60 protein-coding genes, 1 tRNA gene and 1 riboswitch (2 of these 62 cut by a window edge) are annotated in these 56,228 nt (G+C 67.9%); of the genes, 23 read left to right on the top strand and 38 right to left on the bottom strand.

The features are described from left to right. Both EV652_RS34330 and EV652_RS34325 read right to left on the bottom strand, forming a co-directional pair. Positions 1-1,530 carry the 5' portion of a helicase HerA-like domain-containing protein gene (locus EV652_RS34330; RefSeq protein ID WP_132213452.1) on the bottom strand. The gene continues 12 nt to the left of window position 1, outside the view, so 1,530 of the gene's 1,542 nt are visible here — the first part of the coding sequence; the start codon lies at positions 1,528-1,530; its stop codon lies beyond the left edge, outside the window. 136 nt (positions 1,531-1,666) lie between these two features. After that, positions 1,667-2,371 carry a L,D-transpeptidase family protein gene (locus tag EV652_RS34325; RefSeq protein ID WP_132213451.1) on the bottom strand — a complete coding sequence of 235 codons (705 nt, stop codon included), beginning with the start codon at positions 2,369-2,371 and terminating at the stop codon, positions 1,667-1,669. Positions 2,372-2,566: 195 nt separating this feature from the next. On the opposite strand from EV652_RS34325, the gene EV652_RS34320 reads away from it, so the two are divergent. Together EV652_RS34320 and EV652_RS34315 are read left to right on the top strand one after the other, a co-directional pair. Beyond that, a complete protein-coding gene (locus EV652_RS34320) occupies positions 2,567-2,860 on the top strand; it encodes a type II toxin-antitoxin system VapB family antitoxin (protein WP_132149481.1) in 294 nt (97 codons plus the stop codon). Positions 2,861-2,889: 29 nt separating this feature from the next. Then, on the top strand, positions 2,890-3,453 hold the full coding sequence (locus EV652_RS34315) for a LytR C-terminal domain-containing protein (protein WP_132213450.1): 564 nt from the start codon (positions 2,890-2,892) through the stop codon (positions 3,451-3,453). Here the strand turns inward: EV652_RS34315 and EV652_RS45530 are convergent, their stop codons facing one another. From EV652_RS45530 to EV652_RS34280, 7 genes are all read right to left on the bottom strand, one after another. Continuing rightward, the gene (locus EV652_RS45530; RefSeq protein WP_242002169.1) at positions 3,454-3,591 is read right to left on the bottom strand and encodes a hypothetical protein; all 138 of its coding nucleotides are present in this window, start codon (positions 3,589-3,591) and stop codon (positions 3,454-3,456) included. It abuts the gene before it with no gap. A gap of 203 nt (positions 3,592-3,794) precedes the next feature. Next, positions 3,795-4,277: a hypothetical protein gene (locus EV652_RS34305; RefSeq protein WP_132213448.1), complete on the bottom strand. Its 483-nt coding sequence runs from the start codon at positions 4,275-4,277 to the stop codon at positions 3,795-3,797. Positions 4,278-4,321: 44 nt separating this feature from the next. Then, on the bottom strand, positions 4,322-5,833 hold the full coding sequence (locus EV652_RS34300; RefSeq protein ID WP_132213447.1) for a potassium/proton antiporter: 1,512 nt from the start codon (positions 5,831-5,833) through the stop codon (positions 4,322-4,324). A gap of 195 nt (positions 5,834-6,028) precedes the next feature. Then, positions 6,029-6,119, bottom strand: a tRNA-Ser gene (locus tag EV652_RS34295). Positions 6,120-6,132: 13 nt separating this feature from the next. Beyond that, complete coding sequence (locus tag EV652_RS34290; RefSeq protein WP_132213532.1) at positions 6,133-6,561, bottom strand: nucleoside deaminase; 429 nt, start codon at positions 6,559-6,561, stop codon at positions 6,133-6,135. Between the two features lie 31 nt (positions 6,562-6,592). Next, positions 6,593-7,090: a tRNA adenosine deaminase-associated protein gene (locus EV652_RS34285; RefSeq protein WP_369410061.1), complete on the bottom strand. Its 498-nt coding sequence runs from the start codon at positions 7,088-7,090 to the stop codon at positions 6,593-6,595. Between the two features lie 75 nt (positions 7,091-7,165). Then, on the bottom strand, positions 7,166-7,336 hold the full coding sequence (locus tag EV652_RS34280) for a hypothetical protein (protein ID WP_199238565.1): 171 nt from the start codon (positions 7,334-7,336) through the stop codon (positions 7,166-7,168). A gap of 120 nt (positions 7,337-7,456) precedes the next feature. Between EV652_RS34280 and upp the strand changes: the two genes are divergently transcribed. After that, a complete protein-coding gene (gene upp, locus EV652_RS34275) occupies positions 7,457-8,098 on the top strand; it encodes a uracil phosphoribosyltransferase (protein WP_132213445.1) in 642 nt (213 codons plus the stop codon). Between the two features lie 57 nt (positions 8,099-8,155). Here the strand turns inward: upp and EV652_RS34270 are convergent, their stop codons facing one another. From EV652_RS34270 to EV652_RS34260, 3 genes are all read right to left on the bottom strand, one after another. After that, complete coding sequence (locus EV652_RS34270) at positions 8,156-9,127, bottom strand: phage baseplate protein (protein ID WP_132213444.1); 972 nt, start codon at positions 9,125-9,127, stop codon at positions 8,156-8,158. Between the two features lie 79 nt (positions 9,128-9,206). Then, positions 9,207-10,133, bottom strand: coding sequence for a 1,4-dihydroxy-2-naphthoyl-CoA synthase (locus EV652_RS34265; RefSeq protein WP_132213443.1), 927 nt, complete (start codon positions 10,131-10,133; stop codon positions 9,207-9,209). A 3-nt stretch (positions 10,134-10,136) separates the two neighbouring features. After that, entirely contained in the window at positions 10,137-11,150 is a 1,014-nt protein-coding gene (locus EV652_RS34260) for a LacI family DNA-binding transcriptional regulator (RefSeq protein ID WP_132213442.1), read from the bottom strand. Between the two features lie 145 nt (positions 11,151-11,295). On the opposite strand from EV652_RS34260, the gene EV652_RS34255 reads away from it, so the two are divergent. Continuing rightward, a complete protein-coding gene (locus tag EV652_RS34255) occupies positions 11,296-13,233 on the top strand; it encodes a Xaa-Pro dipeptidyl-peptidase (protein ID WP_132213441.1) in 1,938 nt (645 codons plus the stop codon). 295 nt (positions 13,234-13,528) lie between these two features. Here EV652_RS34255 and EV652_RS34250 read toward each other — a convergent pair whose 3' ends face one another. From EV652_RS34250 to EV652_RS34230, 5 genes are all read right to left on the bottom strand, one after another. After that, complete coding sequence (locus EV652_RS34250; protein WP_369410060.1) at positions 13,529-13,978, bottom strand: GNAT family N-acetyltransferase; 450 nt, start codon at positions 13,976-13,978, stop codon at positions 13,529-13,531. A gap of 32 nt (positions 13,979-14,010) precedes the next feature. Next, positions 14,011-14,856 (bottom strand): alpha/beta fold hydrolase, encoded by an 846-nt coding sequence (locus tag EV652_RS34245; RefSeq protein WP_158441380.1) that lies wholly within the window; start codon positions 14,854-14,856, stop codon positions 14,011-14,013. Between the two features lie 81 nt (positions 14,857-14,937). Further along, entirely contained in the window at positions 14,938-15,576 is a 639-nt protein-coding gene (locus EV652_RS34240; protein WP_158441378.1) for a hypothetical protein, read from the bottom strand. Continuing rightward, a complete protein-coding gene (locus EV652_RS46275) occupies positions 15,554-15,742 on the bottom strand; it encodes a helix-turn-helix domain-containing protein (RefSeq protein WP_369410062.1) in 189 nt (62 codons plus the stop codon). Before EV652_RS46275 ends, EV652_RS34240 begins: the two co-directional genes overlap by 23 nt. 122 nt (positions 15,743-15,864) lie before the next feature. Then, a complete protein-coding gene (locus EV652_RS34230) occupies positions 15,865-16,413 on the bottom strand; it encodes a hypothetical protein (RefSeq protein ID WP_132213436.1) in 549 nt (182 codons plus the stop codon). A gap of 289 nt (positions 16,414-16,702) precedes the next feature. On the opposite strand from EV652_RS34230, the gene EV652_RS34225 reads away from it, so the two are divergent. Next, complete coding sequence (locus EV652_RS34225) at positions 16,703-17,086, top strand: NAD-dependent epimerase/dehydratase family protein (RefSeq protein WP_132213435.1); 384 nt, start codon at positions 16,703-16,705, stop codon at positions 17,084-17,086. Between the two features lie 187 nt (positions 17,087-17,273). Here EV652_RS34225 and EV652_RS34220 read toward each other — a convergent pair whose 3' ends face one another. Together EV652_RS34220 and EV652_RS34215 are read right to left on the bottom strand one after the other, a co-directional pair. Further along, positions 17,274-18,197: a helix-turn-helix domain-containing protein gene (locus EV652_RS34220; protein WP_132213434.1), complete on the bottom strand. Its 924-nt coding sequence runs from the start codon at positions 18,195-18,197 to the stop codon at positions 17,274-17,276. Between the two features lie 59 nt (positions 18,198-18,256). Beyond that, entirely contained in the window at positions 18,257-18,868 is a 612-nt protein-coding gene (locus EV652_RS34215) for a HipA domain-containing protein (protein WP_199238564.1), read from the bottom strand. Positions 18,869-19,076: 208 nt separating this feature from the next. On the opposite strand from EV652_RS34215, the gene EV652_RS34210 reads away from it, so the two are divergent. Beyond that, entirely contained in the window at positions 19,077-19,406 is a 330-nt protein-coding gene (locus EV652_RS34210) for a PadR family transcriptional regulator (RefSeq protein ID WP_130445805.1), read from the top strand. Next, on the top strand, positions 19,403-20,626 hold the full coding sequence (locus EV652_RS34205) for a DUF1700 domain-containing protein (RefSeq protein WP_132213432.1): 1,224 nt from the start codon (positions 19,403-19,405) through the stop codon (positions 20,624-20,626). Before EV652_RS34210 ends, EV652_RS34205 begins: the two co-directional genes overlap by 4 nt. Here EV652_RS34205 and EV652_RS34200 read toward each other — a convergent pair. Then, positions 20,623-21,669: a bifunctional NAD(P)H-dependent oxidoreductase/GNAT family N-acetyltransferase gene (locus EV652_RS34200; RefSeq protein WP_199238563.1), complete on the bottom strand. Its 1,047-nt coding sequence runs from the start codon at positions 21,667-21,669 to the stop codon at positions 20,623-20,625. The two genes, EV652_RS34205 and EV652_RS34200, sit on opposite strands and share 4 nt — an antisense overlap. 55 nt (positions 21,670-21,724) lie before the next feature. Here EV652_RS34200 and EV652_RS34195 point away from each other — a divergent pair, with 55 nt between their 5' ends. Then, the gene (locus tag EV652_RS34195; protein WP_132213431.1) at positions 21,725-22,168 is read left to right on the top strand and encodes a MarR family winged helix-turn-helix transcriptional regulator; all 444 of its coding nucleotides are present in this window, start codon (positions 21,725-21,727) and stop codon (positions 22,166-22,168) included. A 35-nt stretch (positions 22,169-22,203) separates the two neighbouring features. On the opposite strand, the gene EV652_RS34190 is transcribed toward EV652_RS34195, so the two are convergent. The 5 genes from EV652_RS34190 to EV652_RS34170 all read right to left on the bottom strand — a co-directional run bounded on the left by EV652_RS34190 (position 22,204) and on the right by EV652_RS34170 (position 26,275). Beyond that, entirely contained in the window at positions 22,204-22,923 is a 720-nt protein-coding gene (locus EV652_RS34190) for a GNAT family N-acetyltransferase (protein ID WP_132213430.1), read from the bottom strand. Positions 22,924-22,938: 15 nt separating this feature from the next. After that, positions 22,939-23,934, bottom strand: coding sequence for an adenylate/guanylate cyclase domain-containing protein (locus tag EV652_RS34185; protein ID WP_132213429.1), 996 nt, complete (start codon positions 23,932-23,934; stop codon positions 22,939-22,941). Continuing rightward, the gene (locus tag EV652_RS34180; protein ID WP_132213428.1) at positions 23,924-24,322 is read right to left on the bottom strand and encodes a cyclic nucleotide-binding domain-containing protein; all 399 of its coding nucleotides are present in this window, start codon (positions 24,320-24,322) and stop codon (positions 23,924-23,926) included. The genes EV652_RS34185 and EV652_RS34180 overlap by 11 nt, the downstream gene beginning before the upstream one ends. 61 nt (positions 24,323-24,383) lie before the next feature. Beyond that, positions 24,384-25,076: a class I SAM-dependent methyltransferase gene (locus EV652_RS34175; protein ID WP_199238562.1), complete on the bottom strand. Its 693-nt coding sequence runs from the start codon at positions 25,074-25,076 to the stop codon at positions 24,384-24,386. After that, positions 25,073-26,275 (bottom strand): 3,4-dihydroxy-2-butanone-4-phosphate synthase, encoded by a 1,203-nt coding sequence (locus EV652_RS34170; RefSeq protein WP_132213427.1) that lies wholly within the window; start codon positions 26,273-26,275, stop codon positions 25,073-25,075. Before EV652_RS34170 ends, EV652_RS34175 begins: the two co-directional genes overlap by 4 nt. A gap of 278 nt (positions 26,276-26,553) precedes the next feature. On the opposite strand from EV652_RS34170, the gene EV652_RS34165 reads away from it, so the two are divergent. Together EV652_RS34165 and EV652_RS34160 are read left to right on the top strand one after the other, a co-directional pair. Then, positions 26,554-28,080 (top strand): glycoside hydrolase family 183 protein, encoded by a 1,527-nt coding sequence (locus tag EV652_RS34165; RefSeq protein ID WP_132213426.1) that lies wholly within the window; start codon positions 26,554-26,556, stop codon positions 28,078-28,080. Further along, the gene (locus EV652_RS34160) at positions 28,077-29,183 is read left to right on the top strand and encodes a sialidase family protein (protein WP_132213425.1); all 1,107 of its coding nucleotides are present in this window, start codon (positions 28,077-28,079) and stop codon (positions 29,181-29,183) included. The genes EV652_RS34165 and EV652_RS34160 overlap by 4 nt, the downstream gene beginning before the upstream one ends. Here EV652_RS34160 and EV652_RS34155 read toward each other — a convergent pair. Genes EV652_RS34155 through EV652_RS34145 form a run of 3 tightly spaced genes read right to left on the bottom strand, consistent with a single transcriptional unit; the run spans position 29,180 to position 33,037 of the window. Continuing rightward, on the bottom strand, positions 29,180-30,529 hold the full coding sequence (locus tag EV652_RS34155; RefSeq protein WP_132213424.1) for a threonine/serine exporter family protein: 1,350 nt from the start codon (positions 30,527-30,529) through the stop codon (positions 29,180-29,182). The two genes, EV652_RS34160 and EV652_RS34155, sit on opposite strands and share 4 nt — an antisense overlap. After that, on the bottom strand, positions 30,529-31,506 hold the full coding sequence (locus EV652_RS34150; RefSeq protein ID WP_199238561.1) for a sugar-binding transcriptional regulator: 978 nt from the start codon (positions 31,504-31,506) through the stop codon (positions 30,529-30,531). The genes EV652_RS34155 and EV652_RS34150 overlap by 1 nt, the downstream gene beginning before the upstream one ends. Positions 31,507-31,537: 31 nt before the next feature. Continuing rightward, positions 31,538-33,037 carry a glycoside hydrolase family 140 protein gene (locus tag EV652_RS34145; protein ID WP_132213423.1) on the bottom strand — a complete coding sequence of 500 codons (1,500 nt, stop codon included), beginning with the start codon at positions 33,035-33,037 and terminating at the stop codon, positions 31,538-31,540. Positions 33,038-33,090: 53 nt separating this feature from the next. Beyond that, a riboswitch (FMN riboswitch) is annotated at positions 33,091-33,224 on the top strand. A 91-nt stretch (positions 33,225-33,315) separates the two neighbouring features. Here EV652_RS34145 and ribB point away from each other — a divergent pair. Further along, positions 33,316-33,930, top strand: a complete 615-nt coding sequence (gene ribB / locus EV652_RS34140) for a 3,4-dihydroxy-2-butanone-4-phosphate synthase (RefSeq protein WP_132213422.1) — start codon at positions 33,316-33,318, stop codon at positions 33,928-33,930. Here the strand turns inward: ribB and EV652_RS34135 are convergent. From EV652_RS34135 to EV652_RS34105, 7 genes are all read right to left on the bottom strand, one after another. Next, complete coding sequence (locus EV652_RS34135) at positions 33,914-34,882, bottom strand: transketolase family protein (RefSeq protein WP_132213421.1); 969 nt, start codon at positions 34,880-34,882, stop codon at positions 33,914-33,916. The genes ribB and EV652_RS34135 overlap by 17 nt on opposite strands. Further along, the gene (locus EV652_RS34130; RefSeq protein WP_132213420.1) at positions 34,879-35,793 is read right to left on the bottom strand and encodes a transketolase; all 915 of its coding nucleotides are present in this window, start codon (positions 35,791-35,793) and stop codon (positions 34,879-34,881) included. Before EV652_RS34130 ends, EV652_RS34135 begins: the two co-directional genes overlap by 4 nt. Then, positions 35,790-36,785, bottom strand: a complete 996-nt coding sequence (locus EV652_RS34125; RefSeq protein WP_199238560.1) for a sugar phosphate isomerase/epimerase family protein — start codon at positions 36,783-36,785, stop codon at positions 35,790-35,792. Before EV652_RS34125 ends, EV652_RS34130 begins: the two co-directional genes overlap by 4 nt. Positions 36,786-36,824: 39 nt before the next feature. Next, on the bottom strand, positions 36,825-37,721 hold the full coding sequence (locus tag EV652_RS34120; protein WP_132213418.1) for a carbohydrate ABC transporter permease: 897 nt from the start codon (positions 37,719-37,721) through the stop codon (positions 36,825-36,827). Positions 37,722-37,839: 118 nt separating this feature from the next. Continuing rightward, on the bottom strand, positions 37,840-38,760 hold the full coding sequence (locus EV652_RS34115; protein WP_132213417.1) for a carbohydrate ABC transporter permease: 921 nt from the start codon (positions 38,758-38,760) through the stop codon (positions 37,840-37,842). Between the two features lie 9 nt (positions 38,761-38,769). Then, entirely contained in the window at positions 38,770-40,071 is a 1,302-nt protein-coding gene (locus tag EV652_RS34110) for an ABC transporter substrate-binding protein (protein WP_132213416.1), read from the bottom strand. Further along, on the bottom strand, positions 40,068-40,967 hold the full coding sequence (locus EV652_RS34105; RefSeq protein WP_242002168.1) for a nucleoside hydrolase: 900 nt from the start codon (positions 40,965-40,967) through the stop codon (positions 40,068-40,070). The genes EV652_RS34110 and EV652_RS34105 overlap by 4 nt, the downstream gene beginning before the upstream one ends. 134 nt (positions 40,968-41,101) lie before the next feature. On the opposite strand from EV652_RS34105, the gene EV652_RS34100 reads away from it, so the two are divergent. The 7 genes from EV652_RS34100 (at position 41,102) to EV652_RS34070 (ending at position 49,017) form a co-directional block, all read left to right on the top strand. Beyond that, positions 41,102-42,517 carry an FGGY family carbohydrate kinase gene (locus tag EV652_RS34100; protein WP_132213415.1) on the top strand — a complete coding sequence of 472 codons (1,416 nt, stop codon included), beginning with the start codon at positions 41,102-41,104 and terminating at the stop codon, positions 42,515-42,517. Between the two features lie 356 nt (positions 42,518-42,873). Then, a complete protein-coding gene (locus EV652_RS34095) occupies positions 42,874-43,608 on the top strand; it encodes a cupin domain-containing protein (RefSeq protein WP_132213414.1) in 735 nt (244 codons plus the stop codon). A gap of 11 nt (positions 43,609-43,619) precedes the next feature. Beyond that, entirely contained in the window at positions 43,620-44,783 is a 1,164-nt protein-coding gene (locus EV652_RS34090; RefSeq protein WP_132213413.1) for a Gfo/Idh/MocA family protein, read from the top strand. Then, positions 44,780-45,934, top strand: a complete 1,155-nt coding sequence (locus tag EV652_RS34085; RefSeq protein WP_132213412.1) for a dihydrodipicolinate synthase family protein — start codon at positions 44,780-44,782, stop codon at positions 45,932-45,934. The genes EV652_RS34090 and EV652_RS34085 overlap by 4 nt, the downstream gene beginning before the upstream one ends. After that, complete coding sequence (locus EV652_RS34080) at positions 45,931-46,746, top strand: sugar phosphate isomerase/epimerase family protein (protein WP_132213411.1); 816 nt, start codon at positions 45,931-45,933, stop codon at positions 46,744-46,746. The genes EV652_RS34085 and EV652_RS34080 overlap by 4 nt, the downstream gene beginning before the upstream one ends. Before the next feature lie 18 nt (positions 46,747-46,764). Beyond that, on the top strand, positions 46,765-47,511 hold the full coding sequence (locus EV652_RS34075; protein WP_132213410.1) for a sugar phosphate isomerase/epimerase family protein: 747 nt from the start codon (positions 46,765-46,767) through the stop codon (positions 47,509-47,511). 72 nt (positions 47,512-47,583) lie between these two features. After that, complete coding sequence (locus EV652_RS34070; RefSeq protein ID WP_242002167.1) at positions 47,584-49,017, top strand: diguanylate cyclase domain-containing protein; 1,434 nt, start codon at positions 47,584-47,586, stop codon at positions 49,015-49,017. A gap of 44 nt (positions 49,018-49,061) precedes the next feature. Here the strand turns inward: EV652_RS34070 and EV652_RS34065 are convergent, their stop codons facing one another. Beyond that, positions 49,062-49,937 (bottom strand): aldo/keto reductase, encoded by an 876-nt coding sequence (locus EV652_RS34065; protein WP_132213409.1) that lies wholly within the window; start codon positions 49,935-49,937, stop codon positions 49,062-49,064. Between the two features lie 170 nt (positions 49,938-50,107). Between EV652_RS34065 and EV652_RS34060 the strand changes: the two genes are divergently transcribed. From EV652_RS34060 to EV652_RS44850, 3 genes are all read left to right on the top strand, one after another. Next, positions 50,108-51,643, top strand: coding sequence for an alkaline phosphatase D family protein (locus EV652_RS34060; protein ID WP_132213408.1), 1,536 nt, complete (start codon positions 50,108-50,110; stop codon positions 51,641-51,643). Beyond that, positions 51,643-52,464 carry a polysaccharide lyase family protein gene (locus EV652_RS34055; protein WP_132213407.1) on the top strand — a complete coding sequence of 274 codons (822 nt, stop codon included), beginning with the start codon at positions 51,643-51,645 and terminating at the stop codon, positions 52,462-52,464. The genes EV652_RS34060 and EV652_RS34055 overlap by 1 nt, the downstream gene beginning before the upstream one ends. A gap of 116 nt (positions 52,465-52,580) precedes the next feature. Then, entirely contained in the window at positions 52,581-52,694 is a 114-nt protein-coding gene (locus EV652_RS44850) for an SDR family oxidoreductase (RefSeq protein ID WP_199238559.1), read from the top strand. 1 nt (position 52,695) lies between these two features. Here EV652_RS44850 and EV652_RS34045 read toward each other — a convergent pair whose 3' ends face one another. After that, positions 52,696-54,276 (bottom strand): alkaline phosphatase D family protein, encoded by a 1,581-nt coding sequence (locus EV652_RS34045; RefSeq protein WP_132213406.1) that lies wholly within the window; start codon positions 54,274-54,276, stop codon positions 52,696-52,698. 175 nt (positions 54,277-54,451) lie between these two features. Between EV652_RS34045 and EV652_RS34040 the strand changes: the two genes are divergently transcribed. Together EV652_RS34040 and EV652_RS34035 are read left to right on the top strand one after the other, a co-directional pair. Continuing rightward, positions 54,452-54,934 carry a GNAT family N-acetyltransferase gene (locus EV652_RS34040; protein ID WP_132213405.1) on the top strand — a complete coding sequence of 161 codons (483 nt, stop codon included), beginning with the start codon at positions 54,452-54,454 and terminating at the stop codon, positions 54,932-54,934. Between the two features lie 84 nt (positions 54,935-55,018). Further along, a complete protein-coding gene (locus EV652_RS34035) occupies positions 55,019-55,354 on the top strand; it encodes a tetratricopeptide repeat protein (RefSeq protein WP_132213525.1) in 336 nt (111 codons plus the stop codon). Here the strand turns inward: EV652_RS34035 and EV652_RS34030 are convergent. After that, positions 55,335-56,228: the 3' portion of a glycosyl hydrolase family 28-related protein gene (locus EV652_RS34030; protein WP_242002175.1), read on the bottom strand. It continues 603 nt past the right edge of the window; only the last 894 of its 1,497 coding nucleotides appear in the window; the start codon falls outside the window, past its right edge — the gene reads right to left on this strand; the stop codon is at positions 55,335-55,337. The genes EV652_RS34035 and EV652_RS34030 overlap by 20 nt on opposite strands.

The raw sequence follows: 56,228 nt of genomic DNA, 5'->3' as shown, positions 1-56,228 counted from the left end.
GCGGGCCGCACCGAACAGGCCGCGGACGATCTCGCGCCCGGCCGATCGGGCGAACTGCTTGAACGCCGACGAGCCGACCACCTGCTCGACCATCGACTTCTCCTGCTTCTGCGCCCGCGGCTTCGGCTCCGGCTTGGCCTGCCCCTCGGTCTGCTGTTCGGCCTCGGCCCGCTCGGCGCCGGCCTGGACCTTGGCGGCGAGCTTCTCGTACGCCGACTCGCGGTCGATCACCTCGGTGTACTTGGCGTTGTTCGGCGACGCCTGCACCGACGCGGCCAGCTGCTCGGCCGAGGCCGGCGCCATCAGCGACTGCGGCGCCCGCAGCCGGGTCCACGCGACCGGGGTCGGCGCACCCTTCTCGTTCATCACCGTGACGACCGCCTCGCCGATCCCCAGCTGGGTCAGCACTTCCGCCAGGTCGTACGACGAGCTCGGGAAGGTCGAGACCGTCGCCTTCAGCGCCTTGGCGTCGTTCGGCGTGTGCGCCCGCAACTGGTGCTGGACCCGCGAACCGAGCTGCGCGAGCACCGCGTCCGGTACGTCCTTCGGCGTCTGGGTGACGAAGAAGACGCCGACACCCTTCGACCGGATCAGCCGGACGGTCTGCGCGATCGAGTCCAGGAAAGCCTTCGACGCGTCGTTGAACAGCAGGTGCGCCTCGTCGAAGAAGAACACCAGCTTCGGCTTGTCCACGTCGCCGACCTCGGGCAGGTCGTCGAACAGGTCGGCCAGCAGCCACATCAAGAAGGTGGAGAACAGCGCCGGCCGGTCCTGCAGGTTCGGCAGCTCGAGCAGCGAGATGACACCCTTGCCGTCGCGCTGCTGCATCAGGTCCGCAGTGTCGAACTCGGTCTCGCCGAAGAACGCCTCGGCTCCCTGATCGGCGAACCCGATCAGCGACCGCAGGATCACCCCGGCCGTGGCGGCGGACAGCCCGCCGAGGTCCTTCAGGTCGGCCTTGCCCTCGTCGCTGGTCAGGTGCGTGATGACCGCGCGCAGGTCCTTCAGGTCGAGCAGGGTCAGCCCGTGCTTGTCGGCGTAGTGGAAGATCAGGCCGAGCGAGGACTCCTGGACGTCATTGAGCCCGAGCACCTTGGACAGCAGCACCGGACCGAACGACGTGATGGTGGCGCGGATCGGGACGCCGGCTCCCTGACCGCCGAGCGCGTAGAACTCGGTCGGGAACCCGGTCGCGGTCCACTCCTGGCCGATCGTCTTGGTCCGGGCCAGCAGCTTCTCGCTCTCCTGCCCCGGCTGCGAGATCCCGGACAGGTCACCCTTGATGTCCGCGGCGAACACCGAGACACCGGCGGCCGACAACTGCTCGGCCATCAGTTGCAGCGTCTTCGTCTTACCGGTACCGGTCGCACCCGCGACCAGGCCATGCCGGTTCACCATCGACAACGGGATCCGGACCGCCGCCTCCGGTTTCGGCTCGTCGCCGGCCAGCAACGCGCCGAGCTCGATCGCCGCCCCCTCGAACGCGTACCCCTGCTTGACGGTCTCCACGACGTCGGCTGTCTCGGCCATGTCAGCGTGCCTTTCCCCGGTTGACGGAAGGCGCCCCTGCGCCCCGCTGGGCATGCTAGTGCCTCGGCTGCGCCAGCCTCGGTGGGCGCGCTCCGTACGGCGTCCGCCGTACGGAGCGACAGGACTGTCCCCCCGATCAGCGCATCACGACGACGCGGACCGAGCTCGCGGCGAACGACCAGATGCTCGCCGACATCGACGCCGACACCCGGATGCAGCCGTGCGAGGCGCGGTAGTTCGTGCCCAGCAGGTAGTCGGCGTGGATCTGCCGGCCGTTGGACTTGTACGTCGGGATCTGGTGGAAGCCGATGCCACACGGGGCGAACCGGACGAAGTTGTTCAGGTACAGCGACCCGCCGTCGGTGTTCTTCCGGATCCGGGCAGCCCGGCCGCATTTCGCGCCGCTGGTGTAGTTCCCGGCCCGCAGGTACCGCGGGTTGTCGATGATCCCGCCCTGCCGGACGATCTTGCCGCGGGCATCGATCAGCCAGACCCAGTTCTGCGACTGGCTGATGACGATCCGGCGGCCGCTCCCGGACCGGGCCGGCACCGCCCGGATGTCACAGCGTTTGGCCGTGCTCGCCATCAGCCGGGAGTACGTCGTACCGCTCAAGGAACCGTTCTGCGTGAGTCTGTTGGACGACTGGAACCGGACCGTGGCGGCCTGGGTCATCGAGCCGATCTTGCCGTCGACCGGGCCGGCGGTACAGCCGAGCTTGTTCAGCCGGGTCTGGGCAGCCTTCGCCTGGGTCACGGTCAGCGCGTCGGCCGGCAGCGCCGTACCGACGGCGATGAGCGTGATCGACGCGGCCGCAAGACCGAGTTTGGAAAGAATTCGCATGCGGTTTACCCCCTCAGTCGTGGGCACCGGGGCGCGCACCAGCCTTGTGCCCCTCGCACTCCGGCTTTTGCCCTCGCCCTGCCCCTCTCCCCTTCTGACGCAGATCGTGCCCAAAAGGTTGAGCCCCCACTCCGGACTATTCCGGTGACATTCACGGTCTCTCACAAGACCTTTTAGCCCGCTAGACTTTGCGGGGTGATCTTCAAGCGCGTCGGGGAGGAACGGCCGTACCCGGACCACGGGCTCAAGCCGAAGGATTGGTCGTCGCTGCCGCCACGGCAGGTGCGGCTGGACGAGCTCGTCACGACCAAGGGCACTCTCGACCTCAACGCGCTGCTCGACGAAGACTCCACCTTCTACGGCGACCTGTTCGCGCATGTCGTCGAGTGGAAGGGTGAGATGTTCCTCGAGGACGGCCTGCACCGCGCCCTGCGCGCTGCGCTGCAGCAGCGTTCCGTCCTGCACGCCCGGGTACTGGTCGTGGACTGACATGTCTGCTCACGGGGGGAGTTGAGCTGATGACCGCAATACACCCGCAGCCGAGGCCGCACTCGCGGATCCATTGGCGGACGCCGATCACGATGGTGATCCTGCTCGGCGTCCTCGTCGGCGGCGCCTGGTGGGGCTGGAACTCGCTGATCAACAGCAGCGCCGAGCCGACCTGCGTCGAGCAGAAGCTGCCGAACAACCGCCTGGTGCCCAAGCAGGTCGTGGTGAACGTCTACAACGGCGGAGCCAAGGCGGGTACGGCGGCCGCCGTCGCCGAGGTGCTGAAGAAGCGTGGCTTCCACGTCGCCAAGGTCGCCAACGAGCCGAAGGGCGACAAGATCGACGTCGTTTCGGTCCGCGGTGCCGCCGACAACTCACCCGAGCTGCTGCTGGTGAGCGGCCAGCTCAACCAGAAGCCCCTCACCGTCGGCGACGACCGCACCGACCACACGGTCGACCTGATCCTCGGCCGCGGCTATACCAGCCTCAGAGCCAAGGGCCTCGCCTCAGTGACCATCCCCCCAGACTCCACCGTCTGCCTCCCGGTCATCCACACCCCCCAACCAATCCCCTCAGGCCAGAACCCGAACTGATCAGTCAGTCACCTTGGGATGCCCGGTCCCGGCATAGCTGATCCAGACAGTGCGCTTGTCCGGATCGACCAGGTACCAGATCCGGCCGCCGCCAGTCACCTCGTACTGCCACTGGTCGAGCCCGTTGTCAGTGGACAACTGCCCCTTCAAACGGTGGTGTCGACTGGAATCCGGAAATGGCTGAGGCTCTGCTCGGATCTCCGCCCACGCCTTCGCAGTGTTGCCAGGCGCCTGCCGGCAGAGTTCCTCCCAACCCTTCGCGGCGGGAGTCGTGAGGAACGTCAACTCCCACTGATCAGGCCCCGCGGGAGGAGCGACCCGATCACCGCGCTTCGCCGGCGTCACTCGACAGTCGGCTTGGGCACAGGACCGAAATCGCCCTTGCGGGGCGACCGGAGGATGGCAAGCAACTCTGGATCGGCCCAGATCTCGGCCGTGTTGCGCCATTGCTGGATCAGGGTCAGCACCGGCGCCGTGACGCCGAGGTCCGCGCCGGCCTCCATCCCATCGACAAGCTCCTGAGCGAACACGGTCCGATCCTCGGGCGGCAAGAACTGAACCCAAGGGAAGATCCGCGGCAGGATGTCGAGGAGGGTGTGCGAGCGCAGTACCGGGTCGCTCATCACCGCGCGCAGCACCCGGACAGCGAGGTCCACCACCTCGTGCTCTTCCGTCGACTGCGCAACAGTGGTCAGCACCAGGTCGTCCTCGGATCCGCGGCGGTGGATCCGCAATGCACGGTTCCGGCTCGCCTTCAGCTTTTCCACTGTCTCGTTGGGGCGCTGAAGTAGATCGGAGAAGTTGACTTCCTGCAGCTCGGCCATAGTTCAAAGGTAGTTCAGAAGTCCTGGTGAGACAAATGAGCTCATCACTGCTGGTCGCGGCCGCGTTCGCCGAACCAGCCGGCTAGGCGGCCGGCGCGGGAGACGGCGCGGAGGCGGCGGACGGTCTGGTCGCGGACGGGGCTGGGGGCGACGACCAGGAGGGAATCGCCGGCGCGCAGGACGGTGCGGAGGTCGGGGACGAAGGCGCGGTCGCCGCGGATGACAAGGGAGACCGAAACCCCGCCGGGCAGGCGGAGTTCACCGATCTCGACGCCGGCCAAGCGGGACTCGCTGGGCACGTGGACCTGGAGCATGTCGGCGCCGAGCGACTCCAGCGGCGCCACATCGATGTCCACCTCGTACGCCGCGTTCTCGTCCAGCACCTTGAGCCGTCCGGCCAGCCACGGCAGCGACGGCCCCTGGAGCAGCGTGAACAGCAGCACCAGCACGAACACCACGTCGAAGATCCGGTCCGCGTGCGGCACGCCCTCGGCGAGCGGGATGGTCGCCAGAACAATCGGGACGGCACCGCGCAAGCCCGCCCAGGAGATGAAGGCCTGCTCGTTCCACGGCAATCGGAACGGCAACGCCGACAGCGCGACCGCCGCGAACCGTCCGACCACCGTCACAGCGATGCCGATCACCAACGCGATGACGACGTCGTTCCACCCGATCCGCCCGGGCGATGCCAGCAGCCCCAGCATCACGAACAACCCGATCTGGGCCAGCCACGCGATCCCGTCCACGAACGACCGGGTGGCCATCCGGTGCGGCAACTCGGCCCGCCCGAGGACCAGCGACGTCACGTAGACCGCCGCGAACCCCGACACATGGAGCAGTACGGCGCCGCCGGCGTACGAGATGAAGGCCAGCGACAGGATCGCCAGCGGGTACAGACCGGCCGAGCCGAGCGCGATCCGGCGGATCAGGCCGACGCTGATCCAGCCGATGACGAACCCGAACAGGGCACCGACCACCAGCTCGTAGACCACCAGCCCGCTGAAGTGCAGGAGGCCCTTCTCACCGACCTCGCCGGTGCTGACCAGGGTGACCAGCAGGACGGTTGGCGCGTCGTTCAGACCGGATTCGGCCTCCAAGGCGCCCCGCAACCGCGGTCGGATCGGGACCCGGCGCAGGACGGAGAAGACCGCTGCCGCGTCCGTCGGTGAGGTGACGGCTCCGAGCAGTACGGCGGTCTGCCAGTCCAGCCCGAGAAAGTAATGCGCCACACAGGCGACGACCCCCACGCTGACCGCGACGCCGACTGTCGCCAGTACGACGCCCAGCGGCATCACCGGGCGTACTTCGTTCCACCGGGTGGTCAGACCGCCCTCGGTCAGGATCACGACCAGGGCGGCGAACCCGAGCGCGTGGGCCAGTTGCGCGTCGTCGAAGTGGATCCCGCCCGGCCCCGACTCGCCGAGCAACAGCCCCATCAGCAGGTAAATGAGCAGCGATGGGAGCCCGAGCCGCCCGGTCAGCCGGATCGCGACGATCGCGACCAGCAATACCGCCGCCCCGGCCAGCAGAATCCGGTCCAGCTCCGCAACATCCACGTGGGGCCCTCTCCCGCATCAGGTCCCGAGAAACGAAAACCCTGACGCATCACACAGCATCAGGGTCTCCGGTCCTACTCCATCCCGGAGGATGGTTGGCGGTGGCGGAGGGAACCGTCGCAGGCTCCTCCCAAATCCCACAGCCCTTGATATGCGTTGGATGGTCCCACACTTCGTGCGGAACCATCCAACGCATGGCGGTGGCGGAGGGATTTGAACCCTCGGACGGGGGTTGCCCGTCACGCGCTTTCGAGGCGCGCTCCTTCGGCCGCTCGGACACGCCACCGCCGGAGAGGCTATCAAGGTCTGTGCCCGATGAAGAAATCGCGGAGCCGAGCACCCGCTTCGTCGGCCATCACGCCGCCGACCACCTCGGGCCGATGATTCAGCCGGCGATCCCGTACGACGTCCCACAAGGACCCCACCGCCCCCGCCTTCTCGTCGTACGCCGCGAAGATCAGCCGGTCCAGCCGGGACAGCACGATCGCGCCCGCGCACATCGTGCAGGGCTCCAGCGTGACGATCAGCGTGCAGCCGGTCAGCCGCCACTCACCGACGTGCCGAGCCGCCTCCCGGATCGCCACCACCTCGGCGTGTGCGGTCGGATCACCGGTCGTCTCCCGCTCGTTGTGGCCGCGGCCGATCACCTCACCGTCGGCGTCCACCACGATCGCCCCGATCGGTACGTCGGGCAGCGCCTTCTCGCCTTCTTCCAGCGCGAGCGCCATCAGCCGCGCCCACTCCCGCTGGACCGCCGGGCTAACCAAGAGCTTCGATCGCCTCGTGGAACTGGTTGCCGAACCCCAGCGACTCGGCGATCTCCTCGAGCATCTCCTCCGGGTAGAGGTCGACGTCGTCGCACAGCGCACCCAGATCCATCGCACTCATGCCGAGGTCGGCGATGATGGCGAGGTCGCCGGCCGGGACCTGCTCGTCGTCGTCATCGGCCAGCGGGATGTCGAGTTCGTCGACCACCTGCCGGGCCAGCGGCCACTCGGTCGCGGCGGTGACGTCGGAGATCAGCAACCGGGCCCGGCCGCCGATCACCCGAACGAGGATGAAGAAGTCCTCGTCGACCGAGATCATCCCGAGTACGCCGGCCTCGCCCGGGTAGCGCCGGAGCGCGGACACCAGGGTGGACAGGTCGGGCTCACCGCGCAGCACCAGCGGTGTGACGGTCCAGACCCCGTCTTCGGTGTAAGCGGCGACCGCGAAGTCGAGATCGGTGGTCATCGGCCCAGCCGTGGCATCAGACACGGCCTCATCGTCGCAGACTCACGGCGACCACGGGAGGTATTCGTGATCTCGACGCGATATCAGTACTACCAACGCTCAGTGATGGTACGTCGCTCTGCGCATGGCTTCCCGAAGCTGCCGGACCCGGGCGCGACGCGGTGCGATCCGGTCGCGGAGAGCGCGGGCTTCCTCCAGCTCACGGAGAAAGGCGGCACGTCGGCGAAGGCGATCGAGTTGCTCTGGCGTCTTGCCGGCGTTCTCCGTCATCGGCGTACTCCCTGGGGGGCGAACAGGGCAGGCTCCGGTTGCCCCGATCAAGCGCACAGTCCAAGTCTGGCAGCGGGCGCGCTTCCCCGTCGCGAATCGCCGACGGTACCGTTCCGGCTTATGCAGATCCTCGTCGTGGACCATCCGCTCGTCGCTCACAAGCTCACCGCGCTGCGGGACGAGCGCACGGACTCGCCCACCTTCCGGCGGCTGACCGACGAGCTCGTCACGCTGCTCGCCTACGAGGCGACCCGGGACGTCCGGACCGGTCCGGTCACCGTGCAGACCCCGGTCGCCGAGGCCGAGGGAGTCAAGCTGACCGCACCGAAGCCGCTCGTCGTACCGATCCTGCGGGCCGGGCTCGGCATGCTCGAGGGGATGAGCCGGCTGCTCCCGACCGCGGAGGTCGGGTTCCTCGGCATGGTCCGCAACGAGGAGACGCTGACCGCGTCGACGTACGCCGAGCGGCTGCCGGAGGACCTGTCCGGACGCCAGTGCTACGTACTCGACCCGATGCTGGCGACCGGTGGCACGCTGGCCGCGGCGATCCAGTTCCTGGTGGAACGCGGCGCCGACCACATCACCGCGATCTGCCTGCTCGCCGCACCCGAGGGCGTCGAGCGGATCGAGCGTGAACTCGCCGAGCTCGCCGTACCGTGCAACCTCGTCATCGCGGGCATGGACTCGCACCTCAACGACAAGGGCTACATCGTCCCCGGCCTGGGCGACGCCGGCGACCGTCTCTACGGCGTCGCCCAATAGCCCGTTCCGTCCGAAGAAGTGTGGGCTGTAGGCAACACTTCTTCGGACGCAACGACCTCAGACGAGTTGGTTGCGGTAGAAGAGGCTGGCGCGGCGATCGCCGGTGACGCCGGAGGCGAAGCCGAAGTAGAGGCGGGCGGTCGCGTCGGTGGAGCCGTAGACCGCCATCCCCTCGGCTTCGCGGTACGTCAGGCTCTGGCCCGCGAGGGTGCGGAACGAGTCGACGATCTGCCCGGTGTTGATGTCGTAGCACCACAGCTTCGACGTCGCCTGCGCCGGGTCGGGGTCGCCCGGATACGCCTCGCCCTCCCAGAAGTAGACGTACGAGCCGTACAGCGCCCACCCCTGGAAGTCGATCCCGGCCGTCAGCGCGGGCTGCTTGAACGACGCGAGCACGGTCGAGAAGTCGCCGACCCGCGCCGCGGCCAGTGAGTACACGTTGATGTGCATCCCGTCGGACAACGAGTAGCGCACACCCAGACGCCCGTACCGCTGGTCGACCGCGGGGGTGAACACGCTGCCGTTGGCAACGGGCTTCCACTTCGTCACCTGACTGGACGTCTTCGTCGCGCCGTTCTGCCACGGGAAGCGGGCGATCTGCCGCCCGCGCCCGTTGGCCGTGTCGACGTCGGTCTCGGTCCAGATGTACGTCGTACTGCCGACAGCCTCGGCGCCGATGGACACGGCATGGCCGAACCCGGTCAGGTACATGTGACCGAGCACGGTGCCGGAGAAGCTCAGCTGGCTCAACGTGAGGTCTCCACTGTTGGCCGGCGTACCGGACCGCAACTGACCGGTGAAGAGCCGGTTGTTGGGAGTGTCGAACGCAAACGACTGCATGACGGTCGGTCCCCACAGTGGCTTGCTGCGGAACAGTTCACCACCGGCTCCGCCCATGACGAAGCGTTTGGTGGCGGGGAGGGCGAGAGGACGGACAGGGCGGGCGGAGGCGGCGGGTGCACCCAGGGTGCCGGCAGCGATGATCGCGCCGGCACCGGTGAGCAACCCACGGCGGGAAAGGTTGTCCATACCGTTCGACGGTAAGTGTCTTACCGCGAACTGTCACCACTTCGCACAAAAATTCCTGCGAAGTACTCAGAGATCAGTGTTAGAACGCGTAGGGATACGGCGACCAGTCGGCTGGACGCTTCTCCAGGAACGAGTCGCGGCCCTCGGCGGCTTCGTCGGTGCCGTAGGCCAGCCGGGTCGCCTCGCCGGCGAACAACTGCTGGCCCACCAGGCCGTCGTCGATCAGGTTGAACGCGTACTTCAGCATCCGCTGCGCCGTCGGCGACTTGGCGCAGATCTTCTTGCCCCACTCCAGCGCGGTCGCTTCGAGCTCGGCGTGCGGGACGACCCTGTTCACCATGCCCATCCGGTAGGCGTCCTCGGCGCTGTACTCCTCACCGAGGAAGAAGATCTCCCGCGCGAACTTCTGCCCGACCTGCCGGGCCAGGTACGCCGATCCGAATCCGCCGTCGAACGACGCCACATCCGCGTCCGTCTGCTTGAACCGCGCGTGCTCCGCGGACGCCAGCGTCAGGTCGGCGACCACGTGCAGGCTGTGCCCGCCACCCGCGGCCCAGCCCGGTACGACGCAGATGACCACCTTCGACATGAAGCGGATCAGCCGCTGCACCTCGAGGATGTGCAGCCGGCCGGCCTTCGCGGGGTCGATGGTCTCGGCGGTGGTCCCCTCGGCGTACTTGTAACCGTCCTTGCCCCGGATCCGCTGGTCGCCGCCCGAGCAGAACGCCCAGCCGCCGTCCCGCGGCGATGGCCCGTTGCCGGTGAGCAGCACACAACCGACGTCGCTCGACATCCGCGCGTGGTCGAGCACCCGGTACAACTCGTCCACGGTGTGCGGCCGGAAAGCGTTGCGCACCTCGGGCCGGTTGAACGCGATCCGCACCACGCCGGCGTCGATCGCCCGGTGGTAGGTGATGTCGGTCAGGTCGAACCCGTCCACCTGCTTCCAGGCCGACGGGTCGAAGATCTCGGAGACATGCTCGGCATCGGTCACGTCGCCGAGCATATTTCAGCGGTGCGCGGTGCTTTCCCGCAGGACGACCTCGGCCTTGAACGTCTCGGTGGTCGCCTCGCCGCCCTCGATCGCGAGCTCGAGTGCCCGGCGCCCCATCTGCTCCAACGGCAGCCGGACCGTGGTCAGCCCCGGCCACACATCCCGCAGGGTCGCGATGTCGTCGAACCCGGCCACACCCAACTCGCGCGGTACGTCGACCCCACGGGCCCGCAGCGCGGACATCGCACCGACCGCCATCACGTCGTTCACCGCGAACACACAGTCCAGATCGGTCTTGCGATCCAGCAGCCCCTGGGCCGCGGCGTACCCGCCGTCTCGAGTGAACTCGCCGGCCTCGACCGCAACCGGCTGCAGCCCGGCCTCCGCCAGCCCGGCGACGAATCCGTCCCGCCGGTCCCGTGCCGTCGCCAGCGCGTCCGGTCCAGCCAGTACGGCGAACTTCCGCCAGCCGAGCCCCACCAGGGACCGGGCCAACTCGGCCGCACCGGAACGGTTGTCCGGCTCGATGGTGTGGGCCGGCATCCCGGACTGACTCACCAACGCCAGACCGGCGCCGGAGTTGAGGAAGGTCTCGACCTCGGTCGCCGTACGGGCCAGGCTCTCGGCATCGGTACGACGGCTGCCGATCATCACCGCGGCCCGGGCCCGCTGCGCGCGCAGCGACGACAGATAGGCGATCTCACGATCGGAGTCACGGAACGTGCTGGCCATCATCACCAGCAGGTTGCGCTCGTCGGCGGCCCGCATCACGCCGTTCGCGATCGCCGCGAAGTACGGGTCCTCGATGTCGTGCACCAGGATGCCGACCACGTTGGTCGACGACTTGGCCAGCGCCTGGGCCTGTGCGTTCGGCGTGTAGCCGAGCTCGTCCGCGGCGGCTTTGACCCGTTCCTGCAGCTCAGGACGGGGAACCCGGTCCCCGCCGTTGAGCACGCGGGAAGCGGTCGCGACCGACACACCCGCGCGCTGTGCCACGTCCAGCAATGTCACCGGTGCTCGCAGATTCACTGGCCTACCCTTCCGTACTCTCCCCCTGGGTGGTGGCGGTCACCCTATCGGAACTAGTCCACCATTACGCTCTGTGGCTGGGAAGTGGCCGCCAATATCGTCAGAATCTGGCTTTAGGCCCTCTGAGTGACTAGCCTTCCCAGCCATGACGTCCGTCCGCGCCAGGGTGACGATCCTGGTCTCGTCCACCGTGCTCAGCCTGGGTACCGTCAGCGGTACCGCGGCTGCTGCCCGGCTGCCGGACGACCCGGCCGCAGCGGGCCCAACCGCGCCGGCTCCGGCGGCCCCGCCGTACGTCGACCCGGCTACCCACAGCACCCAGCCGATCTACGACTACGCCGACGCGCTCCGCGAGTCCGTGTACGTCGACACGAAGATGGACACCGACTCCGACGGCAAGAACGACGTCGTCGCGGTCGACATCGTCCGGCCGCGCGAGACCGACCTGACCGGGCTGCGCATCCCGGTGATCATGGACGCGTCGCCGTACTACTCCTGCTGCGGTCGCGGCAACGAGAGCGAGAAGAAGACGTACGACGAGAACGGCGTCATCCAGAAGATGCCGTTGTTCTACGACAACTACTTCGTCCCCCGCGGGTACGCCGTGGTCGGCGTCGACATCGTCGGCACCGGCCGGTCGAGCGGCTGCGGTGACGTCGGCGGCAAGGACGAGATCAACTCCGTCGTCGCGGTGATCGACTGGCTGAATGGTCGCAACACCGCGCACACCGCGGATGGCGCGGACGTCGAGGCGACCTGGTCCAGCGGCGCGGTCGGAATGATCGGCAAGTCGTACGACGGCACACTGGCCAACGGTGTCGCCGCAACCGGTGTCGAAGGCCTGAAGACGATCGTGCCGATCTCCGCGATCTCCTCGTGGTACGACTACACGCGCTCCGGCGGAGTGCCGTACTCCGACGACTACATGCCCTGGCTCGGTAGCTACGTAGGCCACGACACGCCCGCGTGCGACGCCGTACGGGCCGATCTCGGCGACAACGACGATGACGACACCGGTGACTACACCGCCTTCTGGGCCGAGCGGGACTACCTGAAGACCGCTTCGAAGGTGAAGGCATCGGTCTTCATGACCCACGGTCTGAGCGATTACAACGTCCAGACGAACCACTTCTCGCAGTGGTGGACCGCACTCGCGAAGAACGAGGTGCCGCGCAAACTGTGGCTGGGTCTCGAGGACCATGTGGATCCGTTCGAGTTCCGCCGCGACGCCTGGGTGGACGAGCTGCACGAGTGGTTCGACTACTGGCTGCAGGGCCTGCAGAACGGCGTGATGAAGGAACCGATGGCGTCGGTCGAGACCGCTCCCGATGTCTGGCGCGACTACAAGACCTGGCCGGCCGTGAACCGGACCGTGCCGGTGCCGCTCTCGGCCGGCAAACTAGGTGCTCCAGGCAAGGGGACGCTCACCATCACGGACGACCCGGAACTGAGCGAGGACGACATCGTCGCGACCCCGTCCGAGGTGATCGCCGGCCGGCAGATGTTCCTGTCCGCGCCGTTGCCGGCAGCAATTCGGATCAGCGGTTCGCCGTCGGTCACCCTGAAGATCAGGGCCGACTCGATCACCACACCGGTCACCGCACGACTGATCGAGTACGGCGACGCCGCACGGTACTCCGGTATCCGCCGTACCGACGACAGCACCTGTGAAGGCGAGAGCACGAACTTCGACGACGCCTGCTACTTCACGGTCGAGAAACTCACGTCCGAGAGCGACCACGGCATCGTCAGCCGCGGCTGGATCGACGCCGCCCACAGCAGCTCACTGAGCAAACCGAAGCCGCTGACTCCCGGCCAGTGGTCCACCGTCACGGTCCCCCTCCGCGCCCAGGACGAAGTCATCCCCAAGGGCCGCATCCTCGGTCTCGCCATCACCTTGAGCGACACCGACTGGACCGCCCCCAACGACACCGGCGCCACCATCGACATCGACCTCGCGGGCAGCCAACTCAACCTCCCGGTCACCTCCGGCAAGATCGCCGCCCCCACCAAGGTCCAGCCCATCGACGTAGACATCACCACCCCGTCGCAACGCCCCGACCTCCACGACCCCACCAACTAACTAGTGCCGCATCCTGAAACGTTGGGGTTGTCGTCGGTCCGGTCAGATTGGTGCAGTTCGACAGGAGGTGTCCGGCGATCGAGCCGCATACCGGGTGGGCTCAGGCGGGGAATGGCTGGCAGCAGGCGCATACGTCCTGTCGAACTGCACGAGGCGGTGACAACCAAACCACACCGCCGCACTGAACGGCATCGTGGTCGACCCACCACAGTGGGTGCTCCAGGCCGGTCGGTGGGAGGTCGGTGACGACCCCAACGTTCGTTGACGCCGCACTAGTCAACCCACGCGCCGGGCGTCAGTGCAGGGCAAGACGCATCCGTAGTTTTGGCGGCTCTTTGGCGACGACGCGGAAGCCGAGTCGCTCGTAGAGTCCGCGCGCACGGTTCAACTCGAGTACGTGCAGTTCGACCGCCGATGCGCCAGCCTGCAGGGCGTGCTCCACCAGGTGCTGCATGAGTGCGGTGCCCACGCCGCGGTTCTGCACCTCTGGGATCACCTCGACCCTGGAGATGTAGAACGTGTCTGCATCGGCTGAATGAGCCTGGATCATCCCGGCCGGTCGGCCGTCGATCAGCACGATCTCCACCTGTTCAGGATCGAACCAGTCGCGATGGAACTGCTGCTGCACGGCGTCGTCCCACGGGCCCCAGGTCGCCTCGATCACATCGCCCAGCACCCGACGATGCAGGTCGTACAAGAAGGCGTCGTCGTCAGCCGTGGCCGCTCGGAGCTGGAGGTCTCGCATCGCAATCCTCCCTGTCGCGGCCGGAGGTTCCATCACGTGCTCTCCTGAACGCAGTGAGCGTCTGAAGGATCGGAGAGGAACATCCTGATCTCCTGGGCCCATTGATCGGGTTTCTCGAAGTAGCACATGTGCGCGGCGTCATCGATGACAGCCAGGTGGCTTGCCGGGACTTCTTCGTGGAGTCGTCGCGCGAGTTGGATGGGGAAGCCCATGTCCTGTGCGCCGTGCAGGATGAGGATCGGGCCACCCCATCCACGCAAGATCGTGACCGGATCTCGAGTGCACCAGGGCGGCATCGTCCCGTCCAGTACGCGTTCGAAGCTCCAGTCGCCTTCATCGAGATCACGGATCAGCTCGAGGTAGGCCGGCGCGAGGTCGAGATTCCAGACGAACACAGTGGAGTTGCGCAGAGCGCCGTCGGCCTCGCGTTCCAGTCGCTGCCGGTGTTCGTACTCCGGCCACCCGTCCAGGTACGGTCGCGCGGCATCCGAGTGGTAGGCCGAGGTGGATGCCAACACGAGGCGGCGAACGTCGACGGGGTGTTGGGAGACGAACTCCATGGCGGCTCGGCCGCCAGTCGAGAAGCCGAGGAGGTCGACCTGTCCGAGGCCCAGCTCGCTGATCAATCGATGCGCATCGCGGATCACGAACGCCGGCTCGAGCTGAGAATCAGGTAAGCCCCGGGTGCTGCGGCCGCAACCTCGGAAATCGAAAGTCACCACGTGCCGATCCTGAGCAACCACTTCGAGTCCAGGGAGGAGGTAGCTGTGCCCGACGTCCGGGCCGCCGTGCAGGACCAGCAACGACGGCTCGTCCGACCTGCATCCGAGTTGGCGCACGAACAGGGTCACGTCGCCCAGCTCTACGAACTGTTCCACAGGGTCCATCCTCCCGGCGCGTGCTGCCCCTCGCTGGTCGACTGCACCGTGGGGTCTCCCCAGAACCTCAACCGAAACACTTCAGACCGCTCTGAGTGCCTCTCCGAAGTCGCGGACCATGCCTTCGCCGGCGTAGCGGGAACGCAGTTCCTGGTCCAGTTCGCCGGCGACCATGAGGAGGTGAACCCGGCTCTGCCGACCCTCCCGAAGTCCGTCAAGGCCAAGTCCTACGGCCTGCTCGAGGTCACCTTCCCGCCCCGCCACGAAGCCGAGGGTCAGCCGGCACTCCGAGATCCGCATCGGGCTCAGCTCGGTGCCATCCGGAGCGATGTTGTCCCGGATGACCGTCTGCGCGTGGGCGCGAGCACGGTCGTTGTCCCCGCCGATCCGGTGGACATCCATGCTGTAGTAGTCCCACTTTGCAGGATCGACCTTGAAGTGGTTGTCGGGCCGGTCAGGATACGGGAGGCGCGCCAGCATGGCGCGGCCGGATTCCAGCAGCTCCTGGAGACCTGGTTCGCCCAGCCGGGCCTTGGCCTTCGCCTCCTGGGCGATGAGCTGGACGTGCACGCTGGAGAACTTTGCGGCCACCTGGCCCCGCTGCGCCGCATCGACCGCCTGTTTGAAGCGGCCCTGGGTCAGCGCGAACCATGCGGTCATCTCGTGGCCCCACCCGACGATCTCCTGGTGCTCCGCCTCAAGGCCGAGCCTCGAACGCACCGATCAGTTCGCCCTTCGCACGCAGCGCTCTGTCGCACGCACGCACAAGCTCTTCGGTCGGCGTCTTGCGACCGTTCTCAACGTTGCTGAGATGCCCACGGCTGTAGTGAGTAGCGCGTGCCAAGTCCCCCAACGACCACCCACGATGATCGCGGTACTCACGCATCCGGTCGCCGAACGTCATGAAGAGAGTGTCCCCCGACCCCTGTATTCCTATCGCCCAGGTTTCTTGGCGGCCGCAGGCGATGAGGTCGAGGAGGTTGGCCCGGAGCGTGGTTGGAGTCAGTGTCAGTTGGTCAGCCCCAATGCGTCCGTGGTGACGTCGCAGAACAGGGCGAGGTCGCTCTCGGCGTTGGGATGCGGTCCCTTGTTGATGACGATCTCGCGGCTGACGAACTCTTCGCCGTCGAAGGTCTCGTGCAGGACGAGGTAGCCAGCGCCCAGCAGCACGAGACCATCGGCCGTGCGAAGGGACCCGGTCAGCCCACGGACGGTGGTCTCGACCGTGTGCACACCGTCCGGGTCGCCGGAGATGAGGGTGTCGGAGACCAGCCCGGCGGCGCGCCGGAGGACGGTGGCTTCGTTCTGCGGGTTCGTGTAGACGACGTTGGCCTGGGTGACGTTGCGGGAGTCAACCGGCTGGTTGGGGGCCAGGAACTCCGTTCCCTTCACGGAGATTGTGGTTTCCACCGCCTGACCGGTGCCGCAGAAGTCACCGTCGGTGAACGACTCCGTGAAGGTGAAGTGATTGACGACAGGATTTGCGGCGACCGCCGACGGCATGGCGCCCAGCCCGAGCGCAGCGACAATTCCGACTACCAGTGCGAACCTGCGCATTGGTCCCCTCCGTTCAAGTGCTGTCCCGGCGGCGGAACGCATCCGGTCACACACCGAATGTCCGGCAGCGCGGGTCCCTCCCGAGCAGAGCGCGACCAGGCGACTCTGCCGCGTTGATGCCAGTGGCATCTTCCCCTGATGATCGATCGCCGCAGCGGACATCAGCCGACGGCTCTGAGTTCAGCAAACGCCCGGATACCCATCCTGTAAAGGGATGGCCAGGTGTGTCCTGCGGTTGCGACAACGCATGCTCCCAGCGTTACATCATCCACCCGTGTAGGCATGAAGGATGCGGATCGTCATCATCGGTGGCGCCGGCACCTTGGGGAGCGCGGTCAGTGAAGTGCTGACAGCAGACGGGCATCAGATTGTCGGAGTGTCACGGTCGTCCGAGCCTGCTGTGGACCTGAGCAAGCCGGACTCCCCGGAAGTTGCCCTAGGCACCTTGGCGCCCTTTGACGTCGTGATCTGCCTCGGCCCTGGTACGCCGTTACGACCGCTGGCGGAGCTGACACCTGCGCAACTGCAGGCGGATTTCGGCGGCAAGCTGTTCGGTCAGATCGAGGCGCTCCGCATCGCCGCCGGCCTGATGACGAACGGCGTCGTGTTGCTGGCGGGTGGCGCAGCGCCAGACCTGAGGACTGGGTTGTCCAGTGATTCGTTGAGTGGGTAGGTCGAGGACAGCGTGTACGCACAGCCGACGGCGACTGCGGAGACGAGGTCATCCATCCGCGCGCGAGATCCAGGGTGTCAATGAGGGCGGCTACCAGCTGCTGTTCCGACGCCTCTGGCATGTGCCCGAGTGTCCCATGCTCGCCCGTTCAGAGGCATCGTCAACAAGCGGGCGACGGAGAAGCGAGTTACTTGCCTTCGGCTACGTAGTGCATGGGGTCGCCGAAACCTAGGTCGGTGATACCGGCGGTGTAGAAGGCGCCGATGAGCAGCGACCTTCGGTGGGCGGCGAAGGTGAGGACGTGGGCGACCATACCGCCGTACGCGAAGACGCGGGGCGGTTCGCAGGTGGTGTCGACGAAGGACTCGTCGAAGCGGCCCTCGTCGTTCAACTGGTTGACCAGGGCAACGAAACGAGAGCCGGCGATCGCGTGACGTTCGCGGAGCTCGGGGATCGGGGTGACCACCTGGATTCCGCACTCGGGCACCTGGAACGGGCGGTCTTCCACGGACGCCAGCCACATCTCTTCTTGCCAGACCAAACGATCCAGCAGGTAGCGGATCGAGATGTCGTCGTCGATCCCCTCCACCGACAGCTCGATCGGCCGGTCCAGCGCCGCCGCGTCCAGGCGGGCGCCGCGTTCGATCATCTCGCCGGTCAGCCAGACGTGATGCTCAACCATTCTGACCAGGACATCCATCCCTCTCACCTCTTTCCTCGCCGGCAGGCGCAAGCCCGCCGGTGGTTGAAAATGAACCCCGCTCGGAGCCGACAGGAAGAACACCCGCGACGACTCCCGCCGCCATACTCGCGGCGACATCCCATAGGCCCGCACGAACGCGCGCGTGAACGCTTCATGCGACCCGTAGCCCGCCTCAACTGCGACATCGAGCACCGGCGAGTCCTCGGCCAGCAGCCGGAACGCCGCCCGCTCCAGCAGCACCCGCCGCCGGAACGCGTACGGCGATTCGCCCGCCACCGCCCCGATCACCCGATCAAAGTGGAACCGCGACAGATGCACCCGCCCAGCCAGGTCGACCCCACCGACCAACTCGTCCGCTGCCAACCCCTCAGCCACCACCGCCACAAACTCCTCGAACACATCCGCCATACCCCCACTGTGCCCGCTCCCAGCCCACCCGTACTTGATCGAAATTGCTGACCTGTCGATCAGCCTTCCCGCAGGCGCTGCAGCAGGCTCAGGCAGTGCCTGCGGAGTTCCGGGACGGTGCGAGCTGCGACCTCCTCGGCACCCGGCACGTCGGCGACTGCCGACAATGCCTTCTCGAAGGCGTCGGGGTATTGACCGGCGAGGGTTCGAACGCGATCGACCAGGCGGTCGGCCGGCAAGCCAAGAAGGGCGGCAGCCTTGTCCCACTGCTTGCGTCTGATCTGGCCGACGATCCGCTCGCCACCGATCGACAGCGCGACCCGACGATCGACCGTCGCGCCGTCATACGCCAGCCCCGTGGCCAGGTCGTACAGCGGAGCCACCCACCGGTTGCCGTCCGGGGCTAGCAGCAACGAGATGTTCTTCGAATGCCCATCCGGCGCCCCCGCCACGAGATTGACGATGGCGAAGTCGGCAAGCGCCAGCAGATCATCGGCCGGCATCGTCGACTGCCGGCGAACCAGCCCGACCATATCTGTCAGCCTCGGTCCGCCCCGGCTCTCGTACTTCGCCTCTGGCAACCGCCCGAGCGCCTGGCAGAAGTCCTCCTGATGGATGCGACTGATCCCGTCCTGGCCGACCACCCGGTCGAACCGCTCGATTTCTGCCACTGTCTTCGTTCGAAGACAATCGCAAATGTCTTCGAACGAGGACACAGTGGACAGCGGGCAGCACGGCACAGACGCGGGGCGACGACATCAGCTCCGCTGGGGCAGGTGCTGTGTTGTGGAGTACTCCGCAGTGTGTAGTAGTGTGGTCGGTAGAGCACCGGGAGGGTGGTCTGAGGGGTCCAGCCTCCCGGTGCACCGAGGAGGCGTTATGGACACGAGCCAGTTGCTCAAGGGTGTACTGGATCTGGCGGTGCTCGCCGTGCTGCGGGACGCCGACGGCTACGGGTACGACGTCCTGCGGCGACTGCGCGCCGCCGGGCTCGAGGATGTCGCGGACGCTTCGGTCTACGGGACGTTGCGGCGGCTGTTCGCGGCCGGTGCGCTGACGTCGTACGTGCAGCCGAGTGAGGAGGGCCCGCATCGCAAGTACTACGGGCTGAACAAGACCGGCCGGGATCTGCTTGCCCAGTCGACCAAGACCTGGAATCACTTCGCCGACACGATGTCGGTGCTGCTGCTGGAGAAGGAGGCCGCGTGAACAGCACCCTGACCGGAGCGGTCGCGATCTACCTGGCCCAGGTGCGGGCCGAGCTGAGCGACCTGCCGCCGGGTGAGCTGGAGGATGTGCTCGAGGACGTCAGCGGTCACCTCACCGAGGTGGCGGCCGAGTTCGAGGCGGAGCCCACCACCGCGGCCCTGCAGGAGCGCCTCGGCACGCCGCGGGAGTACGCCGACGAGCTGCGGACCGCAGCCGGCTACCCACCCCGCACGCAGCCGGTCGCGGACCGCGACGCCGGCCGCAAGGCGCTGCGCTGGGGACTGATCGCGTCGACCGTCGGCCCGTTCTTCATTGCCATCGGCATCTTCGCCTGGTCGCACGAGGAGACCCTGTTCTTCGGCGTCGTCGGGTTCGCGGCGCTGTTCGGCGCGGCGCACCTCGGCGTCCGCGCACTGCGCGGCAACGATCCGCGGATCGTCCTCGAGACCCCGCGCGGCCAGCGTGGCGCCGCCGCCATCCGCGACCTGATCGACCAGATCCCGCCGAACGTCCGCCGCGAACTGGTCACCATCGGGCAGCCGGTCTGGTGGGTCGCCCGCGGCGCCATCGGCGGCGGAGGCTTCTTCGCGCTCTTCGGCGCCGGGGCGGTCACGGTGGTCGGCGCGCTCGCCGGTGCCGCGGTGTCTGTCTGGATCGGCCGCCGGACCCAGCAGGACCCGCGCTGGCTCTGGTACGTCGTACCGCTGAACCTGGTCGCGGCTGTCGCCGTACCAGCGTTCCTTGCCGCCGCGTACATGGGAGCGTCGTTCGGGTTCCTGAACAACTACGACAACTACAGCAGCAACCCGGCGTCGTACAACCCGGACGGTCTCGTCCTGAACGGTATGACGATCGGCAACATCTACCCGTTCGATGCTGAGGGCAAGCAAGTCAGCGTGCGGCTGTACGACCAGGACGGCAACCCGATCGCCCTGCCGCGGGAGGACTGCGACACGCAGAACGGCCGGGTCGATCCCAGCACAACCAGCAACGTCTTCCCGCACAGGATCCTGACACCGGACGAGTCCGGCACCGTCGGCGAGGAGAACTGCAAGGACTCCGACAAGGCTTCCTTCGTCCCACCGCCGGCGCCGGCCAGCACGATAACCCCGACCGCCACGCCCACGGAGACGCCGACGAGCACTCCGGGGGCGAGTACTCCGGCGGCGAGCACAACCCCGCGCGCCAGCGTCACGCTGACCGTTCAGCCCACCCGTTAGGCTGCGAGCGGCTTGGTGAGGCGGACGGCTCCGGCCGGGGCCGTCCCACCGGTGAGCGCGTAGCCGGACTTCTGGTAAAGCAGGATGTTGCGGTCGCTGCGTTCCCCGGTGAACAACGTGGCGACCTCGACACTGTCCGGCGCCTGGGCCTCGGCGAACGCGAGCAGGCGACGGCCGAGTCCGGTACGGCGATGGTCCGGCGCGACCATCAATCGGCCGATCTCCCAGATGTCGCCGTCACGCCGGGCGCGCACCGAGCCGACCAGTCGTCCGCCTGATCGCACACACCACGTCGACCAGGTCCGCAGGCTCTCGCGAACCTCACCCTCGGACTCCAGCAGCGCCGGCAGATCGAGCCGCGCGTTGGCGACCGCCTCGTCCACCCAGCAACACCGCTGCAGAACAAGCAACTCAGCCACATCCGCAGGCAGGGCAGGAGCGACCTCGGCCGCATCGGCGCGCACAGCCGGGGCGACCGAGATCCCGTCGCGATACAGCGGTCGCAGTACGTCGGCCACGCGACAGAGCTCACGCAACGCCGCAGCAGCCCGACCATTCAACCGCTCCGAGTCGACCACCACGCCGTCCCGCATGTCGTCCGCGATCCGCAGGAAGATGTCGCCCCCGATCGACAACATCCGCAGCGAGCCCGCGACACCTCGCGCCATCTGCACACCCCGGGTGCCGGCCGAGGTGTTCCCGTAGCCGACGAACAGACACGGCTTCCAAGCCCACTCGGCATGCAGGTAGTCGAACGCGTTCTTCAACGTGGCCGGCATCGCGAAGTTGTACTCACTGGTGACGAAGACGAACGCATCGGCATCCGCCACCCGCCGGCTCCACACCCGGGTGTGTTCGTGCTGATAGATCCCGGTCGACGGATGCTCGGGCTCGTCCAGGAACGGCAGATTCACCTCGGCCAGATCCGCGACGTCGAGGTCGACGCCGAGCTCAGCCGTCGCGCGGACGAACCAGTCACCCACCGCCGGCCCCAGCCGCCCGGGCCGGGTACTGGCGATCACCATCAAGATTCTCGTTGACATGTCAAAGAAACTACCGCAGATACCTTTGACACGTCAAAGACAGTAGGATCACCCCGTGACCAAGTGGCTGAACGCCGACGAGGAGCGCGCCTGGCGGGCGGTTCGCCGGCTGCTGACCGTCGTACCGTCCCGGCTGGCCCGGGACCTGAACCAGCTCGGCCTGTCCGCCGCCGACTACGAGGTGCTCAGCACGTTGTCGGAGAAGCCCGGCCGCCGCTGGGGACTGAAGGACTTCGCCGAGAAGATGCAGTGGTCCCGCAGCCGGTTGTCACATCACGCGGCCCGGATGGAGGCGCGTGGCCTGATCGAGCGGGAGGCGGATCCGAACGACGCCCGCGGCTCGATCTACCACCTCACCGACGACGGTTTCGACGTCCTCGCCGCGGCGGCGCCGGGTCACCTCGACTCGGTCCGCGACCGGTTCATCGACCACATCAGCGCCGAGGAACTCGCCGTCCTCGAACGCGTCTCGACCAGGATCGCCGACCTCCCCGACTGAGCCGACGAACAATTGAAGCCCGCGAACGGCGGCACCTACTGAAAGTGCGCCGCGGCAACGCGACGATAGGTGTAGCCCAAGCGCTGATAGATCGCGATCGCGGCGGCGTTGTCGCGATCAACCATCAATCCGACGCGTCCGTGGTGCTTCACCAGCTCAGCCGTGACGAAGGCACACACCTGGCGGGACAAGCCTTTGCCTCGAGCAACTGGGTGAGTGGCGACACCGGCCAGGAAGCCGATCTCCGGGGCACTCCACGCATCCGCGGCCACACTCAGCAGCTCCCCGCTGTCACCGGTCGCTGCAGCCCAGCGTCGTACGCCGGAACGCCCGGGCCAGGCGTACGACGTCGGCGCCGCGTCGGTGAGTAGCGCCTCGACCCCGGTGTCGCTCTCGAGCCAGGCGGCCGTGGTCGTCACCACCGGAAGCCCGGCCGTGTCCATCCAGCCGAACGCGGCCGAGAAGGCCAGGTCCGGGACGTGGTCGGCGAGGTCGCGGATCAGCTGCTCGTCGCCGAACGGGCGAAAGCTGGGACCCACCTCGGCGAAGACCTCAGCCGCGAGCCGTGCGACAGAGTCCACCGGCCCGACGACCGCGAGACGATCGCGCTTCGACAGGTCCGGCGCGGCGACGGCGACCGCATCCCCGTCGTACCAGGCGCGGACTCCGGGGCGGAAACCCTGCCCGGCCCAGACGATCAACGGATCGCCCGCACACACCCTCGCCAACTCGGCTGTCGTCAGAATCTCACGCACACGGGCAATTCTGACTCACTCCGCACGTTGGAGCGCGTACGGGACCAGGTGGTGGTAGCCGCGGACCGAAACTCGGCGCAGCCGGCGAAGCCGGTAGTCGGCGTGGCCGTCCAAAGCCGCTGCCAGCTCGCGGTCGGCGAGGACGCGGCCGGGTTTGCACTCCGAAGTGAGGCGGGCGGCGAGGTTGACCACCTCGCCGTACACGTCGCCGAGCCGGATCAGGATGTTGCCGTAGGAAAGGCCGATGCGCAGCTCGGGCAGGTCGCCGGCCACCGCCACCGCGTCCTGCAGCGCGAGCGCGACCGCGGCACCCTGCGCCGCGGTGTCGGTGACGAACAGGACCTCGTCGCCGATCGACTTGATCACCCGGCCGCCGTTCAGCGCGACCACGTCCGCGGCCATGCCCTCGAACCGCTCGATCAGCTGGCCGAGCTCGACCTCGGTCAGGCGACGGGCCAGCCGGGTGTAGCTGACGATGTCGGCGAACCCGACGGCACGGATGCCGCGGGCGAGCTCGTCGGAGCCCGCCACCGCACGGCCGGCCGCGGCGGCCAGGTGCCGGCGCCAGACGTACGTCTGCAGTCGCTCCATTGCCGGGAGCAACTCCCCGGCCACCTCGATCGCCTCGTCGGCGGACAGCTTCGAGTTGCCGAGGAACTCCAGGAACATCGCAGACTGCCACGACGCCAGCCGGGACTGGGTCTGGCCGAGCTTGCGGGCCAGCGACGACTCCAGCTCGGGATCGATGAACCCGTCGTCCTCCAGTGCCGCGACCAGCCTCAGCGCCTCGACGTCCCCGTCCGTGAACGCGATCTCGTCGTCCGGCACCGTCGCGAATCCGAGTGCGTGCCACATCCGCTCAGCCCGGGCGATCGAGATTCCCGCCCGCTCCGATACCTGGATCCGGGTGAACTTCCGCTCCCCGCCGAGCAGCGCCTGCTCGAAGTCCCGCTGGAGCCCGGCCAGGTCGACCGCGCCGGACCCGGCCGGCTCCAAGGAGTCAGGAACCACCGCGGCGCTCGGCGATGGTGGCGTCGATCGCGTCCCGGAAGGCGGGCAGCCGGTTGGTCAGGTCGTCGAACTTCTCCCGGGTGAAGTGCAGCAGCTGCAGCCGCGACTTCGCCGTCACCGTTGCCGTCCGCAACGTGTTCTTCCGGACCGCCACCTCGCCGGCGATGTCACCCGGACCGAGCTGGGCGATCTCCTCGCCCTTCACCCGGACCGCCGCCGTCCCGCTCAGGATCAGGTACGCCGCGTCCGGCGGGGTCTGCTCCAGGATCAGCGACCAGCCGGCCGGCACCGAGACCTCCTCGCCGGCGCGGAAGATGTCCTTGATGTCGCGTCCGGACAGATCCGCGAACAGCGGCAGGTCCCGCGGGGATGTCCTACCCAAAGCCACGTCGATCCTCCGAGCCCGCCGGGCCACCCCGGCGATCAGCCGATGTTTCCAGTCAGTAACTCTAACGGACGGCCGAGACCAGGAGTAACGGCGGGCGACGCCGATGGACGGCGAGATGCGGAGACTGCTCGACCTGCTCGGCGGTCGGCATCGGCTCGTCCACCACCTCCAACCGGAACCCGTGCCGACGCAACGCGGCCAGGATCGTGCCGATGGTGCGGTGGTACTTGACCACGCCGTCGACGAACCAGGCTCGTTGTCGAGGGCCCTCGTCCGCGTAGTCGTCGACCACACAATCCGCAGCCACCAGCGGCGCCGTCACCACCGGATGTTCGATCGTGAACGCGAAGAGCCCGCCCGGCGTCAGCCACCGCGCCACCCTTGCGACCAGGCCCCCGAAGTCCTCCACATAGTGCAGCGCGAGGCTGCTGACCACCAGGTCCGCAGATCCCGGCGGCAACTCGAAGTCGGCGAGGTCCGCGCGCACGTACCGCACCCGCGGATGCCGAGCAGCGGCCGCCAGCATCTGCTCCGACGCATCAACCGCGATCACCTCAGCCCCACCGGACGCCAGTCGCACTGCGAGCCCACCTTCACCACACCCGAGGTCGACCACCCGCAGCCCTTCCACCACGGGCAGTACGGCGTTCATCGCCGGAATCTCGATCGCGTCGTTGAGCCCGAGACCGTCCCGCCGCAGTTGCCGATACCCGCTCAGGAAATCGGGATCGTCGTACAGCTCGGAGCCCTTCACAGCCAGCGGACCAGGTCGTGGATGTCGATCATCGGCAGCTCCCAGCGCAGCGTGAACTGCTCCAGGTCGGCAGGCCCGGCCATCACGCCATCCGGCCGCATCACCTCGCAGCACACGCCGACCGGTGCCAGCCCAGCCGCGAGACACAGCGCAACCGTCGCCTCGGTGTGCCCGAGCCGCTCGCCCAGCAGTCCGGGCCGGGCCGCGAGTGGAAACACGTGCCCCGGCCGAAGGAAGTCCGTCGGTACGGCGTCCGCAGCCGCCAGCCGACGAATCGTCGCCGCCCGCTCGGCCGCAGACACGCCGGTCCCGGTCGCGGACGCGAGATCGATCGATACGTGCATCGCCGTACCCTGCCGGTCGCCCTCACCCGGCATCGGCGGAATCTCCAGTCGCTTCAGTACGTCGGCCGCGGACGGAATGGTCGTGTGTCCACAGGCCAGCGTGAGCAGGAACGTCATCGCCTCCGGACGGAACCGTTCACCGGCGAAGACGACATCGCCTTCGCTCTCCGCGGTCGGATCCCAGACCACGACACCACCACCGGCCGCGATCTGTGCGACCACCTTCTGTACGCCGACCTCACCGCTGAGCTGACCGGCCCACGGCAACTGGCTGACCGCCCGCAGCAGTTCGGGACCCTGACCGTCGCGGGCCATCCGGACCAGCAGGTCGCTCTCCAGATTCACCCGATCCCCCTCGGCCAAGCCTCCGAGTGTGGTCTTCTCCAGGGTGTTCGGTACCAGGACCACCGAGAACCGGTCCTTCAGCACCTCGGCCACCGTGATGCTCACGCCGTCGATCGCGACCGAGGACTTCGCCACCAGCTTCGCGAGCAGGCGGTCCGGCGGCTTGATCCAGACACGTTGACCGGCGGGTTCGACGGTGACGCGGAGGATTTTGCCCACGCCTTCGACATGACCCTGGACCAGGTGTCCGTCGATCCGGTCTCCGGCGGCGATGGGCAGCTCGACGTTCATCGTCGTACCGGCCGCGACGCGGTCCAGCGTCGTACGGCGCCGGGTCTCGTCCGTCACGACCACCCGCACCTCGCCGGCGTCGGCCGGCTCGGCGGTGAACCTGATCCCGTCGAGGCAGACCGCACCACCCGGCGTGACCGGGATCGCCGACTTCACCCGCAGTACGTCGCCGATGACCTCGGTGACCGTGGCTGTGTGCTCGATTCGTCCTGTGAACATGCTTCGCTCTCCGGCTGTAGGTTCCGGCCAGGGACCCGGGAGGGGTCCGAGCTGAAGCGGGGTATCACCGCATGGCCCCGGTCAGCGCCGGGTCACTCCGCCGTCCGGCGAAGCCGACGGGCCCGGGAGTCTCCCGACCGCCACACCTTGGAATCGCACCAGACGGCAGTAAACCACACCCGGCGGCGGCTGAACTGTTGACCGGTTGACAACGAAGGACTAGGTTCGACGGAAATCGATTTCTCACGAGTGCTCTGCCCGCCCTAGGAGACAACGCCATGCGGAAACGATTGTTGCTCGTTCTACCTGTCCTGATCGGGGCCGCGTTGGTGCCCGCCGACCAGACCCCGGAGGCCCAAGCGGCCGCCGTACCGTCCCCCGCCGACCAGGTCGCGAAGCTGACCGGGCCGGGGTCGATCAATGACACCGAGGCGCGGTTCGCACTGAAGGCCACCGACCTCGGCATCCTGTGGGACAACGGGTCCGGCGAGATCCTGACCGCGTTCGGCGACAGCTACGGCAGTGGTTGGACCGGGCCGGGTGGTGGCGTCGGCGATCCGGCCACGATCGACTGGCGCTGCAACCTGCTGTTCCGCAGCAAGGATCGCAACCTGGCCGACGGGATGTCGCTGGACTCGGCTGCCGAGGACCGCCCAGGCCACGCCAAGCAGTTCCTCGACTGCAAGAAGGTCGACCGCGACGAGCACACGGTGATCCCGACCGGCGGTATCGCGGTCGGCAAACGGCAGTACGTGCAGTACATGTCGGTCAACTACTGGGGGCCGGCCGGCAGCTGGTTCACCAACTACTCAGGCTTCGCCTACTCCGACGACAACGGCGAGACCTGGACCAAGGACCCCAATGCCCGGTGGCAGAACACCAAAGCGTGGGACAACAAGTTCCAGATGGTGGCCCTGGTCCGCGACAAGGGCTACGTCTACATGATCGGTACGCCGAACGGCCGCTTCGGCAACGCCCACATCGCCCGGGTCCCGGAGCAGCAGGTCCTGTCGAAGAGCGCCTGGCGCTACTGGGACGGCCGCACCTGGTCGCCGAAGGAGAGCGCCGCGGTCCCGATCGCGATCGGCCCGATCAGCGAGGTCTCGGTGCAGTGGAACGCGCACACCGGCAAGTGGCTGATGATGTACCTGGACGAGTCGCGGGCCTCCGTCGTACTGCGGTCGTCGGAATCGCTGACCGGTCCGTGGAGCGGCGAGAAGGTCGTTGTCCGAGGCAAGGATTTCCCCGGTCTGTACGGGACGTACATGCACCCGTGGTCGTCCGGTGAGGACCTCTACTTCACCATGTCGCAGTGGGACCCGTACAACGTGTTCCTGATGCACACCAAGCTCGCCGACGACGGTCAGGTCACCAACCTGGTCACCGACCCCGGCTTCGAGGAGCAGGCCGGCAGTACGCCGACCACACCCTGGCAACTCAACGGCCGCGGCGGCATCGACCGGACGAACCTCGGCCACAGCGGCGCCAACAACGCTTACGTCCGCGACTCGATCGGCACCCACCAACTCCAGCAGAACGTCGCCGTCCGTCCGCATCACCGCTACCGCCTGTCCGCCTGGATGCGGACCGCGGAGAACAACACCGAGACGATGCTCGGCGTCCGCACCCTGCGCGGCACGACGATCGCCCAGAAGACCGGCGGCGCACACAAGACCTACGAACAGGTGAGCGTCGAGTTCGACTCCGGCCGTGAGTCGCTGATCCAGCTGTACGGCGGCTTCTTCGGGCACGGCCAGGACGTCTGGCTCCAGCTGGACGACGTCGTCCTCGAGGAGATCAAGTGAGGCGGCTGGTCGTCGTACTCGCGCTCATCGCCGGATTCCTGGTGACTCCGGCCACCGCCGAGGCCGCGACCGGTCAGCTGCTCCGGGACGACACCGGGCTGTACCCACGGGTGATCCAGCTCGCGAACGGCCGGATCCTCGCCAGTGTCGTCACCTTCGTGGGCAACGCGGACGGCATCGGCGCGATCTACGAGAGTACGAACTCCGGCAAGAGCTTCACCCAGGTCGGAACCGTCGAAGATCCTGAGGCCGCCGACGGCCAAGGACTGTGCTGCGCAACCCTCTTCGAGCTTCCCAAGCCGGTCGGAGCGATGCCGGCCGGGACCCTCCTCTGGGCGGCGAGCGTCGGCGCCTCCGACCGGCCGATGTCACTGCGGATCTGGAAGAGCAACGACGTCGGCCGCACCTGGTCGTACCTGTCCAACTGTGCGACCGCGTCGAACACGAGCGGCCTCTGGGAGCCGGAGTTCTCGATCGCCAAGGACGGCCAACTGGTCTGTCACTACGCGGACGAGACCGATCCGGCGCACAGCCAGAAGCTGATGCAGGTCTGGAGCTCGGACGGCGTCACCTGGACCGATCCCACTCCGACGGTCGCCAGTACGACGGTCGGACATCGTCCGGGGATGCCCGTCGTACGGAAGTTGCCGACTGGGACGTACCTGATGTCGTACGAGATCTGTGGCGTTGGCGGGCAGTACGACTGTGCCGCCTACACCCGCCAGTCCGCCGACGGCTGGAACTGGGGATCGCCATCGGCACCCGGGGTCCTCACCCGGACCGCGGACGGCAAGTACTTCACCCACGCACCGACCCTCGCGGTCGCGCCGAACGGGAACCTGCTGGTGGTCGGCCAGATCCTGCAGAATCCCGACGGCTCGGTGGCCGCCGGCAACGGACGGACCCTGTTCGTCAAGAGCGGGAACGGCACCTGGCGCACGATCCCCGCACCCGTCGCCGTCACCAACCCCTACAACAACTACTGCCCCAACTACAGCTCCCCCTTGCTCGTCTCCCCCGACAGCAAGCGGGTCCTGGAGCTGGCGTCCGACTACGACGCCGGCGTCTGCAAGACGTACTACGCCACCGGCCGGGCCGGCTAGCGCACGACAGACCGGCTGCGACCGCGACGGGAACCGGTACGACGTCGTACCGGCCGTCGTGGTCCGACCAGGCGAGGCCCGGCGAGGCGATCCTCGAGTCGTCGGGCTTCGCGGCGGATCGGTTGGGCGACGTACTCGCCGAGGATGACCCCGGAGGCGAGGGCGACACCGATGGCGACCGCGGTCGCGAGGCTGACGATGCCGATCAGGTTGCCGAGTCCCATCAGCTCGTACAACCCCTTGTAAATGGTCAGTCCCGGCAGCAACGGAATGGTGCCGGAGACAACGACCACCAGCGGTGGCACGCCGGTGCGACGGCCGAGGGAGTAGCCGCCGAGGCCGACGGCGAAGGCCGCGGCGGCGGTCGACCAGGCCGGCCCGAACGACGCGCGCGACATCAGCGTGAACACCAGCGACCCGACCGCGCCGATCACCGCGATCGGCAGCAACGCCCGCAGCGGGGCGTACGACGCATAGGCGAAGGCGAGCGCCATCAGCGCGCCCGAGCCGACCATGATCGGCAGGTTCGCCAGCTGGATCGTCTGCGCCTCGATGCCGACGTTCAGCCCGAGCTTGAGCCCCAGCGTGAGGCCGAGGCTGACCCCGGCGATGATCCCGCCGGTCAGCAGCATCGCCTCGAGACTTCGGGCCGCGGCCGTCACGTAGTACCCGGTGAGCGCGTCCTGGACCGCACCGGTCAGCGCGATCCCGGCCAGCAACATGATGATGCCTGCAGCAACGACCAGTGACGGTTTGACCGGCGCATGGACGGCGTACAGGATCAACGCGACCGCGGTGGCGACGAAGGCGCCGGCCACCTGCTGGTAGAAGGCGGGCAGCCGCTGCCGGTTGAACCACCGGTTGTTGAGATCGATAACGATCGCGGTGAGGAACGCCACCAACGTGATCAGCCAGCCACCACCGAGCAGCAGCGTCGCGCCACCGGCCATCACACCCCAGGCCAGCACGGCGCTCCAGCGCGGGTACGGCGGCCCTGCCGAGGTCAACCGCGCCAGTTCACGACTCGCCTCGTCGCGGGTCACCTCACCCCGGGCAAGCCGTCGTACCAGCCGATCGACCTCGGTCAGCCGGGAGAAGTCCTGCGATCGGTAGCGGACCAGGCGGATGTGCGTCTCCGGCGCGACGTCCGGCGCCGCCTGGTAGGAGACCGCCATCGAGGTGAAGGTGATGTCGACCTCGCACCCGCGCAGCCCACCGGCCGCGGTCACACCGAGGATGGTTGCGGTCGCGTCCGCCGTACCGGCGCCGCTGGACAGCAGTACCTCACCGACCCGCAGCGCCAGGTCGATCGTCCGGTAGACGTCGCGCTGTTCGTCGCGATCCATCAGGCGTCGAGCAGCCGGTCGGCCATGGCCAGGTCGGTGATCAGGATGTTGACCCAGCCGCCGAGCAGGGCGGCCCGGATCGCGGAGAACTTCCGCTCCCCGCCGGCCACTCCGATCCGGCGCGGCACCGCCAGCAGTTCCTTGGCGGTGACCCCGATGACTCGCTGGTCGAACGTCGAGCGCACGTGCTTTCCCTCTTCGTCGAAGAACCGGAAACAGACGTCACCCACCGCACCGAGCCGGCGCAGCTCGTCCTGGTCGGCCTCGGCGACCGCGTTCCCACTGCGCTGCAGCAGCGGCGAGGGCTCGAGGCTGCCGATCCCGACCAGGGCGTCGGTGAGCTGTCCCCAGGTGCCCAGAACGTCCCGAACGGACACGTCGTTCATCATCGCGCGCCGGACCGCGGGCGTCCCGACCAGCCCCGGCGCAGGCAGGTAGACCGGCATCCCGCCGGTCAGCTCGGCGAACCGGGCGGTCAGCCGGGTCGCCTGCATCTGCACCGCCGCGTCGCCCAGCCCGCCGACGATCTGGACGACCCTGTCCACCACCGGCACGCTCTTGCGCGGCATCCGGTCGACCGCGCTGATCAGCGTCTCGCTCCAGGACGAGATCCCGATCACGTGCCCACCGGTGAGCGTCATGTCGATGTACGCCGCCGCACCCGAGCCGAGCGCCGGGAGCACGTCGTCGCCCACCCCGAGCGTGTCGACGACCACCGCGTCCCGCAGGCCGTAGCGCCCTTGCAACTCGTCCTCGAGATCGCTGTGCACGCCGCTCGGCATGGTCACCACGGTGTGCACGATGCCGACCTCGACGGCCTGTTTGAGCATCCGCGACACGCGGGCCTGGGAGAGGTTCAGTTCGGTGGCGATACGCGGCTGCCGGATGCCCTTCTCGTGGTACATCCGGGCCACTTTCGCGAGCAGCCGCAGCTCGTCCAGCCCCGGCTGGCGCACCGCGCGGTTGCCGTTGGCCACCTCAACCCCCTAACAGACGATCAGCATTGGACTATAGGTCAGCCGCGCAGATGTAGACGCGGGGTGCGCCACCCGGGTCGGGCAGCAGATCCCGGGGCGAGTCGCGCTTCCCGGTCGCGACCACCGCGCCGTCGCGCGGATCCACGATCCGGTAACCGAGCGGAATCGCGTCGTCGAAGATCATCACCGGCCCACCGTTGTCCCGGTACACCACGAACAGCTCCGCGGGCACGCTCAGGGCCCGCCCGGTGATCGCCCCGGTCCAGTCCGGCGCCATGTCGGTCGTCGGCAGCCCCGCGAGGATCTTCGGAACCAGGCCGACGTACGACGACCCCTCGAAGCCGACCGCCTCCCGCCAACCGGCTCCCGGCGCGGTGAAGTAGTCCGACTGGCCGGTCTCACCCGGATGTAGCAACCACTGCCAGAGACTGCCCGCTCCGTAGACGACGCCCATCGTGCCGCCCGCGCACAGGTTGCTCCACGCCTCGTGTCCCTGCCACCAACCTGCTGCCATGCCGAGGTCCCGCGTGTTCTCGTACGTCGGCTCGCCGTTCGCGACGGCCTTGACGGGCTGGTTGCGCCACATGTCGGCGACCCGCTCAGGCACGTGCTCGCCGGTGTGCCCGGTCTGGCACCACTGGAAGTCCAGCCAGTCCGCGTCCTGGTGAGCATCGGCGCGGATATGCGGGCGGTAGTGGATGCCGGTCGGCTGGCCGTAGCAGTCGGTGGCCTGCACCTCGGCTCCACCGGCTGCGATCTGCGGTTCGCGGCCCGAGCCGTCCCCGCCGACCAGGTAGATCGCGGGCTGAGCGCCGTACCGGGCGACAAGGTAGCGGCAGTACCGCGCGTACTCTTCCGGCGGTACGACGGTGCCGGCGACGTCGAGGCCCTTCCAGCCGAAGCCGTGGAACACCGGCTGGAGGACCGGGGCGAGGCCGTGGTCGACCAGGATCCGGAGCAGTTCGTCGAGGTACTGGAAGTACTCGACGTTCAGCTGGTTCAGGTGTCCCTCGGGGAGATCCTCGAAGCCGACGGCGAAGCCCTCGTCCTGGGTACGGTCCCGCGGCCCGACGGCTCGCATGTCGGGCTGGACGGTCATCAGCAGTACGGCGTTGAAGCCCTTCGCCTGCCGGTCGGCGGCGTACTCCCGGACCTGCTCGGGTGTCGCTCGCCAGGGCAGCGCCCACGCGGTATCCGCGGCCAGGATCGCGGGCGTGCCGTCCGCGTGCACCAGGCTGCGTCCGCCGGGTGACATCCGCCAGAAGCCGTGCGCGTAGAACGGGTTGGCCTCGCCATCGGCGGGGAGCACCTCGAACTCGCCGGTGTCCGAGCCGCTGGTCCAGCGCCACCGACCAGGTTCGGGCGCGGCGAAGCGGATCCGCCAGGTGTCACCGCCGTCCCAGAACGCGGGCCGCCGCAGCGTCGTACCGCTCTCGTGCTCGAACTCGGCCCACACGTCGGCGGCGTACGGCTCCTCGTGGTTCCTTGTGATTGAGAGTTCGATTTCGCGCCAGGTGACTGAGATGGACATGACACTCCCGTGGGTGGTTTCTACCGATAAACTGTGCGACGAACAGCAAGACCACACGTGCTCTGGGGTCGGTGAAATTCCGAGCCGGCGGTGACAGTCCGCGACCCGTACGTCCGCAAGGACGTCCGGTTGACCTGGTGGAACTCCAGGACCGACGGTGAAAGTCCGGATGGGAAGACGCACGTGGCAGTCTTCGCGGTGCGTTGCCGACCGTCGGGTCGGAGGTGCCCGCGGAGCTTGTCGTTGCCCCGGAGTGCCAGGCCGAGAGGACAACGACCGTGAGTACCGCGACAACTCTGGACACCGTTCAGCGCGCCGTCGACGAGATCGCTTCGGGACGGCCCGTGGTGGTCGTCGACGACGAGGACCGCGAGAACGAAGGCGACCTGACCTTCGCCGCGAGCCTCGCCACCCCCGAACTGATGGCCCTGCTGGTCCGCCACACCAGCGGCTACGTCTGCGCCCCGGCCGTGCCGGAGATCCTCGACCGGCTCGAGCTCCCGCTGATGGTGCCGAACAACCAGGACAGCCTGCGGACGGCGTACACGGTCTCGGTCGACGCGAGCACCGGCGTCGGGACCGGGATCTCGGCCGCCGACCGGGCCCGGACCGTCCGCGTGCTGGCCGACCCGGCGGCACAGCCCGCGGACCTGATCCGGCCCGGTCACATCCTCCCGCTGCGGGCGGTGGAAGGCGGCGTCCGGCAGCGGCCCGGTCACACCGAGGCCACCGTCGAACTCGTCCGGCTGGCCGGACTGCCGCCGGTCGGTGTGATCGGCGAACTGATGAACGACGACGGCACCCTGATGACCGGGCCCGACCTGCGCGCGTTCGCCGACACTCACGATCTCGCGATGATCTCGATCGCCGACCTGGTCAGTTACTTGTCTTGAGCAACTGCCGGGCCGAGTCGGCGATCCCCTCCGGCGAGAGCCCGTAGCGGTCCAGCAGATATCCGGCCGACCCCGTGGGCGCGAACTCGGGGAACCCGAGGATCGACACCCGCGCCGGATGATGCTGGACCACGGTCTCCGCGACCGCGCCGCCGAGGCCGCCGCCGGTCACCGCCTCCTCCGCGGTGACGATGCCGGCCGTCTCCCGCGCGGCCGCGACCACGGCATCGACGTCCAGCGGTTTCACCGTCGGCATCGACAGCACCCGGGCCGAGATCCCTTCGGTGGCGAGCTGCTCGGCCGCGGCCATCGCCCGCCACAGCACGGTCCCGTTGCTGATCAGCGTCACGTCGTCACCGGCCCGGACCGTGATCGCCTTGCCCAGCTGGAACTCGTAGTCGTCCGCGTACACCTTCGGCACACTCATCCGGCTGACCCGGATGAACACCGGCCCGTCCGAGGCCGCCGCCCAGCGCAACGCGGCCGCCGTCTCGATCGGATCGGCCGGCACGATCACGGTCAGGTTCGCGATCGCCCGCAGCCAGGCGATGTCCTCGATCGAGTGGTGGGTGGGGCCTAGTTCGCCGTACGCGACGCCGGGGCTCATCCCGCACAGCTTCACATTGGTGTTCGAGTAGGCGACGTCCGCCTTGATCTGCTCCAGCGCGCGGGCCGTCAGAAAGCAGGACGCGGCCGAGACGAACGGGATCCGGCCGCCGTTGGCCAGCCCGGACGCCACGCCGACCATGTCCTGCTCGGCGATCCCGACGTTGATCAACCGGTCCGGGAACGCCTTACGGAAGCTGTTCAGCTTGCTCGAACCGACCGAGTCGTTCACCACCCCGACGATCCGGTGGTCCGCGTGCGCGAGCTCGGCGAGCGTCTCGACGTACGCGTCCCGGCAGTCGTACCGCGGCTGGTCGGCGATCGACGTGGTCTCGACGACTGTCATACCTGTTCCCTCTCGAATCTGGGTCTGCCCGCGGACTCGAGTTCGGTCAGCGCCTGCTGGAACTCGGCCTCGTCCGGCACCCGGTGGTGCCAGGCGACGTTGTTGCTCATGAACGAGATCGGGTGGCCCTTGTGGGTGTGCGCGATCACGAAGGTCGGCTTGCCCGGCCGGAACGGTACGGCCGACAGCACGTCGAGCAGCTCGCCATGGTCGTGACCGTTCACCTCCACCACCGCGAACCCGAACGCGGCCGCCTTCTCCGGCAGCGGATCCAGGTCGTTGGTCTCCTTCGTGGTGGCGCCCTGCTGCAGCCGGTTCCGGTCGACGATCACGGTCAGCCGGTCCAGCTGGTACTGCGAGGCCGCCATCATCGCCTCCCAGTTGCTGCCCTCCTGCAGTTCGCCGTCCCCGACCAGCACATAGGTACGGCGCAACGACACGTCGAGCTTGGCCGACAACGCATGACCGACCGCGATCGGCAGGCCGTGACCGAGCGGACCGGTGTTGGCCTCGACGCCGGCCACCTTGTTCCGGTTGGGATGCCCGTTCAACGCGGACAAGGGTTTGAGGAAGGTCGCGAGCTCCTCGACCGGCAGGAACCCGAAGGCGGCCAGGGTGGTGTAGAGCGCACCGGCGACATGGCCCTTGCTCAGGATGAAGCGGTCCCGCTCCGGGTCGGTCACCGTGTCCGGCGTGATATCGAGCACCGCGCCGTACAGGGTGGCCAGGATGTCGATCGCGGAGTAGTCACCACCGATGTGGCCGGCGCCGGCGTGGTGGACCAGCTTGAGGTCCTGGATCCGGATCTGCTTGGCCGCCTCGGCGATATGCGCGACCTGCTCGGCCCGGCTGCTGTGAATCGGCAACCGCCCGAGCACCGGCATCGTCGTGTGTTCGACCGTCAGTGTCATCTCTGGTCCGCCATCGAGGACAGCAGCACCTTCTGGACCAGCTTCTGCGCGGCCAGCGCGTCATGGGACGCCTGCGCCGCGGCGAGCGCCTCCTCGTCCAGTACGTCGAGCGCGTGGTGCACTGCCTTGAGGAATCGGATCGCCTGCTTCGCGGCCTCGACGCTGTCCTCGCGGAACGGGAACTGGTCCAGCTGCCAGACGCCCTCCCAGTTGTTCTTCCGCAGTGTGTGGAAGAACTCGAACGTCTCGACCAGGTGAACCGAGCCGACCACCATGTCGTCGTCCCAGCCGCGCAGGTTGTCGTTCACGTCGATCGCGAACAGCCGGCCGTAGTCGATCGCCAGCTGCGCCGCGTCGGCCGGCGTCTCCTGGCCGTAGAGCGAGTGGCCGAAGTCGAGCAGGATGCCGAGGTTGGGCAGGCCGATCTTCTCGATCCCGAGCAGGGTGCGGGCGACGTTCGGGAAGATGATCTTCACCCGCGGCTCGCGCGGCTTGTACTCGATCACGAAGTTGATGTCCGGGTGCGCGGAGACGAGTTCCTTCAGGCCGTCCAGCGCCAGGTTCCAGATGTCGTGGTAGTTCACCTGGAACGGGTAGTCCCAGCCGTCCTGGCCGGGCCAGAGCTTCACGTACGAGCAGCCCAGGTCCTTGGCCAGCTCGGTGGCGTTGTGCAGCAACTCCATCGCCTGCTTGCGGACGCCCGGATCGGGGTTGGTGAAGGAGCCCTTGACGAAGTCGCGGGTGTAGATCTCCGGGGTGATCGCGATCGCCTTCAGATTGTTCCGCCCCAGTGCCGCCTTCACCTCGTCGAGCGTCCCGTCGTACCCGGCGAACGGCCAGTTCAGGTCGACCACGGACAGGTCGCCGACGGCGCCGGCCCGGTCGATCTGCTCCAGCAGCCCGACCGGATCGCCGTACCCGTCGGTGGCGTAGCGGTCCTTGTAGGTGGCGAAGTGCCAGATGCCGGCACCGAAGGTCGGTAAGTCAGTCATTGTCGTCATCTCTTCTGTCGGGGCGGTGTCGTATGTCGGTCAGCCCTTGGTCGCGCCGGCCGTGAGGCCGCCGACGATCCAGCGCTGCAGGAGGGTGTACGCGATCAGGATCGGCACCACGGCGATCAGGATGCCCGCCGCGAGACCGGTGTTGTTGTTGGCGAACTGGCCCTGGAAGTTGAGCAGTCCGACCGGGATCGTCTTGTTGGCGTCGGAGTTCAGCAGGATCAGCGCGAACAGGAACTCGTTCCAGGTCGCCACCGCGTCCAGGATCGCCACCGTCACCAGGGCCGGCAGCGACAGCGGCAGGATCATGGTGAAGAAGACCCGCCAGTCGCCGGCGCCGTCGACCTTGGCCGCCTCGAGGATCTCGTCCGGGATCTGCCGGAAGAACGACTGCAGCACCAGCACCTCGAACGGGATGCCGAAGGCCAGGTACGGCCCGATCAACCCGAACAGGCTGTCGGTCGCACCGGCCGAGCGCATCATGATGAAGACCGGGACGATGGTGATGTAGATCGGGATGGTCAGCCCGAGGAACACCGTGAACATCACCGTCCGGCGGAACTTCATCCGCAGCTTGGCCAGGGCGTACCCGAGCATCGCCGCGATCAGGACGCCGAGCGGCACCTTCATCAGAGCCAGCAGCGCGCTGTTGCGGTAGGTGGTGGCGAAGTTGCCGATCCCCCACGCGTCCTTGAAGTTCGACCAGGTGAACTGGTCCGGCCAGGACAGCGGCCCGTTGCTGATGAAGTCCGACAGCGGCCGGACCGCGGTGATCACCAGCAACGCCAGCGGCGAGATCCAGAACAACGCCACCACCACAAGCACCAGCGTGATGACCAGCCCTTTCCGCCCCTTCGGCGGCTCGCTCGCCGGCGCTGTCTCGGACGGCCCGACGGGTGCTTCGACCCGCACGGGTGCGATCGAGGTCATGGGGCCTCCCGGCCTGGACTGAGGAGCGGAGGGAGCGAAGCGACTGGAGTGACGAGGGAAGGCCGGGAGCCAAGGCCCCATGACCCTGCCGGCGCCGGAGGCCCGGCCAAAAGCACAGTCATGAGGCCTCCTTTGTTTGGGAGCGGACGTATGGGATGCCGACGGCGATTGCTACGAGGGTGATCACAACCGCGATCGCGGTGCCGTAGCCGGCTTGGTAGTACTGGAAGACGTTGGCGTACATCCAGGTGCCCATCACCTGCGTCGCCGTACCGGGACCGCCGTATGTCATCGCGTAGATCATGTCGAAGACCTTGAACGAGTCGATCAGCGACAACGCCAGCACGATGTAGTGGGCCGGCCGCAGACTCGGCATCGTCACGTGCCAGAACTGTTGCCAGCGGCTCGCACCGTCGACCGTCGCGGCCTCGTACAGCTCGTTCGGGATCCCTTGCAGGGCGGCCAGATAGAGCAGCATCGGGAAGCCGGTCCGCAACCAGATGGCCGGCACCATCACCGCCCACAACGCGGTCGAGTCCTGCCCCAGCCACGGCTGGGCCAACCCGTCCAGACCGATCAGCCGCAGGAACGAGTTGATCGCGCCGTACTGCGGGTTGTACAGCCAACCCCAGATCGAGGCGATCGACACCAGTGGCAGGACCGCCGGGGTGTAGAAGATCAAGCGCAGGACCGGCTTGCCGTGCACCTTGCCGTTCAGCGCGATCGCCAGGCCGAGCCCGATCACGGTCGGGACAACGATCGTCACGACGGTCCAGATCAGGTTGTTCCGGACCGCGGTGACGACGACCGGATCACTCGGCAGCTTGGTGTAGTTCTCCAGCCCGACGAAGTTGTACGTCGCACTGAGCCCGTCCCAGTCGGTCAGGCTGAACCACAGCGAGGACAACGCCGGGTACACCAGGAACCCGACGTACACGATCAGCGCGGGCAGGGCGAACAGCCAGGGCGACCACTTGCCCCCTCGTTTGACCTTCGCGGGCTTCACGGACCGGCCCCGCGACAGTGCGACCGTCGCCATAACCGCGAATCAGCCCTTCGCCCAGGCGGAGACGATCTCCTGCATCTTCTTCGCGGCCGCGTCCGGCGCCACCGAGCCCTGCAGCAGGTCGCTCTGCACGCTGAAGTACTGGTCGGCCTGCTTCTTCGGGAACGCCTGGTCCTGGATCGTGTAGAACGGGTTCGAGCCGTACTTCTGCGACCACTCGGCCGACAACGGCAGCGCCTTCGGGTCCGGCTCGGCGCCCTTCACCGTCGACGCGCTGACCTGCATCGCCTTCTGTGTCGCGGGCTGGACGATGAAGTCGATCAGCGCCGCGGCCTTGTCGGCGTTGCCCGTCTTGGCGTTGATCATGTAGCCCTCGACGAAGCCTGAGTGCCGCGCCGGGCTCTGGTCGGTGGGCAGTTCGAAGTTGCCGAAGGCGGCCGGGCTCTTCTTCGCGGACAGGATCGCGGCCGCCTCGGTCCACGGTCCGGTGATCGTGTACGCCGTCTTGCCCTGGACGTACGCGGGCTCGATGTCGGCGGGGTCGAGGCCCAGCGCGCCCTGCGGCAGCCACTTCTTGTCCTGCCACTTCTTGAACAGCGCGAACGCCTCGACCACCTCGGGCCGGTCCCAGCTCTCGTCGCCGGTGAGCAGTTTGTCGTGCAGCTCCGGGCCGGCGGTGTGCTCGAGCAGGTACTCGAACAGCCGCATGATGTCCCAGCCGTACTTCCCGCCGAGACCACACGGCGTCACGCCGACCGCGACGAGCTTTTCGTTGATCGCCTCCAGCTCGGCGTACGTCGTCGGCGGGCCGCTCACGCCGGCCTTGGCGAACAGCGACTTGTTGTACCAGGCACCTATTCCGAGGGAGACGAACGGGACCCCGGCCTTCATGCCGTCGAACGTCATCCCGCTGATCGCCGCGGTGTTGATCTTCGACTCCCAGCCGAACTTGGAGTAGTACGGCGCCAGATCGAGGGACTGCTTGGCCTTCGCGAACGGCGCTCCGATCTGGCCGCCCCAGATCCGCCAGACATCCGGGCCCTTGCCGCCGAGCAGTTCGGTCCGCAGCTTGTCCGGGTAGACCGCCGCACCCGACCCGGGCAGGCTGTCCACCGTCGTGGTGGTCCCGTTCTCCGCGTCGAACTTCTTCACCTGCGCCTTCAGCAGACCGATCGTCTCGTCGGCCTCGTAGGTGAAGAGCCGCAGGTTGTTCGAGGCCGCCGCGGTGGCACCGCCGCCGGCGGACGACGCGCCACCGCCGGTGCAGGCGGACAGACCGACGCCGACAGCGGCGGCGGACGTGAGACCGAGGAAACCACGGCGGGTGAACGAACTGCCAGTCATGACGTGCTCCTTTGGCGGGCGAAGCGGCGGATCTTGGCGAACATGTCCTCCAGCAGGAACCGGACGTCGACCTGTTCGCAGACTTTGATCGGGTTGTCCGTACCGGGCAGGTACCAACCGTCGACCCCGAACCGCGGCGCCGGCCGGACCCGCATGGCGCCGCTGGGCGGATAGAGCATCAGGGCGATGGCCGGGGAGTCGCCGAGAGACCGGGACTCGATCGGCTCGGAGTGGTAGGTGGCGTTCCACTCGCGCAGTTGCTCGATCAGGTACTTGCCGAGCGGCCCGGCGTCACCGATCTTCTCGTCCAGCTCGGCGTAGCTCACCGACACCTTGCTGTACACATCGCTCGGTACCTGCCAGACGGTGATGCCGGAGCCGAACACCACGTTGGCGGCGTGGATGTCGTTCGACAGGTTGAACTCGATCTTGTTCCAGCTCGGCGCCAGGCCGTCGTACCCACGACCGCCGATCCAGATCACGATCACCTCGCGGTTGACGATCTCCGGGTCGAGCAGGATCGCCGAGGCCATGTCGGTCAGCGGGCCGAGAAAGGACACGAACAGCGGATCGCCCGCCGAGGCCAGCTTCGACTCCTCGATGATCAGGCGGGCGCCGGGCGAGTCCAGCGGGGTCTGCTCGTCCGCGATGCCGGTCGTCGCCCCGTTCGCGACCGGCACCTGGCCGGTCAGGTCGAGCAGATCGAGCAGCAGGTCGATCTCCTCGCGCGAGTCCTCCATGCTCCGGTCCGACCGCCACGTGCCGAAGTGCGCGGCGATCAGCCCGCGGATGTCGAACGTGGGCGACAGCAGCCCGTGCACGATCGCGAACTGGTCGTCCGCCTCGTTCTTCGCGTCCGTGTTGATGATCACCCGGCGTCTGCTCGGCTTCGTCACCCTGCGGCCTCCTGCTCTCCGTACGATTGAATGGATATTCACTAGTGCATAACCTGTCGCCATGAGTGTCGCCACGGCGCTAGAGTCCCGTCAAGACCTCGGTTGAAAGTTGTCCGATCGGAAGGGCGCTCGACGTGGGTGGATCTGCGGTGCTGGCGATCGACCAGGGCACGACCAATACGAAGGCCGTGCTGGTCGCCGCGGACGGTGCCGTCCTGGCGACCGGATCCGCGCCGGTCGCGCTGTCCACACCCCAGCCGGGATGGGCCGAACAGGACGCCGACGACATCTGGCAGAGCGTGCTGCACGCCATCTCGCGCTGTCTCGCCACCGCAGCCCCGGTCGACATCGTTGGGATCGCGCTGTCGACGCAACGTGAGTCGGTGGTGGGGTGGAACGAGCTGGGCAAGGCAGTAGGGCCGGTCATCGGTTGGCAGGATGTACGGACGAGCGCCTGGTGCTCGACCTTGCCGCCCTCGGTCGACACCCTGGTCCGCGAGCGCACCGGGCTTCGGGTGGACGCGATGTTCTCGGCGCCCAAGCTGCATTGGCTGCTCGAGCATGCGCAGGCCGATCACGTCGGCACTGTGGACTCCTGGTTGATCCATCGGCTGACTGGTTGCCGCGAGCATTTGACCGACGCCGGCAACGCGTCCCGCACCTTGCTGTACGACGTACTCGACCTCGACTGGTCGACGTCACTGCTCGAGGCGTTCGACGTACCCAGGTCAGTGTTGCCGGAGGTGCGGGCGTCGAACGGTGGCTTCGGTACGACGTCCGGCGTACCGGGGTTGCGGGACGGGATTCCGATCGTCGCCGTACTGGCCGACTCGCATGCGGCGATGTACGGGCAGGGGTGCACGCAGGCCGGGATGATCAAGGCGACGTACGGGACCGGATCGTCGGTGATGACGCCGGTCGATTCGTTCGTCGCGGACGGTTGCACGCTGGCGTGGTTGACCGACAAGCCGCTCTACGCGCTGGAGGGCAACATCGTGTCGTCCGGCGCGGCACTGGCCTGGACCACGGAGTTGCTCGGCCTGCCGGACGTCGGCGCGTTGGTGGAGTTGGCAGCCACGGTTCCCGATGCGGGCGGCGTCGTACTGGTGCCGGCCTTCGCGGGGTTGGGCGCGCCCCATTGGGATCGCAACGCGCGGGCGGCACTGACCGGGATGAGTAGCGCGACCACTCGCGCGCACGTGGCGCGGGCGTGTGTGGACGCGGTCGCTCACCAGATCTGCGACATCACCGACACCATCGCGTCATCGGGTACGACGCCACGCCGCCTGCGGGCCGACGGCGGCGCGACCGTCTCCGACCTGCTGATGCAGACCCAGGCCGACCTCCTCGGCCACCCGGTCGAGGCGGCGGACGTCGCCGAGATCTCCGCCCTCGGCACCGCCGAACTCGCCTGGACCACCCTCGGCGAAACCACCGCCTGGGCCACCACCCGCACCACCCGCCTCTACGAGCCAACCCTCGCCCCCGAGCCCCGCGCAACCCGCCGCACCCACTGGGCCGAGGCCGTAGCAGCCGTCCGCACCCCCTGACCCACCCCACTCCCACCGGGCCACCCCCAACCGCCCAGCCGGCCCAGCCCACCCCGCCTGCCCGGCCCACCCCGCCCACCAGCCCCGCCCGCCCCGCCCGGCCGCATTTGACTGGTTAACCACTGAGCTTGGGGGTTCTCCACCCGTAATTCGGGTGGAGAACCCACCACTTGGCTGGTTAACCAGCGAAATGGGTGTGGGTGGGTACGGGTGGGGGTGGATGGGGACGGGGCGGGGTTGGCCGGATGCGGTCGGAGATCGCTTTCCGCAACAGGTTGACTCGTCGTGACAGCCCACCTAAGGTTGCGGTCACAAGCCTGGGAAAGCCCTTTCCGTGGCTCACGAGGGAGGCGTCCATGTGCGAGTTCGAGCCCGGCTCCGCCGTGGCGCTCCCCGGCGGCATCGGCGTCTCGCGGTTGACGGTCTATGACATCGAGGCTCCGGACGGCCTGGTCGGCGGTACACCGCACGTCCATCTGGCCTGCTCCGAGGGGTACTACGTGATCGCCGGCTCCGGCGCGGTCCAGACCCTGAACCCGAAGGGCTTCACCGAGACGCCGCTGCAGGCGGGCACCGTGGTCTGGTTCGACCCCGGCACGATCCACCGGCTCGTCAACGGCGGCGAGCTCCAGATCCTCACCCTGATGTCGAATTCCGGTCTCCCCGAGGCCGGCGACGCCGTACTGACCCTCCCACCCGAGCACCTGACCGACCGCGAGACGTATCTCGAGGCGACCGCCCTCACCGGCGAGGGTGAGGCGAGGACCCCGTCCGCGATGGCTCGTCGCGATCTTGCGCTGCAGGGCTTCGCAGTACTGCGTGAGTCGTACGAAGCCCACGGTCCGTCGGCGCTGGACGACTTCTACGCGGCCGCGATCCGCATCGTCCAGCCGCAGCTGGCGGACTGGCGACGCCGCTGGGAGCAGGGCGCGCGCCGCCTGGCCGACGAGACCGGCGCCGCGCTGGACGCGCTGGAAGCCGGCACCGCGCCGCACCTGGAGACCGCTGAACTCCATCAACTCCCCGCCCCCACCGAGTTCGGCCGGCACGGCATGTGCGGTCGCCTCGACACCTACGAGATCAATTCGTGAGAGGTAAGACTGTGAACGAGCGACGCATCGGCATTGTGATGAACGGTGTCACCGGCCGGATGGGCCTGCGCCAGCACCTCGAGCGCTCCATCGTGGCAATCCGCGAGCAGGGTGGCATCCCGGCCGCGGACGGAACGATGATCATCCCCGAGCCGATCCTGGTCGGCCGCAACGAACTGAAGCTGCGCCGGATCGCGGAGCAGTACGAGCTGACCCGGTGGACCACCGATCTGTCCGAGGCGCTGGCCGAGCCGGACGTCGAGATCTACTTCGACTCCCAGCTCACCCAGCTGCGCGAGAAGGGCGTCCGCGCCGCCGTCGAAGCCGGCAAGGCGATCTACTGCGAGAAGCCGATCGCCGAGGGGCTGGAAGCAGCGGTCGACCTGGCCCGCCTGGTCCGGGACTCCGGGCTGAAGAACGGCGTGGTGCAGGACAAGCTGTCGCTGCCGGGCCTGCGGAAGCTGAAGCGGCTGGTGGACGGCGGGTTCTTCGGCAAGATCCTCTCGGTCCGCGGTGAGTTCGGCTACTGGGTCTTCGAGGGCGACTGGCAGGAGGCGCAGCGGCCGTCCTGGAACTACAAGCAGGAAGAAGGCGGCGGCATCATCGTCGACATGTTCTGCCACTGGCGGTACGTGCTCGACCAGATCTTCGGTTCGGTCAAGACGGTCTACTGCCAGGGTGCGACCCACATCGCGACCCGGTACGACGAGCAGCGCAAGGGGTACCCGGCCACCGCGGACGACGCGGCGTACGGCGTGTTCGAGCTGGAGGGCGGCATCGTCGCCCAGATGAACTCCTCCTGGGCGACCCGGGTGTTCCGCGACGAGCTGGTCGAGTTCCAGGTCGACGGGACCGAGGGCAGCGCGGTCGCGGGTCTGCGGAGGTGCCGGGCGCAGCACCGGTCGGCGACGCCGAAGCCGGTCTGGAACCCGGACCTGCCGGCCACCGAGAACTTCCGCGAGCAGTGGGCCGAGGTGCCGGACAACGAGGTGTTCGACAACGGGTTCAAGGTGCAGTGGGAGATGTTCCTGCGGCACGTGGTCGACGACGCGCCGTTCACCTGGGACTTCGTCGAGGGCGCCAAGGGTGTGCAGCTCGCGGAGTTGGGGCTGCAGTCGTGGCGTGAGGGCCGCAAGCTCGAGGTACCGCGGCTCGACATCGAGGCACAGCTGTGACGCTCTCACTTCGTCTTCCCGGCCCAGGCGGACTGGAGGCCTATCAGGTCATCGGCGAACCGGTTGCCCAGGGCACCTACTCGCCGGCGGAGAGTCGCTTGGCCTTCGCGGCGGCACATGTCGTGGCGGACCCACTGGGCGACAACTCGCCGGGTCAGCCCGCCGTGGTCGACTGGGAGCACACGCTGGAGTTCCGGCGGCATCTGTGGTCGCTCGGACTGTCGGTGGCCGAGGCGATGGACACCGCACAGCGCGGGATGGGTCTGGACTGGGCGGCGACGCAGGAGCTGATCCGGCGCTCCGCCGCCGAGGCACCGGACGGACGGATCGCGGTCGGTGTCGGTACGGATCAGCTTGCTGCTGGCAACCACTCGTTGGAGACCGTGATCGGCGCCTACGAGGAGCAGCTGGCGGTCGCCGAGGAGGTCGGCGCACAGCCGATCCTGATGGCCAGCCGGGCGATGTGCGCGGCGGCGGCTTCGCCGGACGACTACCGGAAGGTGTACGACCGGCTCCTGAACCAGTCGTCGCGACCGGTGATCCTGCACTGGCTGGGCGCGATGTTCGACCCGGCGCTCGACGGCTACTGGGGCAGCGACTCGCTCGACACCGCGGCCGACGTGGTAGTCGAGCTGATCGGCGACCACTCCGCGAAGGTCGACGGCATCAAGGTCTCGCTGCTGGAGGCGTCGCGTGAAGTTGCCCTGCGCAACCGACTGCCCGAGGGTGTTCGCCTCTACACCGGTGACGACTTCAACTACCCGGAGCTGATCAAGGGCGACGCGGAGCACTACAGCGACGCCCTGCTCGGCATCTTCGCCGCGATCGCCCCGGCGGCCGCGGCCGCGCTGAAGGCTCTCGACGACGGTGACTTGCAGCGGTACGACGAGGTGTTCGCGCCGACCGTGCCACTGTCCCGGCAGATCTTCTCGGCACCGACGTACTACTACAAGACCGGCATCGCCTTCCTGGCGTGGCTGAACGGGCACCAGCCCGGGTTCTCGATGGTCGGCGGTCTGCAGACCGGACGATCGTTGCCGCACCTGGCCGACACGTTCCGGCTCGCCGATCAGGCCGGTGTACTGACGAATCCTGAGCTTGCCGTGGCGCGGTTCCGTCAACTGCTGCTCGTGGGTGGAGTCGACGCGTGAGTCGCTACAGCCTGAACCAGGCGACGACCAAGTACTGGCCGCTCGAGGACGTCGTCGCGGCCAGCGCCAAGGCCGAGCTGTCCTGGATCGGCTTGTGGCGTGAGCCGATCCAGGAGTACGGCGTCGACAAGACCGCCCGGCTCGTTGCGGACGCCGGGCTGAAGGTGTCGTCGTTGTGCCGGAGCGGGTTCTTCACCTCGACCGACCCGGCCGAGCGGAAGGCGAAAATCGAGGACAACCGCCGCGCGATCGACGAGGCAGCCACGATCGGGACCTCCGTGCTGGTGGTCGTGAGTGGTGGGTTGCCGCCGGGGTCGCGCGACATCGACGGAGCGCGGGAGATGGTCCGCGACGGGCTTGCCGAACTGGCGCCGTACGCCTCCGAGCGTGGGGTCAAGCTGGCGGTCGAAGCGTTGCATCCGATGTTCTGCTCGGACCGGTGCGTGGTGTCTTCGTTGTCGGGCGCGCTCGATCTGGCCGAGCAGTTCCCGGCCTCGCAGGTCGGCGTGATCGTGGACGCCTATCACCTGTGGTGGGACGCCGACGTGTACCGGCAGATCGAGCGGGCCGGTGAGCGGATCCTGTCCTACCAGGTGAGCGACTGGGTCGTTCCGCTGCCGGAGGACACGCTGCTCGGGCGCGGCATGATGGGCGACGGCTCGATCGAGCTGCGCCGCCTGCGCGGGGCCTGTGACGCGGCCGGGTACGACGGCCCGATCGAGGTCGAGATCTTCAACCAGAAGCTGTGGGACGCGCCGGGACAAGAGGTCTTCGACCTGGCGCTGGAGCGGTATCAGGAGCACGTCGTCTAACTCGGAGGAGCTGCCTGTATGACTATTCCCGCCGACGGCATCGGAATGCACCTTTACACGATGCGGGACGTACTGGCCGAAGACTATCCAGGAACACTGAAGCGACTGGCCGGCATCGGGTACCGGACCGTCGGCGTGAGCGGGCGGTTCGGGCACTCCGCGGACAAGATCCGGTCCTTCGCGGACGAGGCCGGGCTGTCGATCGTGCTGGAGCACGTGAAGTACGACCGGATCGCCGACGACTGGGCCGGCGCGCTGGCCGACGTACAGACGCTGGGCGGGAAGTGGATCGTCGTACCGTCGATCCCTTCCGACCTGCACTCCGTGGAGGGCTTCCGGACGGCGGCGGCCGCGTTCACCGAGGCCGGCAAGGCGGCTCGGGATGCCGGGCTGAAGTTGCTCTTCCACAACCACGGGCGTGACTTCGACGAGGTCGACGGGACGGTGCTGTTCGACATCCTGCTGGACGTCGATCCCACGCTGCTCGGCTTCGAGTTTGATCTGTACTGGGTGGTGAACGGTGGCAAGGACCCGGTGGACTACTTCCGCGACCACCCCGGGCGGTTCCCCGCGCTGCACGTGAAGGACATGGCCGAGGACGGGTCGTGGGAGGACGTCGGCGCCGGCAAGCTCGACTTCGCCGGCATGTTCGCGTACGCCGAACAGGGTGGTGTCGAGCAGTGGCTGGTCGAGCACGACGCACCGCCGGACTCCTGGGCCTCGGCCGAGCGGAGCTACCGCGGATTGTCCGATCTCCGGTACTGAAACAAAAGCCTTAACCGGGTCAGCTTGGGTGACAACTGCTCACGTCGGGTGAGTTCGGCCTAAGCTCGACGCGTGCAGAACGAACCCACTGTTCGGCTGACGGCTGTGCGGCGCCTGTACGAGGTGAGCGCCCGGATGGGTGCAGGGCGGAGCTTGGCCGAAACCCTGCAGGCGGTCGTCGACGGTGTGGTGGACGGTCTCGGGTTCGGGATCGCCGTACTGAACCTGCGCCATCCGGACGGGAAGTTCGAGGTGATCGCGGTGGCCGGGTCGCCGGAGGCGCGGGAGGCCCTGCTCGGGACGGTCAGCTCGGCGGACATCTTCGACGCCGACTTCGCGATCGCCGACGAGTGGGGCCGACTGCGGTTCGTGCCACACGAGCGGCTGCCGGAGGGCGAGGTGATCGGCTGGGTGCCCGACGTACCGGTGTCCGACGACCCGGCCGCCTGGCACCCGCTGGATGCTCTGTTCGCGCCGCTGTACTCGTCGGACGGCGAGCTGGTCGGGATGCTGGCGGTCGACCTGCCGGAGGACCAGCGGCGCCCCGGGCCGATCCACCGGGAGTTGCTGGAGATCTTCGCGACCCAGGCCGGGCTGGCGATCGACAAGGCGCGGCTGACGGATCAGCTGCTGGCGGAGAAGGCGCGGCTCGAGGCGAGTGAAACCACGTTCCGGATGGTGTTCGAGGGCGCCGGGAACGGGATGGCCACGATCGCCTTCGACGGGCCGGAGGCGGGCCGGGTCCTACGGGTCAACGAAGCCTTCTGCCGGATCACCGGGTACGCCGCCGACCAGCTGATCGGCGCCCGGCTCCTGGACTTCCTGCGCGACGAGGAACCCGACCAGTCCCGGCAGGAGCTCGAGAAAGTTGCTGCTGGCAACGGGACGTACCGGTTCGAGCGGATCTTCTCCCAGCCCACCGGCAACGAGATCTGGCTCGGCGGTACGGCGGCCATCGTCGGCGCCGGTCAAGCACGAATCCTGCTGGTCCAGATCGACGACGTGACGGCGCGCAAGGACGCCGAACGCGAGCTCCGCCACCACGCGGCTCACGATCCGTTGACCGGCCTGCCGAACCGCCGGCTGCTCCAGCACCGTTTTGCTGCGGCCCTCGAGCGGACCCGCGCTTCCGGGCGCCGCGGCGCCTTGCTGTTCTGCGACCTGAACCACTTCAAGCTGGTCAACGACGGCTACGGACACGAGGCCGGCGACCATGCGCTCCGAGAGATCGCCGAGCGACTGGCGCGCGAGGTCCGCCACGGCGACACCGTCGCGCGCCTCGGTGGCGACGAGTTCGCCATCCTGGCCGAGGACATCGCCGACGACGACCTGGCCACCCTGATCGCCCGCCTCGAGACCGCCGTCAGCCGCCCGCTCCCCGACATCACCGTCCAGGTCACCACCAGCATCGGCACCGCGCCCATCACCCCCGAGACCACCGACCTGGACAGCCTCCTCCACACCGCCGACCAAGCCATGTACCTCACCAAACAACGCCGCACCTGATCCCGCGGCTCGCGCTGGAGCCGCGGGATCGCGCGCAGCTGAGCTCAGGCGGCGTCGAGGGTGGCTACCTGGTCCGGGGTGAGTTCGAGGTCCAGGGCGGCGTACGAGTCGCGGATGGTTTCCGGGCGGCTGGAGCCTGGGATGGGGATGACGTGCGGGGACTTGGCCAGCATCCAGGCCAGGGTCAGGCGCTGGGGGCTGACGCCCAGGTCGGCGGCGAGCTGGTGGAAGGCGGGGTGCTTCGCGCCGAGGTCGCCGGCGTTGGAGATGCCGCCGAGCGGGGACCAGGGCAGGAAGGCGATGCCGAGTTTGTCGCAGAACTCGAGTTCGGGTTCGCTCGAGCGGAAGGCCGGTGAGAACTGGTTCTGCACCGAGACGAGCCGGCCGCCGAGGATCTCGTTCGCCTGCTGGATCTGCGCCGGGTTCGCGTTCGAAACACCGGCCATCCGGATCTTGCCCGCGTCGAGCAGGTCGCGGATCGCGCCGATCGAGTCCTCGTACGGCGTCGTCGGGTCCGGCCGGTGGAACTGGTACAGCCCGATCGCCTCGACCCCGAGCCGCTTCAGCGACGCGTCGGCCGCCTCCTTCAGGTGCTCCGGCGAGCCGTCGAGCGTCCACCGCCCGTCACCCGGCCGCAGGTGTCCGCCCTTGGTCGCGACCAGGACGCCGGACGTGTCACCGCCGTACGACCCCAGCGCCTTGGCGATCAGGGACTCGTTGTGACCGACGTCCGTCGCGGTCAGGTGGTACGCGTCGGCCGTGTCGATCAGGGTGATCCCGGCGTCGAGTGCGGCGTGGATGGTCGCGATCGACCGCGCCTCGTCCGGCCGGCCCTCGATCGACATCGGCATCGCGCCGAGCCCGATCCCGCTGACCTCGACATCACCGATCCGACGCGTTGTGTTCGTCTGAGCTGCCATGTGCTCAAGCCTCGCGCGCCGAGACTCAGACTTCCAACAGGAATCTTCGCAGACACCCAGCACTCCGGTTGCTGAATCTTTGGCGACTTCCCGTCAACCACTGACATTAGGGACGAGACATACGTAAGAATGTGACGCAAGTCTGCTCTCCCTGCCGAAGGAGTCCGCCCGTGCCTCCACCCACATCACGCCGTACCTTCCTCCAACTCACCGGCCTGAGCGCTGCGAGCGTCGCGCTCGGCGTCTCCGCGCCGGCCGCCGCGGACGCGACGCCATCCCGCCCGATTCCGTCCGGAGCGTTTGCCCTTGGTGTCGCGTCCGGTGATCCACGCCCTGACGGGTTCGTCCTCTGGACCCGGCTGGCGCCGACGCCGTTGGCCGCTGACGGTCACGGCGGCATGCCTGCTGATCACGTGCCCGTGCAGTACGAGGTGGCCGAGGACAGCCAGTTCAAGCGCGTCGTACGGCGCGGGCTCGCGATCGCCACGCCTGAGTTGGCGCACGCCGTACACCCCGAGGTGAGTGGGCTGCGGCCTGAGCGCGAGTACTTCTACCGCTTCCGCGTCGGCAACGAACTCAGTCCGGTCGGCCGGACCAAGACCCTGCCGGTGCACGGCTCGCGGTTCAGCTTCGCCACCGCGTCCTGCCAGGCCTGGTACCACGGCTACTTCCCGGCGTACCGGGACATCGCCAGCCGCGCGCCGGACGCGGTGTTCTTCCTCGGTGACTACATCTACGAGTACGGGATCGTTGCTGGCGGTAACCTCTGGCGTGAGGGCGTGTCGGTCGGACCCGAGCACCAGGTGGAGATCGAGACGCTGGAGCAGTACCGGCTGCGGTACGCCCTGTTCAAGACCGACCCGGACCTGCAGGCCGCGCACGCGGCCGCGCCGTGGCTGAATGTCTGGGACGACCACGAGGTGCAGAACAACTACGGCGCGGCGAACTCTATCTACGGGATTCCACCAGAGCTGTTCGTCCACCGCCGCGCCGTCGCGTACCGGGCGTTCTACGAGAACCTCCCGATCGGGCTCGCCAGTCTGCCGCAGGGACCCGACACCCAGGTCTACCGCCGGTACGACGTCGGGTCGCTGGCCCGGCTCAACCTGCTCGACAACCGTCAATACCGCGACCCGGTGCCGAAGGACGAGGCCGACCAGCAGTCCGAGAAACGCACCATCCTGGGCGCCAAGCAGGAGCAGTGGCTGTACGACGGCCTGCGCAGCTCACCCGCGACCTGGAACGTCCTCGCCGGCGGCGTCGTACTCACTGCCATCACCGACGACCGGATCGAGCAGTGGGACGGCTACCCGGCGAACCGCCGCCGGCTGCTGGCGGCGATGCAGGAGGCCACCGGGCCGTCGGTGATGCTCACCGGCGACATCCACCGACACGTCGCCTCCGAGCTGAAGGCAGACTTCGCCGACCCGGCCTCGCCGACGATCGGGGTGGAACTGGTGTGCTCCTCGATCGGTTCCGACGGGGACGGCGCCGACACGGACAGCTATGCGAAGGACTGGCTCCAGCATCCGTACGTGAAGTTCTACAACGCCCGGCGCGGCTACGTGCATACGACGCTGACCCGGTCCGAACTGACCGCGGAGTTCGTCAACTTCCCGTACATCGAGGCCGACGCGAACGCCGAGCCACGGGTGGTTGCCGCCTTCCGCTCGCCGGTCAACTCCCCTCGTCTGGAGGCCCTGTGATGGACCGTCCTCCCGCCATCACTCAGCTCACCGGCAGCGGCCAGATCAGCAGCATCACGCTCGATTGGAAACCGGTGTCGTGGGCAACGGTCGTCGACCACTACGCGGTCTACGTGCTGAACTCCGGTTCGTTCGAGCTCGTCGGCAAGACTGTCTACCCGCACTTCGTCCATCGTGGTCTGGGTTTCACCGGTGTCCCCAGGACGTATCGGGTCGTCACGGTGGATGCCGCCGGCAACAGGTCGAGTCCGTCGGCAGCAGTCGCCGCGACCAACCTGACGTCGGTCACGGTGTCGGGCATCCCGGTCGCGCGGGTCGGCGAGTTCGACGGCAAGGGCTCGGAGCTTGCCCTGTCGCCGGGCGGTTACGCCAGCTACCCGACGCGGTTCCCGTCGGACGTCGACTTCACGTTCGGTACGTCGACGCCGTCGGCTGACTGGTCGTACCTGCTGCCTGGACCTGCGGACAAGTGGGCCGGGTCGAAGAATCACCGGGCGACGTTCCGGTTCGATCTGGCCGCCGTACCGGACAAGGATCTCGACCTGGCGTTGTGGCTGATCGACAGTCATGCCAGCCTCGCCGGCACGGCCGTTCTCACCGTCAACGGCACCGAGGTCGGCCGGCTGACCTTCGCCAACGGCGCCACCAAGGGGTCCACGATCGCCGACAGCACGTACCCCGGGTCGCCGCTCAAGCCGTCGTACCTCGAGAAGCCGTTGCCCCGGACCCTCTTCACACAGGGCCAGAACGTGATCGAGCTGTTCAAGGACAACGGTTCCTGGATCGCGTACGACGCCTTCGGCATCTACTCGCGCCGGTGACACGACCGCCCGGCTGGGCATCGCTCAGCCGGGCAGGTCACCCTGACCGAGATGCTGCGCGACTGGGACCGCGCATCGCCCGGTGTGATCGACGGACTGAATGCGCGGACACCGCTGTGCCGTACCGCTCAGCCGACGAGATCGCCCAGGCCGCCGCCTGGCTGCTCAGCGATCGGTCGTCGTACGTGACCGAGGCTGTACTGCGCGTGGACGGCGGCCTGGCCGCATGACTCAGGACGCGTGGACGTGCGGGTTGCGGTCCTCGACGACATACGACGCCCGGGTGGCGATCGGGGCGCCGGGAGTGGTGACGTAGGGGACGACGCGGTAGTCGGAGCGCCACTGCTTCTGATTCACGGTGACGCGGACGTAGCCGCGCTGGGAGTTGAAGAACTTGAGGTGCGGGTTGGCGGCCAGGAACTGCTGCCCCTGATCCGTCATGTCGGCACCGTCGCCGCCACTGGTGATCGACGTACCGACGAACTCCGTACCGACGGTCGCCGAGTCGAGGTTCTCGTAGTCGCGCTTGAGCTCGAGGGCGTAGTTCTGGTGCCGGTCGCCGGTGATGACGACCAGGTTGCGGACCCCGCTGTCCTGCGCGGCACCGAGCACCTGGTTGCGCTCGGCAACATATCCGTCCCACGGGTCCAGCCAGACCCGCGTCTCCGGGCCGGGGGTCCAGTCGGTCTGGCCCATCGGCGCCTGGTTGCCGAGGATCTGCCAGCGCGCGTTCGACCGCTTGAAACCGTCCAGCAGCCAGGCGCGCTGCTTGCCGCCGAGCATGGTGTTGTCCGGGTTGAACCGGTCGGTGCACGTCGACGAGTCACCGTCGCCGCAGGGCTGGTCGGAGCGGTACTGGCGCGTGTCCAGCATGGTGATGTCGGCCAGACGACCGTACGGGAGGCGCCGGTGCAGCCGCACCGCCGGACCGGACGGCATCTGGTCGTGCCGCAGCGGCATGTTCTCGTACATCGCCTGGAAGGCCATCGCCCGGCGTGCCCGGAACACCGCCGGGTCCTGGTCCGGCTCGGTGTCCTTCTGGGAGAGGTCACCGGCCCAATTGTTCTCCACCTCGTGGTCGTCGATGGTGTGGATCCACGGGAACCGGGCGTGCGCGGCCTGCAGCGGCGCCTCGGTCTTGTAGAGCGAGTACTGCAGCCGGTACCGGGCGAGGTCGAAGGTCTCGCCGTGGAAGCGCGGGTCCGTCTCGACACCGCGCCTGTTCGTCTTCACACCGGACTCGTACAGGTAGTCGCCGAGATGGACGACCAGGTCGAGATCCTCGGCCGCCAGGTGGTCGTAGGCGGTGTAGAACCCGTCCTGCCAGGCATTGCAGGACGCGAACGCGAACTTGAGCTCCCGCGGCGAGGCGAACGGGTGCGGCGTCGTCCGGGTCCGGCCGGTCGGCGACACCTCGCGGCCGGTGCGGAAGCGGTAGTAGTACACGTGATCCGGCAGCAGGCCGCGGACCTCGGGGTGGATCGAGTGGCCGAGCTCGGGGGTCGCCACGACGCTGGACCGACGTACAACGTGGCGGAAGTTCTCGTCCCGGGCGACCTCGTACTCGACCCGGATCGGCGTGGCGGGCATCCCGCCCTTGCCGTCGATGGCGTACGGGTCGGTGGCGAGCCGGGTCCAGAGCACGACACCGTCGTACTGCGGATCACCGGAGCCGACACCGAGGGAGAACGGGTTGCCGCTGCCGGCCGGAGCGGCGTACGTGGTCGAGGCGTCCCAGGCCCCGGTGCCGAGCAGTACGGCGGCAGAGCCCGCACCACTCAGGCCGAGGAAGCGACGGCGTGAAACGGACATGGAATTCCTCCTGTGACGGGCGGTGTCAGGGTGGGAAGGCGCTGACCGGGGCGGTGGGGCGGGGCAGCAGAGGCATGGCCAGTTTTCAGTTGACGGGTGTCTGGTAGCTTTCGCGAAGTTGCTCGGTAAGTTAACAGGAATGTTCGGTACCTGGGCCAGAGTGCAGGATGGTCCAATGCAGACTGACGAACGTGTACGGCGCGCGCGGCCGGACGACGTACCGGCGATCGTGGAACTGGTCTACGGCCTGGCGGAGTACGAACGAGCCCCCGACGAGTGCAAGCTCACCGCGGAACAGCTGGAGACCGCGCTCTTCGGCGAGTCCCCCAAGGCCTTCTGCCACGTCGCCGAACACGAGGGCGTGGTGGCCGGTTGCGCCATCTGGTTCCTCAGCTTCTCCACCTGGCGCGGCGTCCACGGCATCTACCTCGAAGACCTCTTCGTCCGCCCCGAAACCCGCGGCTCCGGCCTCGGCAAAGCCCTCCTGGTCGCCCTGGCCCAGGAATGCGTCCGCAAGAACTACGAACGCCTCGAATGGTCCGTCCTCGACTGGAACACCCCCGCCATCGACTTCTACAAGTCCCTAGGCGCCCAACCCCAAGACGAATGGACCGTCTACCGCCTCACCGACAACGCCCTCACCCACCTGGGTTCCTGAGCCCCGGCCCACGGAATAGCTCCGTGCGCCGGGGTGTTCCTGTCTTGTCCGTACCCCAGACAGGAGGTTTTCGCGGTGGAAGATATGCGGGCGTTGAGTTATGGGCTTGGGCAGCAGTACTTCGATGGGCGGGACTATCGGGGGGCGATCCGGGCGTTGCGGCCGGTCGTGGAGGAGACGCCGGACGACGTTGGGACCCGGTTGTTGTTGGCTCGGGCCTACTACCACGCGGCGTTGTTGAAGCCTGCTGAGGAGCACTTGCTCGAGGTGATCGAGCGGGAGCCGACCGAGTACTACGCGCATTTGATGCTGGCGCGGACGCTCGAGCGGCAGTCGCGCGCCGACGAGGCCGGCAAGCACCGCCGGATTGCGGCGGCGCTCACCGGTGACGAGGACTTGCTCAAGCCCCATCGCGCCTGAGTTGGCGTTGGGCGGCGTACAGGTCGGGAATGGCCGGGCGCTGGCCCAGTAGGAAGGTGCCGTTCTCGAGGTCGCCTTGGAAGTCTCGGGGGAGGCCGCTGGCGTCCCAGGTCAGGCCTTGGAGGCCGACGGTGATGCTGCGGGGAGCGACGTCGGCGAGGTGGATCGCGTACGGGCTGCCGGAGGTGATCCGGATGTTCCAGTGCGCGATCCGGGCGCCGAAGAGTGGACCTGAGGCAGCCGAGCCGCCGACGCGACCGTTGTTGACCAGGGTGATGTCCGTTCGGGCGTTCTCGAACGGCATCGCCCGGTGAGTGTCGAACGTCCCCTCTGCCATCTGCCCGCGCCGCCAGACGTTGCCGGCCGACAACCCCTCCAGGTTGAGCCCGTGGTGCAGCGCGCCCGTCGGCAGCGGCACGGAGAACGGCTCGATCTCGAACCCGTCGACCAGGTTGTCGTGGGACTGCATCCGGCACGCGAAGCTGTGGTGCGCGGACCGCCCGCCGACGACCACATTCGCCAACGTCACCGCCTTGGTCGTGGTGAACCCGAACCCGAGATCGCAGTTTTCCACCCGTACGTCGTCCGCCCAGCAGTCGTGAACCGCCTGGAAACACAGGCCGTTCGAGCCTGGGTGCTTGTTGTGCGCGGTCATCGGACGCAACTCGTTCCGGATCGTCAGCGACTCCACACCGACGTCATGCACGGTCGGCCCGATCTCCCGCAGCCGCGACGGCCAACTCGGCCGGAGGTCGTACCGCAGCGGCTGCGCCAACCGGACCAGCCGGTCCCCGAGCACCTCCGCGATCCGCACCGGCCACTGCAATTTCGCGTACTGCACGTACTGCCCACCCGATCCGGTCGTGAGCTGCGG

It is taken from the genome of Kribbella steppae (assembly GCF_004342025.1).
Lineage (GTDB): Bacteria > Actinomycetota > Actinomycetes > Propionibacteriales > Kribbellaceae > Kribbella > Kribbella steppae.
The sequence above is the reverse complement of the archived record's forward strand: the minus strand, read 5'-3'. Positions and strand labels throughout refer to the sequence as shown.

Coding starts and splice junctions, on each gene's coding strand:
- EV652_RS34165 (WP_132213426.1), top strand. CDS start 26,554: ATGCGGAAACGATTGTTGCTCGTTCTACCTGTCCTGATCGGGGCCGCG.
- EV652_RS34315 (WP_132213450.1), top strand. CDS start 2,890: ATGACCGCAATACACCCGCAGCCGAGGCCGCACTCGCGGATCCATTGG.
- EV652_RS34040 (WP_132213405.1), top strand. CDS start 54,452: ATGCAGACTGACGAACGTGTACGGCGCGCGCGGCCGGACGACGTACCG.
- EV652_RS34200 (WP_199238563.1), bottom strand. CDS start 21,669: ATGTCAACGAGAATCTTGATGGTGATCGCCAGTACCCGGCCCGGGCGG.
- EV652_RS34120 (WP_132213418.1), bottom strand. CDS start 37,721: ATGACCTCGATCGCACCCGTGCGGGTCGAAGCACCCGTCGGGCCGTCC.
- EV652_RS34210 (WP_130445805.1), top strand. CDS start 19,077: ATGGACACGAGCCAGTTGCTCAAGGGTGTACTGGATCTGGCGGTGCTC.
- EV652_RS34065 (WP_132213409.1), bottom strand. CDS start 49,937: ATGGCAGCTCAGACGAACACAACGCGTCGGATCGGTGATGTCGAGGTC.
- EV652_RS34110 (WP_132213416.1), bottom strand. CDS start 40,071: ATGACTGGCAGTTCGTTCACCCGCCGTGGTTTCCTCGGTCTCACGTCC.
- EV652_RS34075 (WP_132213410.1), top strand. CDS start 46,765: ATGACTATTCCCGCCGACGGCATCGGAATGCACCTTTACACGATGCGG.
- EV652_RS34280 (WP_199238565.1), bottom strand. CDS start 7,336: ATGACGGAGAACGCCGGCAAGACGCCAGAGCAACTCGATCGCCTTCGC.
- EV652_RS34220 (WP_132213434.1), bottom strand. CDS start 18,197: ATGGCGGATGTGTTCGAGGAGTTTGTGGCGGTGGTGGCTGAGGGGTTG.
- EV652_RS34130 (WP_132213420.1), bottom strand. CDS start 35,793: ATGACACTGACGGTCGAACACACGACGATGCCGGTGCTCGGGCGGTTG.
- upp (WP_132213445.1), top strand. CDS start 7,457: ATGCAGATCCTCGTCGTGGACCATCCGCTCGTCGCTCACAAGCTCACC.
- EV652_RS34290 (WP_132213532.1), bottom strand. CDS start 6,561: ATGGCGCTCGCGCTGGAAGAAGGCGAGAAGGCGCTGCCCGACGTACCG.
- EV652_RS34225 (WP_132213435.1), top strand. CDS start 16,703: ATGCGGATCGTCATCATCGGTGGCGCCGGCACCTTGGGGAGCGCGGTC.
- EV652_RS34145 (WP_132213423.1), bottom strand. CDS start 33,037: ATGTCCATCTCAGTCACCTGGCGCGAAATCGAACTCTCAATCACAAGG.
- EV652_RS34045 (WP_132213406.1), bottom strand. CDS start 54,276: ATGTCCGTTTCACGCCGTCGCTTCCTCGGCCTGAGTGGTGCGGGCTCT.
- EV652_RS34305 (WP_132213448.1), bottom strand. CDS start 4,277: ATGGCCGAGCTGCAGGAAGTCAACTTCTCCGATCTACTTCAGCGCCCC.
- EV652_RS34170 (WP_132213427.1), bottom strand. CDS start 26,275: ATGTTCACAGGACGAATCGAGCACACAGCCACGGTCACCGAGGTCATC.
- EV652_RS34230 (WP_132213436.1), bottom strand. CDS start 16,413: ATGCGCAGGTTCGCACTGGTAGTCGGAATTGTCGCTGCGCTCGGGCTG.
- EV652_RS34055 (WP_132213407.1), top strand. CDS start 51,643: ATGGACCGTCCTCCCGCCATCACTCAGCTCACCGGCAGCGGCCAGATC.
- EV652_RS34255 (WP_132213441.1), top strand. CDS start 11,296: ATGACGTCCGTCCGCGCCAGGGTGACGATCCTGGTCTCGTCCACCGTG.
- EV652_RS34135 (WP_132213421.1), bottom strand. CDS start 34,882: ATGACAGTCGTCGAGACCACGTCGATCGCCGACCAGCCGCGGTACGAC.
- EV652_RS34095 (WP_132213414.1), top strand. CDS start 42,874: ATGTGCGAGTTCGAGCCCGGCTCCGCCGTGGCGCTCCCCGGCGGCATC.
- EV652_RS34155 (WP_132213424.1), bottom strand. CDS start 30,529: ATGGATCGCGACGAACAGCGCGACGTCTACCGGACGATCGACCTGGCG.
- EV652_RS46275 (WP_369410062.1), bottom strand. CDS start 15,742: ATGCGTGAGTACCGCGATCATCGTGGGTGGTCGTTGGGGGACTTGGCA.
- EV652_RS34035 (WP_132213525.1), top strand. CDS start 55,019: ATGCGGGCGTTGAGTTATGGGCTTGGGCAGCAGTACTTCGATGGGCGG.
- EV652_RS34250 (WP_369410060.1), bottom strand. CDS start 13,978: ATGCGAGACCTCCAGCTCCGAGCGGCCACGGCTGACGACGACGCCTTC.
- EV652_RS34325 (WP_132213451.1), bottom strand. CDS start 2,371: ATGCGAATTCTTTCCAAACTCGGTCTTGCGGCCGCGTCGATCACGCTC.
- EV652_RS34125 (WP_199238560.1), bottom strand. CDS start 36,785: ATGACTGACTTACCGACCTTCGGTGCCGGCATCTGGCACTTCGCCACC.
- EV652_RS34115 (WP_132213417.1), bottom strand. CDS start 38,760: ATGGCGACGGTCGCACTGTCGCGGGGCCGGTCCGTGAAGCCCGCGAAG.
- EV652_RS34265 (WP_132213443.1), bottom strand. CDS start 10,133: ATGCTCGGCGACGTGACCGATGCCGAGCATGTCTCCGAGATCTTCGAC.
- EV652_RS34270 (WP_132213444.1), bottom strand. CDS start 9,127: ATGGACAACCTTTCCCGCCGTGGGTTGCTCACCGGTGCCGGCGCGATC.